Source organism: Bifidobacterium criceti (genome assembly GCF_002286935.1).
GTDB lineage: Bacteria > Actinomycetota > Actinomycetes > Actinomycetales > Bifidobacteriaceae > Bifidobacterium > Bifidobacterium criceti.
This window is the reverse complement of the sequence record NZ_MVOH01000009.1, coordinates 1-48,151: the sequence shown is the minus strand read 5'-3', so window position 1 is coordinate 48,151 and position 48,151 is coordinate 1. Positions and strand designations below refer to the sequence as shown.

The following is a 48,151-nucleotide window of genomic DNA, read 5'->3' as shown; positions in this document are numbered from 1 at the left end:
CTGCGCTGCGCCTGTTCCTCCTCCGCCGGCCGCCTCATGGAAGGTCACATGCGCGTCGTCGATGCCGACGCGGAACTTCGCCGTGACCGGGATGCCGGCCGGTTCGCACACCCGCACGACGCGCCTGATGATCTCCTGATACAGGTCGGTCTTCCATGGTAGCGCCGAACCGCCGCCACGGCGTGTGACCTTCGGCACCGGGCACCCGAAGTTGAGGTCGATGTGGTCGGCCATGTCTTCATCGACGACGATGTGCGCCGCCTGTTCGACGATTGATGGGTTGACGCCGTACAGCTGGAGCGAGCGCGGATGCTCGGCGGGCGCGAAGCGGCACAGCCTCAGCGCCTTCGGATTGCGCGCGACGAGCGCGCGCGCCGTGATCATCTCGGCGACGTACAGGCCGTCAGGGCCGTACTCCGCGCACAGTACCCGGAACGGCCAGTTCGTCACGCCCGCCATCGGCGAGAGCATGACGGGCGTCGGCACCGTGATCGGGCCGAGCTCGACCGGCGCGAGGGCGTGCGAAAGCCTCGGGGGCTCCGGCTCCCCGGTTTCGGCCGGCATGGGGTGTTCGTTCGATGCGGTCATGGTTCCTTGTTCGGACATCATGGGCGACTATAGGGCCGTCCGCTGAAAGATGGCTGACAAAATGCCTGCCACGCCATGCGGCGCGGCAGGCATCGGTGGTGTCCCGTGCCGGGCTTGGTCAGTACAGGCCGCCCGCCTGCGCGATACGCACGCTCTCGGGCCATGCCTCGCCGCCCATCTCGATGGGCTTCATCGGCACGCGCGTGCGCTTGTCGTCGATGCGCTTGGCGACGTAGTCGGCGACGTTCGCGAGCGCGACGCGCTCCTGCTGCATCGTGTCGCGTTCGCGGATCGTGACCGCCTGGTCGTCGAGCGTGTCGAAATCGACGGTGATGCACAGCGGCGTGCCGATCTCGTCCTGACGGCGGTAGCGGCGTCCGATCGCACCGGATTCGTCGTAATCAATCATCCAGTCGTTGAGGCGCAGGTCGGATGCGAGGTCCTGCGCGATTGACTGCAGTTCGGGCTTCTTGCTCAGCGGGAGCACGGCCGCCTTCATCGGCGCGAGCCTCGGGTCGAGGCGCAGCACCGTGCGCTTGTCGACGCCGCCCTTCGTGTTCGGCGCCTCGTCGACGTCATACGCGTCGACGAGGAAGGCCATGAGCGAACGGGACAGGCCCGCGGCCGGTTCGATGACGTACGGGATGTACTTCTCGCCGGTCGCCTGGTTGAAGTAGCTCAGATCCTCACCCGAATGCTCGGAGTGGGCGCCGAGGTCAAAATCGGTGCGGTTCGCGATGCCTTCGAGCTCACCCCAGTCGGAGCCTTGGAAGCCGAAACGGTATTCGATGTCGACGGTGCGCTTCGAATAGTGCGCGAGCTTCTCCTTCGGATGCTCGTAATGGCGCAGGTTCTCGGGCTTCACTCCGAGGTCGAGGTACCACTGCGTGCGCGCGTCGATCCAATACTGCTGCCACGCTTCGTCGGTGCCCGGTTCGACGAAGAACTCCATCTCCATCTGCTCGAACTCACGTGTGCGGAAGATGAAGTTGCCCGGCGTGATCTCGTTGCGGAAGCTCTTGCCGGTGTTCGCGATGCCGAACGGCGGCTTCGAACGCGAGCTCGTCATGACGTTCTTGAAGTCGACGAAGATGCCCTGCGCGGTCTCCGGGCGCAGATAGTGCAGCGAATTGTCGTCCTCGACCGGACCCAGATGCGTGCGCAGCATCATGTTGAAGTCGCGCGGCTCGGTCCAGTTGCCGCGCGTGCCGCAGTCGGGGCACACGATGTCCTTGAGGCCGTTCGGCGGCATCTGGTCGTTGTGTTTCTCGGCATAGGACTCCTCAAGCTTGTCGGCGCGGTGGCGCTTATGGCATGTGAGGCATTCGATGAGCGGGTCGTTGAACACCGAGACATGTCCCGAGGCCACCCACACCGCGGACGGCAGGATGATCGACGTATCGACGCCGACGACGTCGGGGCGTGTGACAACCATCGCGCGCCACCATTCGCGCTTGATGTTGTCCTTGAGCGCGACGCCGAGCGGGCCGTAGTCCCATGCGGAGCGCGTGCCGCCGTAGATCTCTCCTGCGGGGAATACGAAGCCGCGACGCTTGGCGAGGGAGACGACTTCATCAAGTTTCGAATTAGCCACAATGCACCTTCTGGTCTGAACGGTTTGGGGTCTGGTTTCAACGGCCAAATCCTACCGTCATATCGTGACACGCCGCGCACGGCCATCCGGGGCGCACACACCTGTCCCAACTCGCCGATACGTTACTGAACTGCAGGGGAACTTCCATCCGGGAAGTTGAGAAAGGCAATCCGCCTGACCCTTTGAACCTGTTTGGGTAACACCATCGTAGGGAGTCAATGACATGTCCAAGGCAACGCAATCCGGCCTCCATCTTCCACCAACGCACGCGCTCGCGGCCGATGACGCATTGCGCGCGGCGGTCCATCAGGCGGTCGCCGACGTACGCGCGCGCACACCACTCGCGCAGTCGTTCACGAACTTCGTCACCATCAACCTCGTCGCGAACGCGCAGCTCGCATCAGGCGGCACGGCCGCGATGAGCTACCTGCCCGACGACGTCATCGACATCGCGGCGATGTGCGGTGCGACCTACATCAACGTCGGCACGTTGCTGCCGTTCTACAAGGACGCGCTCGGCGAGATCACGTCCGCGCTCCACGACGCCGGGCACCGCTGGGTTCTCGACCCGGTCGCCGCCGGACTCGGCGCGACGCGCACGGCGATCCTCACGGCGATGCGTGACGTGCCGCCGACCGTTGTGCGCGCGAACGCATCGGAGGTCATCGCGCTCGACGCACTATGGGGACTGTCCGACGGGGAGGCTTCCCCGAAAGGCCCCGCCGGCGTCGAATCGACCGATGACGTCGACACCGCGCTCATGGCCGCGGTCCGCGTCGCAAGGCATCTGCGCGCCGCGGACCGCGACGGACTCGGCGCCGTCGCCGTCTCGGGTGAGACCGACCTCGTCACGGACGGCGAGCGCGTGTTCCGCCTTCCCGGCGGCGACGCGACAATGACGAAGATCACCGGCGCCGGTTGCGCGCTCGGCGGCGTGACAGCGACTTATCTGTGTGTCGCCGAGCCACTCGTCGCCGCGCTCGCCGCGTCGCTGCTGTTCAACCGCGCCGGCGAACGCGCCGCGCGCGAATCCCACGGGCCCGGTTCATTCCAGACCGAGTTCCTTGACGCCCTTTGGGCGATCGACGCCGACACCGTGTCGACGTCCACGGTATTGGAGGTGTCCCGATGAGCGCCGTGTTCCCGTATCCCTCGATGCGCAGGTCCTTCGATCTGCGGTTCTATGTCGTCGTCGGCCCCGACGACTGCAACGGCCGCACGCTCCTCGACGTCGTCACGAAGGCGCTCGACGGCGGCGCGAGCCTCATCCAACTGCGCGCGAAGCACGTCGACGTCGCCGACATCATATCGATGGCCGACGGCATCGCCGGGCAGATCCGCGGCCGCCATCTCGAGGACCGCGTCGCGCTCGTCATCGACGACCGCGTCGACGCCGCGATCGAAGCGCGCCACCGCGGCATCAAGATCGACGGCGTGCATATCGGACAGGATGACCTCTCACCCGTCGAAGCGCGGCGTCTGCTCGGCAACGACGCAATCGTCGGCCTGTCGGCGAACACCGTGGAGGAGGTCGAGGCCGCGAACGCGCTGCCCGCGGGCACGATCGACTACATCGGCGCCGGACCGCTCCACGAGACGGCGACGAAACCGGACGCGGCCGTCGATGACGGCGTGCGGCGCACGCTCGACGCCGCGCAGATCAACGCGTTGTGCGATGTGAGCCTCTATCCGCTCGTCGTCGGCGGCGGCGTGCACGTCGACGACATCCCGATGCTCGCGTCGACATATGCGGACGGCTGGTTCGTCGTATCCGCGATCGCAGCGGCCGACGATCCGGAACAGGCGACGACGCGACTCGTCGACGCATGGAAGGCCGTGCGCGGCGACGCACGCCACGGCTACGAAAAAACGGAAGGCACACCGACGACGCTCCCCGCCGTGCTGACGGTCGCGACGACCGATTCATCGGGCGGCGCCGGCATCGCCGCCGACCTCAAGACGATGCTCGCGAACGACGTCTACGGCGAATGCGTCATCGCCGGCATCACCGCGCAGAATACAACGGGTGTGCGGGCGATCGCCCCCGTCGACGCGTCACTCATCGCGTCGCAGATCGACGCGGTGTTCGACGACATCCGTCCCGCGGCCGTCAAGATCGGCGTCATCGTCGGCCGCGAGGCGATTGAGACGGTCGCCGGACGCCTGCGCGCGCATGGCGCGGCGAACGTCGTCGTCGACCCGGTCATGGTCGCGACGAGCGGATCGGAACTCTCCGACGACGCATCGGTCGTGACGATGGTGCGTGAGCTGTTCCCACTCGCGACGCTCATCACCCCGAACATCCCGGAGGCACAGGTGCTCACGGGAGAGACGATCACCGACCGCGCCGCGATGGAGCGCGCCGCGCGCACACTCGCGGCGCGCCACGGGTGCGCGGCGCTCGTCAAAGGCGGCCATGGCACAAACGACGCGAACGACGTGCTCGCCTACCCCGGCGGCGACGTGCGCTGGTTCGCATCGGCGCGCATCGCGAATCCGAACACGCATGGCACCGGCTGCACGTTGTCGTCGGCGATCGCGTCGCGCCTCGCGCTCGGCGACACACTCGACGACGCGATCGCGCACGCGAAGGCGTACCTCAACGGCGCGTTGCGCGCACAGCTCGACCTCGGCGCCGGTTCGGGACCGATGGACCACGGCTGGGCGCGACACTGACGGCATACGGCCGACAACACACACCCGACATACTGGATACTGGAACGATACCGAGGAGCAGCATCACCATGCATACAACAACAGCGACGACGAGCCCCGACCGCAACGCGGCCCGTCAGGACGTGCCGACTGACGAACACGGCGCACCGATCATCAACACCGTCGCGGCTGTCGCGATCGCGCCGAGCGGCGTCGGAGCCGAACTGAGCGACTATGTCGCCGAAGCGATCGCCGTGATCCGTGATTCGGGACTGCCGAACGAGACGAACGCGATGTTCACGAACATCGAAGGCAACCTCGACGACGTGTTGCGCGTCGTGCGCGACGCGACGATGAAACTCGCCGGCCAGGGGTACCGCACCGGCGTGAGCCTCAAGCTCGACATCCGTCCCGGCTTCAGCGGCCAGATGACGCAAAAGCCCGCGCTCGTCGATGAGATCATCGCCGGGCGCGAGCGGGACTGATGCAAGGATGGACGTCGGTCAGCCGAGGCCGATGCCGTTGAGCGCGTGCACGGCGAGCGACGGGACGCGCGTCGTGCCGGATTCGCCGACAAGCCTGATCGCGCGCGGGCCTTCGCCCGGGAACGAATAGGAGCTCATCGCATGCCGGCCGCCGTTGACGTAGACCTCGACGCAGCCGCGGTCGATGAACACGCGCAGGTCAAGCGTGTCCGCGGCGAGCTCGTCTTCCGTGAGCTTCGCGACGCGGTAGCCTTTGTCGCCATTCGCGGTGTTCCCGCGGTCGATGACGACGCCACCGATCTGCGCGTCGTAGACGATCGCCGTATCGTGGCCGTCTTCGGTCGCATGGACATGCAGTCCGGTGCGTTCGGCCGTCGTATGCGCGAGGTCGATGCTCATCTCGACCTCGGCCGCGCCGCCATCGTCCTCGAGGATCGTCGCGGTCTGGTTCGCAGTGAGGTCGATCGGCCCGAAGTCGACGGTGCGGGCGCGCAGCCCCTTCATCTCCTCGACCGGTGCGGTCACGAGGCGACCGTCCCCGCCGAGCGTGATCTGCCGTGGCAACGCGAGGTTGCCGCACCAGCCGTCCTCCTCCATCGGGATCGGCGCGACGAACGGGCTCATCCAGCCGAGCATGATCTGCCTGCCATCGGCGTTGAACGACTGCGGCGCATAGAAGTTGTGGCCCTCGTCCCACAGGTGGAACTCGGTTTCCGGCTCGAAGGCCTCCCCCGGCTTCCACGAGCCGATGATGTAGCCGGCGTTGTTGACGTTGCGGTTCATGAAGCCGTGCGGCTTCGCACCCATCGCAGAGAAACCGATGACCCACCGCTCGTTGCCGTCGGCATCACGCACCGGGAAGAAGTCGGGGCATTCGAGCATGAACACGTCCGGGTCGGGGTGTTCGAACAGGACGCGTTCGAAGCCCCAATGGACCATGTCGTCGGATGTGTAGAGCCACATCTGCCCACGGCCCTCTTTCGACGAGACGCCGAAGGTCATGTACCACACACCGTCGGTCTTCCAGACCTTCGGGTCGCGGAAGTGGTGGTCGACGTCGTCGGTCGGGCAGTCGATGATCATGCCGTGCTTCGTGAACGTCGTCATCGTGTCATCATCCGGCTTCGCGAGCATCTGCACCTGCCAGTCGCCGCCGGTGTTGTCCTTGCCGTTCGCCCAACGGTGCCCGGTGTAGTAGATCCACGGCTTGCCGTCGTCGCCGATCACGGCGGATCCGGAGAAGACACCGTGGCGTTCCTGTTCGAGGCTCGGCGCGAACGCAATTGGCTCGCGCCGCCAATGGAGCATGTCCGGCGAGGAGACATGGCCCCAATGCATCGGCCCCCATTGCGTGCCGTAGGGATGCAGCTGGTAGAACACGTGCCAGCGGCCGTCATACCGGCACAGACCGTTCGGGTCGTTGATCCAGCCGCCGTTCGAGGCGATATGGAACGTCGGGTACCAACGGTCGTTGCGTGTCGCGGCGAGCGCCGCGGCGCCCGCTTCGGCGAGCGCGAGCTGCTCGGTGTGGTCGGCGATCGGCGTGAGCACCGGCTCGACGCTCGGGTCGGGTGCTGGTGTCGTCTGCGGGGTGAAGGTTGCGGTCGTCATGATGTCCCTCTCGTGGGTGTCGTGTCACATCGTGCGTGTGCGGTACGCGGTCCGCGTGGATGATGTGATCGACGTGAATGTCTGATTGATTGGTTGGCTGGTTGATTGATTAATCGACTGGATATGGAGCGGCCGTCACATGTCCTCGGAGTCGGCGGACAGGACCGCTTCGTCGGCGGCGAGGGACGGCGTCCTCTCGCTGTCGCGGATGAACGGATCGCCGTCGACTTGCTCGTTGTCGCGTTTGATGACGAAGAACCCGTAGATCGTCGCGGCGAGCACGATGCCGGAGATCGTCAGGAACGTCGCGCGGTCGCCCATGCGGTCATGCAGCATGCCGAGCGGCGTCGAGAAGACGACCTGGCCGATCTGCGAGGCGATCTGGAAGCCGACCATGTAGAGCGTCGCGGAGAGCTTCGGGTTGAAGTGGAGCGTGAAGTAGCGGAACGCCGGCAGGCAGAAGAGCGGCACTTCGATCGCGTGGAACATCTTGACGATCGAGATCGCGACCGGGTCATGGAAGACGCCGCACAGGCCGATGCGCAGGAACATGACGGTCGAGCCGAGCAGGAGCGCGTTGCGTACGCCGATCTTGCGCATGATGATCGGCACGACGCCCATCATCGCGGACTCGCAGAAGACCTGCACCGAGTTGAGCGTGCCGTAGACGGCGTTGCCGGTCGCTTCGCTCGGGAAGAGCGACGCGTAGTAGGTCGGGAACATCTGCTGGTCGAAGACCGTGTAGAACGTGTTCGTCAGCAGCATGAAGACGATGAGGACCCACAGCGCCGGCATCTTGAGGACGCGCGCCATCTCGCCGAGCGTCGGGTTCGACGGGGCCGCATCCGGGTCCGCGGCCTCCTTGAGCGCCTCGCGCTGTTCCGCCGGATACCACGTCAGGTACACGATGAGCATGCCGATGCCGAACGCGGAGCCGATCCAGAAGTTGACCATCGGGTTGATGTTGAACACGAAGCCCGCGACGAGCGCGACGATCGCATAGCCGAACGAGCCCCATGCGCGAGACTGGCCGTATTCGAAGCCGAAGCGGCGGCTGTAGCGTTCGGTCACGGCCTCGATGAGCGAGCAGCCCGCCATGAAGCCGGCCGACAGGACGACCGAGCCGATGAGCGCCGCGACCATCATGTTCGTCCGCATGAGCGGCGCGTAGACGAACTGGACGAATGGACCGACGAGCGCCGCGATGACGGATATGACGAGGACGAGCCTGCGCTTGAGGCCGAGGTTGTCCTGGATGAGCCCGTAGCAGAACATGAGCACGAGCGTCGCAAGCGAGTTGATCGAGTAAATCGTGCCGACTTCGGCGCCATTGAGTCCCATCGAATTGAGCCAGCGCTGGAAGAACGACCACCAGATGCCCCATGAGCAGAAGAACAGGAAGATGCCGGTCGAGCTTTGCAGATAGGAGGGGTTCCTCCACACCTTCGCGGTTGATGTAGTTGCCATGATGAACCTCGTTGTCTGGGCTTGGGAAAACCGTATGCATGACGTCCACGCAGTCCGCATTCCCGGGGATGCGCGGTGGGTGCCATCAGTCCCGTCAGCTGTGTCGTTCGTGATGTTCCCGATACTGGATACCGTAATACGTCAATCGATTTACGTCAAACGATTGACGTTCTACACATGACATATCGGGATATCACACAACAGGCAACGTCAATCGTTTGACTTATTTTTCAGGCGTTCACAGAACCTCACCCATACGTGCACGTGCGGGGAACATGATACCCTTCGGCGTGTCGCGAAAACCTTCTCCACCCTTGGACGCGACGTTCAGCGCCCCCCCCGGACCGATTCCTTCTCGATGAGCGTGCAGTGCACTTTCGCGGGGCTCGTCGCGTCGAGCGGCGGCAGCGGCGCCGTCATCCGCGGCCATTGCGCCTCGTCGACGCCGCGGTCCCCGATCGCGGCGACAAGGCGGTTCGCCGCCCAATACCCCATCTCATAGTGCGGCAGCTCGATCGTCGTGAGCTGCGGAGAGAAGGTCTCGGCGAAGACACGGTGGTTGTCGACACCGACGACCGACATGTCGCGCCCGACTGTGAGACCCCTGCGCGCGGCCGTCTCGTACACATACCATGCGCGCGCGTCGTTGAAGCAGAAGAACCCGTCGGGGCGCTGCGCGTCGTAGAGCTCCTCGACCGCGCGCAAAGCGGTCCCATTGTTGAGCACATCGCATTGGAGCCGTTCGTCGAACCGCATGCCGTGGTCGGCGAGCGCCTGTCGGTAGCCTTCCGCACGTCCCGTCTGCGCGATCATCGGCTGCAGGCAGCCGATGTAGGCGATATGTCCGCATCCGGCTTCGATGAGCCTCGTCGTCGCGTCGTAGCCGATGCGGAATTCGTCCGGTTCGACCGACGGGAACCGGTTCTCCGCATCGGTCGCGTCGACAAGGACGAGCGGGAAGCTGCACAATGACTCGGGCACATCGACGACGCGGTTCGACATCGCCGAATAGAGGAAGCCGTCGACGCCGTAGCGTTTGAGCGCGCGGATCTCTCCCTCGACCGCCTTGTCGTCGTCGCCGTTCACCGTGATCAACAGGTAACCGAGTTCGCTCAGCGCATCCTGTGCGCCCTGGATGATGCGTCCCGCGTACGGCGTCGTCGCGACCTCGACGCTGATGAAGCCGACGATATGCGTCCTGTTCGTGCGCAGCGAACGCGCGAGCGCGTTCGGCTGGTAGCCCATCTCCTCGGCCGCGTCGCGCACACGTTGCGCGATGTGCGGCTTGACGCGTCCACCGTCCCTGTCGTTGAGCACAAGCGAGACAGTGGATACCGACACACCGACGCGCTGCGCGATCTGCTTCATCGTCGTCATACCGTCCACAATAATTCGACGTCGATAAAACACGCCACCCACGCAATGCACACACGCAGTGCGGTACGCTCACGCACATCTCAGCGTACCGTCGTACGGAACGGACGCGGACGCCGATGCCCACACGGTCGCCTATACTGTGTTCGTCGCCATCCACACCCGGATGGCGGAACGTAGCTTTTCTGACCGTGCGGCGGTAGACTCCCCACCTTGCTGCCTCGGGCCGCCGGTCTTCGAGCGTGACGCGACATCACGCAGAAAGTAAGGTGCCGAAGATGTTCCGCACACGAACGCAAGGCAACACACCGCGCCCCGCAACGCACGCACGCTCCGCCGTGGCGCGCCATTGGCCGACCGCCGCCGCGGCCGCGCTCATCCTCATCGTCTGGCAGGTCTGGGTCGACGTGACGCATCCGCCCGTCACGACGATCGCATCCCCGAGCCAGATCGCCATCGCGACCGTGCGCACATGGACGACATTGTGGCCGGCGTCGCTCATGACCTTCACCGAAGGCGTATGCGGATTCCTCATCGCATGCGTCATCGGCGTCGCGCTCGGCGTCGGCATCCACTGTTCGCGCACGATGCACGCGGCGCTCTTCCCGCTCCTCACGGCCGCGCAGACGCTCCCGCTCATCTCGATCGCGCCCCTGTTCCTCATCTGGTTCGGGTTCGAACCGGTCGGCAAAGTCGTCATCGTCGCCGTCTTCGCGCTTTTCCCGATCGTCGTGCAGACGATGCGCGGCCTCGCCGCCGTGCCGCGTTTCTACGACGACGTCGCGATGACATGCGGCGCGTCACGCGCATGGACACTCATCCACGTCGACCTGCGCGTCGCGGCGCGGCAGATCTTCGGCGGTGTGCGCGTCGCCGCCGCGTACGTCTTCGCGACGGCCGCGACCGCCGAATACCTCGGCGCGCGCCAAGGGCTCGGCATATGGCTGCAGGCCGCCTACAACTCGTTCCAGACCCCGCTCATCTTCGCGGCGACGTTCGTCATCATCATCATGACGGGACTGCTGCTCCTCGCCGTGCACGCGGTCGAACTGATCACGATCGGACGTGTCGAGGACGACGAGGATCCGGACAGGTGAACGCCGGTATCACACCCCCATCATCAATCATATATTGATGACATATTGATGTTCTTCATTCATATTCATATGTTCAACTGATATCCACGATATCTCACCCGATATCCCCAACCATCCAGGAGCCATCATGACGACCAACCGATTCCACACACGCGCACTCGCCGCACTCTGCGCGCTTGTCGTGCTCCTCACGGCTGCCGCTTGCGGCAACGCGCCGACAACCGACGCCGACGGATTGCGCAAGGTCACGTTCATGCTGTCGTGGGCGCCCGACACGAACCATATCGGCGTCTACGTCGCGAAACACAACGGATACTACCGCGACGCCGGACTCGACGTCGACATCGTCGCCGTCGCGCAGTCGGGCGCCGAACAGGCCGTCAACAACGGCGTCGCCGACTTCGCGTTGTCAAACCTGACGAATGTGAGCACCTACGCGACGAAAGGCGCGCATCTCACACAGGTCATGCAAGTGCAGCAGAAGACGAGCGCGATCTGGTGCACACTCGCGTCGAACGACGCGATCAACCGACCGAAGGACCTCGACGGCAAGACGTTCGCGACGTTCGGCTCAAGCGAATCGGACGCCGTCGTACGCCGCATGATCGAGACGGACGGTGGCAAAGGCGACTTCGACAAAGTCACGGTCGGCACATCGACGTTCGCGACACTCGCATCCGGACGTGCCGATTTCGGCGGTTTCTACGCGACATGGGAGGGTGTGCAGGCGAAGATGAACGGTCCTGCGCTGCGCTGCTTCACCGAACCCGACTACGGTGTGCCCGGCAACGCCGACTCGATCGGCATCATCACAAGCGACCGTCTCATCGACGACGACCCCGACCTCGTGAAACGCTTCGTCCAGGCGACGCAACGCGGCTACATCGACGCGTACGACGACGGCGACGAAGCCGCGTCGATCCTCGTGCACGACGCGCCCGAAGCGAACCTTGACGAGGCATTCGTCAGGGAATCGATGAAGACGATCATCGATGGACAGTATTGGGGCGACCGTGAGCGCATCGACGACGGGACGGCGACGTTCGGCGCGATCGACTACGACGGCACGCAACAGTATTTCGATTTCCTCGCCGATTCCGACGCGTACACGGACGCGACGGGCGAGGTCGTGCACACGGCGCCGCGTTCGCGCGACCTCGCGACCGACGAGTTCCTCAAGCGTGGATGAAGGCGGATGCGTGCGCCGAGTATGCCACGTTGCTTATCCGCACCGCTTATTCGCAGCGCGCATAGCGCGCGCAGTGCAACCAATCATGGAACAATGGCCATATGACTTCCTCACGACACCTTGTGCTCAGCATGGACACCGGCATCGACGACGCGCTCGCGCTCGCCTATCTCATCGCCTCGGGCGCGCGCATCGACGGCGTGAGCGCGACCTATGGCAACGTCCTGCAACAGCAGGCCGAATCCAACACGAAGGCCGTGCTCGATGTGCTCGGCGCGACGGACATCCCGGTCAAGGCGGGCGCACGGCATCCGTCATGGGCGCGCTGGTTCGTCGCCGACGCCGGGTGCGCGCGCTTCCACGGGCGCAACGGGCTCGGCGACCTGCAGATGAACGGCGAACGCGCGCGTGGCGGCACATGGCGCGCGAACGCACCCGTCACGCCCGCGGCGAAGCCGGGCATTGTGACGGCGTCGACGGACGACGGTCTCGTCGAACTGTCGGCGCAGGACATCGCCGACCTCACCCGTCATGGCCACGCGGTCTCGGTCGGCGGGTATCCGGTCGGCGACGCGCACGCCGAATTGCCGACGATCCCCGAGTTCTTCACGCAAGACACCTTCGCGACATCCGAGAAACTCGGGTTCCCCGACGAGGACTGCTCGACGATGACCGATGGAGCGGCGCTCATCGTCGACGCGGCGCGCACCTATGGCCGTGACCTGACGATCGTCGCGACCGGTCCGCTCACCGACGTCGATACGGCGCTCAAGGCGGATCCACGGGCCGTGGGCCGCGCGCGCATCGTATGCATGGGCGGTGCGCTCACGCAGGAAGGCAACTGCTACGACCTCGTATGCGAGACGAATATGCTCCAGGATCCCGAGGCCGCCGACCGTGTGCTGCGTTCGACAGCCGACACGACGATGGTCGGCCTCGATGTGACGCACCGGTGTCTGCTCGGCGCCGCCGACGTGTCCCATTGGCTCACGGCGTGCGCGGACACGTCCGATGCGTCCGCCGCGAACGGCGGGCACCACACGGATGCGCGCAATCCGCGGCACATCGCGTTCATGCTCGCAAGCATCGCGAACTTCTCGATCCGCGCGAACCGCATGAGCGACCCGGTGTTCGCCGCGGGCATGCCACTGCACGATCCGCTCGCCGCGGCCGTCGCGCTCGAACCGGATCTCGTGACGACGTTCGATATACCGATGATCGTCGAAACGCGCACCGGTGACGGCACAGGCGTGCGCGGACGCACGATCGGAGACCCGCGCGCGATGCTCGACGACGCCACGCCGACGCATGTCGCGCTCGGCGTCGACGGCGCGGGCTTCGTCCGCCGCTTCACCGATACGATCGCCGGTTTCCTCGCTTCCCTGCGCTGATATGCATCGCGCGCACCACAATCGATTGCGGTGCGCGCGATGCATATCAGGACACGGTCCTGTTCACTGCTGCTTGACACCGCCGAAGCGGCGGTCACGGTGGATATAGCGGTCGATCGACCCCCACAGCACATCACGGCCGCAGTCGGGGAAGAGTTCGGGGACGAAATCAAGTTCGGCGTACGCGGCCTCCCACGGCAGGAAGTTGCTCGTACGCTGCTCGCCCGACGTGCGGATGACAAGGTCGCAGTCTGGGATGTCGGGATTGTACAGATGTTCGGCGATCATCTTCTCAGTGACGCGGTCGCCTTTGATGCGTCCGTCGCGCACCTCGCGCGCGATCGCGGCGCACGCGTCCGCGATCTCCGCGCGGCCGCCGTAATTGATGCAGAACACGACGTCGATGACATTGTTGTGTTTCGTGCGTTCCATCGCGATTTCGAGTTCGTCGATGACTGATTTCCACAGCTTCGGGCGGCGTCCCGACCAGCGCACACGCACGCCCCATTCGTCCATCTGCGCGACACGGCGGTGGATGATGTCACGCGAGAAGCCCATCAGGAAGCGCACTTCCTGCGGTGAACGCTTCCAGTTCTCGGTCGAGAACGTATACAGGCTCAAGTACCGCACGCCGGCCTCGATTGCGCCGGCGATCGTGTCGAAGACGACCGGCTCGGCCGCCTGATGCCCCTCGGTGCGGATGAGGCCGCGCTGCTGCGCCCACCTGCCGTTGCCATCCATGATGACGCCGACATGGCGCGGCACTTTGTTCTTCGGGAAATGCGGCACGATCGCGGGGTCGGAAAACGGCGCCGCCGGGACGCTCAACGATGTGTAATCGACGGAATCAAAAGCCATAGGGTTCAATCTAGCAACCGCATCGAACGAACCGGCCGCTCAAGATAGTAGCGCGCCCATTCCTCGACGGCGCGCGCGGCATGTGGATCCGGCTCGGCGCCGTCGAGCACCGCCCAATCGCCTTCCGCGAGCGCGCGCAGCTGCGTAAGTGCGAGGGCGCCGATCGGTTTCGCCTCGGGCGTATGGTCGGTGAGACACATGACGCCTCCCGCCGGCGCGGAGATATGCGTGAGGTCGTCGGTGCGGCCGCAGACGACGCATGAGCCGAGGCGCTCGCGCCATCCGGCGAGCGCGAGCGCGCGCAGCACATAGGATTCGGCGATCATCCGCGCGTCGTGCCTATGCTGCACGAGCGCGTTGAGCGCGCCGACGAGGAGCCGGTACTGCGCGCCCGCAGGCTCATGTTCGCTTGTGACGAGGTCGTTGAGCGTTTCGACGATGACGTTCGCCGCACGGTACGCCTCGTAGTCGCCGCTTATCGCCCCCGCGTACGCGGCGATTGATTCGGCCTGGGATATCGTGTCGAATGTACGTCCCTCGCCCAACAGCAGGTCGACGCGCATGAACGGTTCGACACGGCCTCCGAAGCGTGATTTCGTGCGCCGTACGCCTTTCGCGACGGCACGCACCTTGCCATGGTCACGGGTGAACAATGTGATGATGCGGTCGGCTTCGCCAAGCTTCGTCGTCGTGAGCACGACGCCCTCATCGCGGTAGAGCGCCATCGCGCCTCCTCTCGGGATGCGGCCCGTCCTGTGCCCCGCAGCGGGCAGACCGCGCGTGGCACAAGCCGGACCGGAGGCCGGATCAGAACAGGAAGAGCCCCCAGAACGAGAAGCTCAGCAGGATGAGCATCATTGTGAACGAAACGGTCCAGAACAGCACGCGCCCCAGGCGCTTCGTCGCGACGACCGGCTGCTCGCCGCGCGTGATCTGCCTGAGCGCGCCACGCCGCATCGGCCATTGAAGCACGCCGCGCACGGAGAGCGATTCGATCATGCCGGTGAACACGCGCGCCCACGCCCACAGCAGCACGATGCACAGCACCTGGATGAACGGCCAGCTCCAGTACATCATGCCGTTGTCGTCGGGCGGTGCGCTTCCCCATGCGAGATGCACGACGGCGATGACGACCTCTCCGAAGCCGCCGAGGAACACAAGGAGCGCGACGATCGTCGCGAGCGTGAGCACAAGGAGCGCGCCGCCAAAGCGTTCACGGAAGCCGAGCGCCGGCCCGAGGCCTTTGCGCCGGTTGCGGATGTGGATGATGAGCGCGACGATCGAGACGATGAGCGATACGAGCATCATGATGGCCATGAGCGCGAGCACGACGACGCCGTACACGGTCATGACGGGATGCCCATGCAGCGAGAGCGGCACCGGGATCGACTGGTAGAGCGGCGTCCCGGCGATGCGTTCGCTCGTCTGGGTGAGTCCGCGCGCGGTGCCGGTGGCCCATGTGACCATATCGTTGGCATAGTCGTCCGCGAACGGCGTGCCGCTCATCGATTCGTCGCCGAGGCGCAGCACATGGTTCGCGATCGGGTAGCTGCGCAGCGAGACGTTCCAGTTGCCCGCTTTGTGCGCGAGCGCGAGAATCTCCTTGAACCCCTGCACTTGCGCCGTCATGACATCCTTCGAACCGTACGCGACCATCGTCGGTATCGAGAACGCCTTCGGCGTCGACGTGTGCAGGTCCATGTTGTCAAGGCCGAACATCGCGAGGTCGACTGAGAACACACGCCGTACGATCGACTGGTAGCCGTCGTTCGATCCGGCGAGCGCGAAGTTCTGCACGGCGAGGAACGCGAGCGAATGCCGCGGAGAGAACACCATCGGCGACAGCAGGATCTGGAATGCGATGTCCTTGTCGATGTCGAGGAGGTACGACGATATCCATGTGGCTTCGCTCGTCGCATAGATGCCGACGTTGCTTTCGTCGACATTGTCCATGCCGCGCAGGATGTCGACGACCTCGTCGTAGATGACGGCCGACCCCGGATAGTCGCGGTCGAGGTCGGTCGTCGACCAGACGGGCTTGTCGAGGACCGCTGTGACGAAACCGGCCGAGGACATGCTTGTCGCGATGTCGCCGAACGAGTTGTCGCATGTGCCGTAGCCGGCGCCATGCATGAAGACCATGCCCGGCAGCCCTTTCGCCGGTGCGTCTTCCGGTTCGCGCACGAGGACGTTGATCTTCTGGATCTCCCCCGTCGACGGACGTTTCGCGTCAATCGTGAGATAGTGGTGCTTGACCTTGTAGGTGCCCGTCTTCGGCAGCTTGTCCTTCGTGTCGAATGTCACGGCCGTATCGGGTGTGAGCGTCGCGAAACTCATCGCCGTCGGCGTCTTCTCGGCCGATATGCGCGTGTAGTTCGATATCGTCACGAGGATGCCGAGGAGGATGATGAATATCGGCAACGTGATCATGATGCGCTTCGTGCGGCTGAATCCCGCCTTGCGCTGTTCCTGCGTGTCCGCCCGCCCGTCCGTGCCCGTCACGTCACCGTCCTTCCCGCTCACTCGCGCCGTTCGCCGTGCGTCCCGCCGACGACGGGGATGACGACGGGTCCCGTCGCCGTCGCCGTGTCGACGCCATCGGATTGCATCTGCGCGGCGATCGCGTCCGCGTGCTTGAGCAGGGTCTCGACGATGCGGTCCTCGGGGACCGTCTCGATGACCTTGCCTTTGATGAAGATCTGTCCTTTACCGTTGCCGGATGCGACACCGAGGTCCGCTTCGCGCGCCTCTCCGGGTCCGTTGACGATGCAGCCCATGACGGCGACGCGAATCGGTGCCGTGACGCCTTTGAGGCCTTCGGTCACGGCGTTCGCGAGTCGGATGACGTCGACTTGCGCGCGTCCGCAGCTCGGGCAGCTGATGATGTCGAATTTGCGCGCGCGCAATCCGAGGTATTCGAGGATCTTGCAACCGACCTTGACCTCTTCGACGGGAGGGGCGGAAAGCGAGACGCGGATCGTGTCGCCGATGCCTTCGGCGAGCAGCGCGCCGAACGCGAGGCACGATTTGATCGTGCCCTGCCATGCCGGGCCCGCCTCAGTCACGCCCAGATGCAGCGGCCAGTCGCCTTGTCTGGCGAGCAGGCGGTAGGTCTCGACCATCGTGACCGGGTCGTGGTGTTTGACCGAGATCTTGAAATCATGGAAGCCGACGTCCTCGAACATGCGCGCCTCCTTCATCGCGGAGGCGACGAGCGCCTCGGGCGTCGGCCCGCCATACTGTTCGTAGAGCCGCTTGTCGAGCGACCCCGCGTTCACGCCGATGCGCAGCGAGATGCCGGCATCGGTCGCCGCCTGGCATATCGCGGGGCCGACCTCGTCGAATTTGCGGATGTTGCCGGGGTTGACACGCACGGCCGCGCAACCGGCGTCGATCGCCTCGAAGACGTAGTTGCTTTGGAAATGGATGTCGGCGATGACCGGGATCGGCGATTTCGCGACGATCTTCGGCAACGCGTCGGCGTCGTCCTGCGTCGGCACGGCAACGCGGACGATGTCGCATCCGGCGGCCGTCAGTTCCGCGATCTGCTGGAGCGTCGCACCGACGTCCGCCGTCTTCGTGTTCGTCATCGACTGCACCGAGACCGGTGCCCCGCCCCCGACAGGGACAGGCCCGACCATGATGCGTCGGGACTTGCGCCGTGTATGCAGCGGGCTTTCGCTGATCGACTGTTCGCCTGTCTTACGGAACGGTTTGTCCATCTGTGTTCATCCATCCATTCGTTCATCGGACATCCCCACTGGGATGCATCACAGGATACACCAGCGCGCATGGGCGCGAACCCGGCAATACGCTACCGGGCCCGTGCGATGATCGCGTCGGCGCGGGCGCGCGCCTCGTGCTCGCATGCCTCGACGTCGGCGACCGATGCGAAGCGCGGTTCGGCGCGCAGTTCGCCGTCCATGTCATCGAGCACACGTGCGACGGTGTCGACGATGCCGAGGTACGGCAGACGGTGGTCGAGGAACGCGTGGACGGCCTGCTCGTTCGCCGCGTTGAGCACGGCCGTGTGTTTCTCGGACGCGTTGAGGCAGTGGCGTGCGAGGTCGACGGCCGGGAACGCCTTGTTGTCGAGCGGCTCGAAGGTCCAAGTGGCCGCCGTGTGCCAATCGCATGCGGCGGCGACGTCGCCGAGCCGGTCGGGCGCGGACAGGCCGAGCGCGATCGGCAGGCGCATGTCGGGCGGCGAGGCCTGGCAGATCGTCGCACCGTCACGGAATTCGACCATCGAATGGACGATCGACTGCGGGTGGACGGTCACGTCGATCCGTTCGGGTGGGATCGCGAACAGGCGGCTCGCCTCGATGACCTCGAGACCCTTGTTCATGAGCGTCGACGAGTTGATCGTGACGACCGGACCCATATGCCATGTGGGGTGGTTGAGTGCCTGTTCGGGCGTGATGTCCCGCATCCGTTCACGTGTCCTTCCGCGGAACGGGCCGCCGGACGCGGTCACGACGAGTTTCGAGACCTCGGCGTGTGTGCCGGCGCGTAGCGACTGCCAGATCGCCGAATGCTCGGAATCGACCGGGTTGATCTGTTCGTCGCGCACTTGCGCGTCGAACAGCAGGTGGCCGCCCGCGACGACGGACTCCTTGTTCGCGAGCGCGAGCTGCGAACCGGCTTGGAGCGCCGCGATCGACGGTTCAAGGCCGATCGACCCGGTGATGCCGTTGAGCACGACGTTCGCGCCGGATGCGGCAACCGCGTTGATTTCGTCGTGGCCGACGCGGATGCGTACACTTTGTGCACCCCGTGCGTCGAGCGCCTCACGCAGCGGCGACGCGGCGTCCGGGTCGGCGACGACGACTTCCGGGACGTGGAAGCGCACGGCCTGTTCGGCGAGCAGCCGCACATGCGCGCCTCCCGCGGCGAGGCCGCTCACCGTGAAACGGTCGGTGTGGCGCGAAATGACATCGAGTGCCTGGGTGCCGATCGATCCGGTCGACCCGAGGATGACTACGGTCTGATGCTCCATGTCAGCGCTCGTGCTCCGGATTCGGCTTGCCATCGACGATGAGCGGCGCATCGGCGGAGAATGTCGGGAATTCGAGGTCCGGTATCTCGATGCTCATCGTGTCCGGCGGCACGAAGCTCGTGCCGCCGTCGTGCGCGGCGCCACCCTTCGCATCGTCCGAGCCGGCCCCTTGCGGCTGCTGGGCGGCCTGCGTGGACGCCGCGTCGATCGGACGACGCACAGGAAGGTCGGGAATCGTGACGTTCGCGAGCTGCGGCACCGAAAGGCCCGCCGATGATGTCGACGGCACCGGTTCGGGTTGTTCGGGGAGCGTTCCGGTGTGCTTCGCGAGCGAGGCAAGCGCGGCGAGCGACGGCGAATCGAGGTCCGGCTGGCGCGGTTCGTCGAACGTGATCGTCGTCTCGTCGCTCACGGCCGTCACGGTCGGCACGGCGTTGAGGTCGTCGGCGACGGCTGGTGGCGTCGGCGTTGCACGTTCGTGTTCCGGTATCGTACGAGGCGCGGGCGTGATCGGTTTGATGTCGGAAAGCGTCTGCGCGCGCGCGACGGGCGATCCCGTGTCATGCGCCTGCGCGTCGTGGACGGCCGGCAACGTGAACGCCTGTGTCACCGTCGTGTCCCGCCGTGTCGCATCGGCGGCGTCCGTGCGCGATGCGTCCGTCGCCACCTGGGCGCCCGCGGCGGCCGCGGCCGCCGCGACGTCGTCGCTCACCGGGACCGATGAGGAGACCGACGCCGACGCCGGCATGACAGGCGACGCCGTCGGCGCGGCAGGGGTGAAGATCGCCTGTTCGGCCTTGTGAAGCTCGTCGAAGGACTGGTCGGGCGCGAACGATGGTGGGGTCACGACCGGTTCCGTCACCGGGGGCGCCGATGGACGGGGCACCGCTGCATGCTCGGGGATGAGCGGCGCGACGGCGGGTGCGCCGTCCTGCGCGGCCGCGCGCGCATTCGGCTTGTGTTGCGCGTAGGTGGAGACGCGCGCATAGGACTCGAGGCGTCCGAGCAGGTCGACGCACGCGTTGAGATAGTAATCGACCTGACGTTCGTCATAGCCGCGCTTGCCTTTGCGCTGCGTGAACATGACGTCGGAGACATACTGCGACGTCAGTTTCGTGTCGTCGTCGGCGCTCTCGGTGTCCACCCCCGAACTGCTACGGTCGAGTTCGTCCTCCGCCTTGTCCATGATGCGGTCGATGAGACGGTCCACTTGTTTGCGGTCATAGGACGGTTGCTTCGGCGCGCCCGGAGCGAAGCGTTCGCCGTCCGCGCGCGACGCGTGCGCGTCAAGCTGGCGGTAGAGCGCCTCGACCTGCGCCTTCCATGCGACGCGGCCGAGTTCCGCGATTTCATAGGACGTGTCCTTGTCGCTCACAGCCTGCTCAAGGCGTTCGAGCGTCGCGTCGACCTGCGGGATCGAATAGCCGCCTTTGACGATGTCGAACGACGCATCCTGAATGTCGCTGCGCTTGAGTTCGACGCCATCCTGCTCGTAGAGCGCATGCGCCTGCTCGAGGAACGCGTCCACTTGGCGTACGTCGTATCCCTTCCTGCGTTTGCCGACACGCTCGATATTCGCCGTGCCGCCCGTGGCTTCACGTTGCTGAGCCATCGTCTGTCCTCCTCGCGATTTCGTACAGTGCTAGATTACGTGATGTTTGAGACGCGCGCACGACGGTGTGGATTGGATGTGCGGCGCGACACGGCGCCGCGCGCTTCTTCGCACGTCGTTGTACAGTGGTTCCCTGCGGGCGATTAGCTCAGTTGGTTAGAGCGCCACCTTTACACGGTGGATGTCGGGGGTTCGAGTCCCTCATCGCCCACCGTCACGGCCGCTTCCACGCCGCCCCTCTCAGCTGTGCGAGGTATCGTCCACGCGACCCGCCGGCGCTTCATATAATCGGGAGCCATGAACGCTCCGTTGGACATGCTCGCGAATCCGTTGAAGACCTTGCAATCACTCATCCCTGCATCCTCACGGCGCGAGGACGAGCTCAACGAGCGCATCGATGCGCTCGGCATCGAGCTCGAACGCGTCGAGCAGGAGTCGCATTGGCGCGCGATCGACGACGAACGCCGCATCAACGAGCTCACGAAACGGCTTGACGACGAGCTTGCGCGGCATCCCCGCCGCTCCCCCGCGCTCATGCGCGCGGACACGGTCACCGCGCTCGTCATGCTCGTCCTGTCCGCGGGCATGCTCATCCCGGTCATGCTCACGTTGTTCGGCGTCATCGACCCCACGCACGCCGTCATCCGCTGGGTCACGCTCGGGCTCATTGCGCTCGCGTTCGGTGTCGCGATCGCGTTTGCGATCCTGCGTGAACGGTTCCCGAAGACCTTCGCGATGACGATCGTGTTCATCTGCGCCGTCATGATGCAATTGTGCGCATGTCTGTTGTGACACGCCGTTTGTCTGACATGCCTATATGACTGCCGCCGCAGGCCCAAGGCCTGCGGCGGCAGTCATATGTTCAGCGGTTCGAGCTTTTCCCGAACGCGCGCAGACGGATGCCGTTCCAATCGTCGCTTACAGTGAGCGGCGTCGACGCGTTCATGCCGGCCGTCTTCGCCGCGTTCTGCACGGTATTCGACCCCGGCGCCCCTTCGCGGCCCGGTTTCGGCGTGAGCACCCACAGCGGCCCATCCTGGCCGAGCACGGCGTATGCGTCCATGATCGTGTCGGACAGGCCGTCCTCGTCGTCGCCGTCGCGCCACCAGATGACCGCGCCGTCCACTGCGGAACCGTATTCCTCGTCCGCCAGTTCCTCACCGGTCAACGTCTCGATTTTCTCGCGGATCGTATCATCCACATCGTCGTCCCAGAGCCATTCCTGGACCAGGTCCCCCGCGCGGAAGCCGAACTCCTCAGCGTTATCAGATGCCGTTTGATTCACGTCCGCCAATATAGCAACACCGTCGAACACGGTCGTATCGCGGTCACCCTGCGGCTCATGCTCAACCGGCCGTGCAGTGCGGCAGGTCCGCGCCCTTGCCTTCGCCTATCGCGACGAGCGCACGGTACGCGTCCCCGAGCGTCGAGACCTTGACATCGCGCAGGCCTTCGGGGACGTGCCCGGCGACATCCGCGCAATTCGCCGACGGCGCGAGGAACCAGGTCGCGCCGTCGCGTTTCGCCCCGAGCATCTTCAGGCCGATGCCGCCGATCTCGCCGACCTTGCCTTCGTCATCGATCGTGCCGGTCCCGGCGATCGTCACTTTGGCCGCCTCATGCCGCGGGGTGAGCATGTCGACGAGGCCGAGCGCGTACATCATGCCCGCCGAGGGGCCGCCGATGTCGTCGACATGCATCGTGACATGCGCGCCGTCGACGTCGACGCCGAGCTTCGCCGCATAGTCGAGCCCCGCGGTGATCGCCGCGCCCTGTGACGACGTCATCTCGTGTTTCGATTCCTGTTCGTATGCTTCGCTCGTCTGTCCGGGCGGGAACACGGCCTCCTGCGGCATGACGAGCATATGCGGGTCGGCCCAGCCCCAGAGCGCCTCGGCGTTCGAGACCGGGTAGCCCGGCACGCCGGCGGCGTTGACGGTCACAAGCAGCAACCTGCCGGTGTCGTCATAGGTCTTGACGCCTTGCACATCGATGACCTTCCTACCGCCGCTTGCACCGAGCACGTTCTGCGTGGGACCGGGCGTCTCGACGACATATGGGCTCGGCAGCACGAGGATGACGATGCCGAGCATAACGGCGAGGAGCCCCGTGAAGAAGCCAAGGGGGCGTGACGAGTAGCGTGCGGCGAGGCGGCGGAACATTCCGCCGCGCTTCGTGGTGCCGTTGCTGTTCAATGCGGACATACCCCCCATACTATGGGCGCGGTGGAATTATTTCGGCGTGTTGCGTATTGAGACAGATAGCACACCAGGAACCGCAACGAACGATCAAGACAGAGGGATTCCACGATGGATGAGCACACATTGCACCAATGGTTCATCGACTGCTTCGGCCCCGTCCAGGGCGAGATGGCATGGAAGCAGGTCGAGGCACTGCCCGAGCAGATCCGCGAGCAGCTGATGAGCCAGAGCCCGGAGGATCTGCCCGACCCGTCGCAGATCCGTGGCATGATGCAGGCGTTCGCCGGCGGCGGCCTCAATTCCTTCGGTGAGATGCAGCAGACGATCGAAGAGGGGCCGATCAACGTCAAACTCGCGAAATCGATCGCGCTCCAGCAGGCGAACGACGCCGAAAGCGAACGCTCCGTCACGGCCGAGGAAGGCAACGCGATGCGCCGCGCGATGAGCGAGGTCAACCTGTGGCTTGACACGGCGACCGATTTCAATCCGGTCACTGAGAAAGCCGAGGCGCTCACACGCGCCGCCTGGGTCGAAGGCACGATCGACCAGTGGGCGCAGTTCGCCGCACCGGTCGCGTCCTCGATGAACGAAGCGCTCAGCGCGGTCATATCCGAACGCCTCGGCGACGCGTTCGACGGCGAGATCACCGGCATGTTCGCCGGTCCGGTGCCGATTCCGATCCCCGAAGGCATGAAGGACCCGCGCCAGCTCATGAAGCTCTTCGCCAACACGTCATACGCGATGCAGCTCGGACAAGCCGCCGGCGCGATGTCGAAGGAAGTGCGCGGCAGCTACGACCAGGGCATCGAATTGCTCAAGAACCCCGCCGGAGGCCTGATCATGCAGAACGTCGACGAATATGCACAATCGCTTGAGATCGACGCCAGTGAGGTCACCGAGTTCATCGCGCTGCGCGAACAAGCCTATGCGCGCCTCTATGTGACGGTGCCGTGGCTCATGCCGCGCTTCACCGCGCTCATCGGCAAATACGCGCGCGGCATCACGATCGACCTCGACGCGATGGAGGAACAGCTGCGTGGCGCGTCGTCGTTCGACCCCGAGTCGCTTTCGGGCGCCGTCAACCTGTCGAACGTCGGCCTGACGACGACCGACGAACAGAAGGAGACGATGCATTCGATCGAGACGATCCTCGCGCTCGTCGAAGGATGGGTCGAATGCGTCACATGGCGAGCGGGCATGGCGCATCTGCCGCATCTCGAACAACTACGCGAGATGATGCGCCGCGAACGGGCCGTCGGGGGCCCCGCCGAACTCACGTTCGAGAACCTGCTCGGCCTGCAGTTGCGTCCGAAGCGCACACGCGAGGCCGCGCAACTGTGGGAACATATCACAGCCGAACAGGGCATCGAGGCGCGCGACGCGATGTGGGGGCATCCGGATCTGCTGCCGGCGCTTCCCGACGAACACGACGACGACGCACAGGCCGCGAAGCCGCAACGCGAACACATCGACTGGGACGCCGAACTGAGCAAACTGCTCGACGACGATGCGGACACAGGCGGCGAGACAGGCGCCGATGGCACGGACGGCGCCCAGCCCGACGGCGGCACGGCACCGGACGCCAAGGACACTCCGGATGTCCCGGATGTCCCGGATGTCCCGGACACCCCGGATCGCCCCGACGACGAACAGTAGCGTCAACGAAGGAAGCGGCTTACGTCCCTGACGAAGCCGCTTCGTTCGTTCATGCAGCGCGCATAGGACAAGTGGAGCGCCTCCTCGGCGCGCGTCACCCCCACATACAGCACACGCCGCTCCTCCTCGAGCGTCGTCGGGTCGTCGGAGGCATGGAACGGCATGAGCCCGTCGGACAGGCCGACAAGGAACACGGTCGGGAATTCGAGGCCCTTCGCCGCATGGATCGTGCTGACCGTCACACGGCCGCTCAACGCCCCCTGCTCGTCGGTGATCGCCGACGCGTCGCCCGATGCCATGTCGACGACCGCCGACTGCTGCCATCCGGCGTCGCGGCGCACCTGATAGGGGATGCCGCGCTCGCGCAAGGCGCGTACGAACGCGGCCTGCTGCCCGTTGATGCGCGTGAGCACCGCGCAATCGGCCGCCCGCCCGCCGTTCGCGACGATCCGCTGGATGGCCGCCGCGACGGCGTACGCCTCCTCGGCGTCCGTCTCGTAGATCCGGCTCGTCACACGCGGGCCTCCCGTCTTCACGGCCTGCAGGCGCAGATAGCCGTCGCGTTCGGGCGAACGCGCGAGCACACGGTTCGCGAACGAGACGACGGGTGGTGTCGAACGGTAGTCGCGGTTGAGTTCGACGTTCGCGGCGACGGGCGCGAACTCGTCCGCGAACGTGTCAAGATAGTAGCTTGTCGCGCCCGCGAACGAATAGATCGTCTGCGCCGGGTCCCCGACGACGCATATGTTGCGGTTGTCCCCGAGCCATCCGCGCAGCAACCGGTGCTGCAACGGCGAGACGTCCTGGTATTCGTCGACGGTGAGCCAGCCGATGCGTTCGCGGATATGGGCGGCGGCGTCGGGGAACGCGTCGAGCACATGCGCGCACATGAGCAGGATGTCGTTGAAGTCGATCTGCAGACGCGCCGTCTTCTCGAGTTCATACTGCCGGTAGACGTCGGCGAAACGGTTCACGTCGAGCTGCGCGGGAGGTTCGCGGTGCGTCGCCGCGCACACGCGCGCATAGTCGTCGGGGGCTATGAGCGAGACCTTGCACCAGTCGATCTCATGTTCGACGTCGAGTGCGACGCGGCGTTCGGGTTCGTGGTTGAGTGCGCGCACAAGCGCCTGCGAGACGACGTCGGTCTTGTGTTCGATGAGTTGCGGGAACGGGCCTTCGCACAGTTCGTTCCACACGTCGCGCAATTGCGCGAGCGCTGCCGAATGGAACGTCGCGACATGCACGCCGTCGGCGACGCCGAGCGCCGTGAGCCGCCCACGCATCTCGTTCGCGGCCTTGACCGAGAACGTCACGGCGAGCGCGGCGCCCGGATGCCATGCGCCGTTCGCGCATGCGTAGGCGATGCGACGCGTGATCGTGCGTGTCTTGCCCGCGCCGGCACATGCGATGATGCGCACGGGGCCGTCGACGCTCGTCGCGGCGAGCCGCTGCGCGTCGTCGAGCCCGTCGAGGATCGTGTCCGCTGATGACTCCATGCCGACCATTGTGCCACGCCCGGATGCGCATGCGGGGTGATGGTCCCGTATCCGTTGGAATGCGTGCGTTTGTGCGGCGGCTTGTACGCTCCGCATGGAAAAATGGCCTCTGTGAGTGAACGAAGCAATCTGATGTTGGCGGCCCTCGCCTCGGCGGCGATGCCGGACGGGGCCGTCGTCGGCGTACGTGCAAGCGAGCAGGAGAACGACACCGATGCGGACGCCGGCATCGACCAGGCCGTCGTGCAGGATCTGCGCGGCCAGTTCTACAACGTCTATGCCACGAACGAGCCACGCGGCAAGAAGCGGCTCGCGGGACGCACGCGCGCCGCGCAGGTCGTCGGCCGATCCCGTGAGCTCGCCGGCCTCGGGTTCGCGACCGACCGCGTCGTCGCCTATGAGCCGGGCGGTGATGATGCCGAACGCGCTGCCGTGCTCGTGACCGTGCATCCCGAAGGCGTCTCGCGTTCGCTTGAGCTGCTCACGCTCGACGATTGCGCATCGGTCGGCACGGCGATTGGCGCCGTCCACCGTCTGCGTCCGACGTTCCTCACCGAATCCGGTTATCCCGCATATACGACGGGCCAGATTCGCGCTCAGCTGACTTCATGGATCAAACGGCTGCGCCATGCGGGGCATGTGCCGTCCGAGATCACCGACAGCTGGACGCGCATCCTTGAGACGGAGGGCCTATGGTCGTTCATGACGTGCCCGGTGCACGGAGGCTACGCCGATGGTGATTTCATCTTCTCCGGATCGACGATCACGGCGATCACGAATTGGCAGGAGATGCAGATCAACGATCCGGCGCGTGACCTCGCGTGGATCTTCTCGAAACTCGACGAGACGCACCGCAACGCCGTCATCACCGCGTATGGCCGGATCCTCGGCAACCGTCTTGACGATCTCATCATGCTACGCGCGAACCTGTGGGTGCAGATGGCGCAGGTCGGCGATTTCCTTCAGGCGCTCAATCAGGGCGACAACGCGCGCATCATGCAGTTCAAGGCGCAGGTCGACCATCTCGCCCACCAGCTCGGTGTGACGATGCACCGTACACGCGGATACGACCATGCGGCCGCCGCGAACCCGAGCACCGTGACCGTGAACACGCTGCTGCGCGAGGACGAGGCTCGCCAACGCCGCACGGCGACGCCGTCGAGCACGCAGATGGCGTCCGCGCCGTCGGTGTTCGACGCGACCGATGAACGCGACATCACGAACGAACGTCCCGTCGACGACGACCGTACGAATTCGCGTTCGATCGACGCGATCGGCGTCGTCGACACGGACGATACGAACTCACGCCAGATCGTCGCCTCTTCGAGTGAGACGATCGTCATCGGCGTGAGCGACGCGACGCATGATGCGTATACGACCGATACGACCGGCCAAGCGCAGACAGCCGGCCAAGCGCAGACGACCGGCGAAGCGGCCACCGGCACACCGCGACCCGCCGTGAACGGCACGGATGCGCCGAATGGCCCCGACGCGCAGACCCTGCTCATCCCGCTGCTGGAACGCGAGGAGCGCGCGATGCGTGACGCGCAAGCGGGACTGGCGCAGACGCATCCGGCGACGGGGTCCGCATCGATTCCCACGACCGACGCGCGCACCCAGGGCTGACCGCGTCCCGTGCCGCATACGCCGATGGCGCAGCGTGCACGGGACGGACGTATAGAAGACGTATAGAATATGGCCTTGGCATGTGCCGCGAGGGCATACGTACGGCAACAAGGAGAGTCATATGGAAATCGAACTCGGCATCCAGAACGTCACGCGGCCGGTCACGTTCAATTCGGACGAGCCGGCGGAACAGATCCAGAACACGATCGATCAGGCGCTTGCGCAGCATGCGCCGATCGTCCTCATGGACAACAAGAGCCGCCGCTTCATCGTACCGGCCGACGCGCTCGGTTACGCGATCATCGGCTCCGAGACGCGCCACGCCGTCGGTTTCGGCGCGCTCAGCTGACCCACGGCCGGGGTCTACGCATACGGGGGTGCGCCATCCATCGGATGGCGCACCCCCGTATTGGTTCACCGCCACAATAGGATCGCACCGCGCCGCACGATCTCGGCGACCGTCGCGTCATCGGTGACATACTCCCCAAGCGCGTTCGGCTTGCCACGCCCATGCCAATCGGATCCGCCGGTGACGAGCAACCTGTAGCGTTCGGCGAGCATGAGCAGACGCGCGCGCTGTTCGGGCGGGTTGCCACGGTGCCACACTTCGAGCCCGTCGAGGCCTTCGTCGACGAGACGCGCAATCTGCCCGTCGCTCAACAGCACGCGGTTGCGGCTCGTGTCGGCGGCGTGTGCGACGACGCTCACGCCACCCGCCTCGCCGACGGCGCGCACGACCTCGGCCGTGCTCGGTGATGGCGTCGGAATGTAATACTTGCTGTGCGAGCTGACCGCGTCGGCAAACGCGGCGGAACGGTCCGGATAGACACCGGCCGCGACGAGCGCGTCGGCGATATGCGGGCGTCCGATCGTCGTGCGCGCCCCCTCCTTGACCTGTGCACGCACATCATCCCAATCGATCGGGAAATCGCGTGACAGCAGCGCGACCATCTTCTTGACACGTTCAAGGCGCGCCGCGCGCGTCGAACGGAACAGTTCGCATATGCGTCCGTTGCGCGGATCGTACTGGTAGGCGAGCATATGGACGGAGACAGTGCCGTCCTGCGCCGTGATCTCGGTGCCGCGCACAAGCGGCAGCCCCATCGCGCCCGACGCCTCCTCGGCCTGCTCCCAGCCGGCCGTCGTGTCATGGTCGGTTATCGCCACACCATGCAGGCCAATCGCCTTCGCGCGCCGCACAAGCTCGTGCGGCGTCTCGGTGCCGTCGGAGAACACGGTGTGGCAGTGCATGTCCCATCCGCTCGTCGGAGGTGTCATAGGAATCGCTACGTTCGCCATAGCTTCCATCGTAAACGCTCACCACGCATATCCGTGCCATACGCACGTAAAAAACCGAACGCCGGTTCGCCCCGGGCGGCCGCGTTCTGTAGACTGTTGTCCCGGCGGCACCGATGACGCGACGTCATCGGGATACGCATGCCCGCCAACCAGCCCACAGTCCAAGGAGGCTTTCCATGGCACCGGTCCAGCACGAGCACACCCAGTCCGGGCCTCCGGACACATCCGCGAAGGCGGCCGCGTCCGCACGGACCGACGCGCCGGACATGCCACGCGGCTGGCGCCACTCGTCGACATGGCTGTACCTCGTCATGCTTGCCGCGTCCGGCCTCGCGCTCATCGTCTCGTTCGTATTGTCCGCGGAGACATTGCAGATGGCGAGGGAGCCGGGCAAACTGCTGTCATGTGACGTCAACGCCGTATTGTCATGCTCCGCCGTCGCCGACTCATGGCAGTCGGAGATCGTCAAGTTCGCGGGCCTGAGCTATCCGAACGCGTTCTTCGGCATCGCCGCCGAATCGGTGTTCTGCACGATCGCCGTCATCGGGCTCGCAAGGATGCGCATGGCACGGTGGTTCGCCACATGCACTTGGTTCGGCGCGCTCGCCGCGCTCGCCTACTCGTATTGGCTCACGTCGCAGTCGCTTTTCGTCATCAACGCGCTGTGCCCATGGTGCCTTGTGCTGTGCTTCGCGACGACGGTCCAGTTCATGGCCGTGTCCCACGCGACCGTCACCGTCCAGGGGCTGCCGGCGCATGCGAAGGGGCTGCGCACCTATTACCGCCTCAATTTCGACCTCATGGCCGACGCCGTCTGGATCGTCGCGCTCATCACGCTCATCCTTGTCAAGGATGGCGCGTACCTGTTCATGTGACCGCACCCGTCCGCAAGGCCGTGTGCACCAATCAAGGAGCGTTCCGTTCGATGACGCGCATCGATGATCCCATCCGTCCCACGAATGATGACGTTCATCCCGCAAACGCAACCGCCGTTCACGTCACGGATGCCACGGGGACCGTCCCATCCCCCACCGTCGTGCCGCTGCCGCCGCAACGGTGGAACGTCTTCGCCGTCGTTGGCTTCGTGTGCGCATTCCTGCTGCCGCCTGTGGGGTTTGCATGTTCGATTGTCGCGTTCGTACAGACGAAGGACGGCCGCGCGTGCGGCAGGGCGCTCGCGGCCGCCGGCATCGTCGTCGCCGTGCTCATGGCGCTTGTGTGGTTCGCCGTCATCGGCTATCTCGTATGGTTCGCGGCGATGTTCGTTCCCTATGGCGCGTTCCTGCGCGCACAGTGACGTCCACGTCCTCGTTCAGCGGTTCAGAGCAGTTCCGCTTTCGCGACGATCGCGGCGGGACCGGTCAGCATGACGTCGTCACCGGTCACATCCACGTCCACTTTGCCTCCGCGCACTGTGATGCGCCAATGGTTGACGCCGGTCTTCGCATGCAGCACGACCGCGGTCGCGCACAACCCGGTGCCGCATGAGAGCGTTTCGCCGCATCCGCGTTCGTGCACGCGCATCGTCGCCTCCCCACGGTCCTCGGCACCGTCGATTTCGTCGATGCGCACGAATTCGACGTTCTGTCCCTCTTCGATCGCCGGTACGACGACGGGCGGCCTGGACAGGTCGAGATCCTCAAGCACCGGCAAGGTGCTGAACGCATCCTCGACGACGACGACGATGTGTGGATTGCCCATATCGACGAACGTGCCCTTGCCTTCGCCGGGCGCACCGGCGACGGTCACGGTGTGCGCATCCTCATCACCGGTCTTCCACGCGCCCATGTCGACGCGGAACACATGCGCGCCAAGCTCGTCGTCATCGGGCATCGGCGTGAGTTCCTTGACGCCGGCGCGTGTGCCGAGCTTGAGCGGCCCGCCACCGCCGATGCCGTGCATCGTGCGGATGAAGAGCGCCGTCGCGCGCGACCCGTTGCCGCACATCTGCGCGATCGAGCCGTCGGCGTTGCGGTAGTCCATGAACCATTCGACGTGCGCGTCGGCGCACGCCTTGAGGTCCTCGTCGCTGATGTCCTTGACATGCTGCGGCCGCGTGACACGGATCAGCCCGTCGGCGCCGATGCCGAAATGCCTGTCGCAGATCTTCGCGACCTCCTTCGGCTGCGGATCGAACGCGCCGTCCGCGTCCTCGAACATGACGAAATCGTTGCCTGTCGCCTGCGTCTTGTAAACCGTCATTGCAATGCTCATACGCCTCACTGTACCCGAACATGCGCCGTCATGTTCGCCGTTACGCTGACCTCATGCGCGCCGCTTCGTATAATGGCGCATGAACGGCACGGGATGCGGGCGGATCCGCGCATCGCACCATGCATCGAGGAGGCAGTCATGAGTTCGTCGGCACCGATAGGCGTGTTCGATTCCGGTTTGGGCGGCATATCGGTCGTCCGTGAGATCCGCCGTGAGATGCCGCACGAGCGCATCGTGTTCTTCGGTGATTCCGCGCATGCGCCCTACGGCACGAAGACACCCGAAGAGGTGCGCGACCTGTCGTTCCATATCGTCGACGACCTCGTCGCGCAAGGCGCGAAGGCGATCGTCATCGCATGCAACACCGCGACGAGCGCCGCCGCCGCCGAACTGCGCGAACACTACGACCTGCCGATCATCGGCATGGAACCCGCGCTCAAAGTCGCATGCGACCGCGGCCACGGCGAACGCCAACACGTCATCGTCGCCGCGACGCCGCTCACGTTGCGCGAACACAAATTCGCGGCGCTCATGCACCGTTTCGAATCGGAACACACGATCCATCCGCAACCGTGCCCGGAACTCGTGCGCATCGTCGAACATGGCGAGCTTGACGACGACGACCTCGTCATGCGCACACTCCACCGATACTTCGACGGATACGACCTCGACACAATCGATTCCGTCGTGCTCGGCTGCACCCATTTCATCTTCTACCGCGACTATTTCCGCGAACTGCTCCCCGATTCCGTCGAAATCATCGACGGCAACGCCGGCACCGTCCACCATCTCGACGTCGTCCTCGAATCGCTCGGCGCACTCGCATCCGAAGACGCACAAGGCGGTGTCACACTCACGAATTCCGACACGTCCCCGCGTGTCGCGACGCTCGCGCGCGAACTGCTCGACACAGGCGGCGAGGACGCGCGCATCCCCGCCAAGTGAGCGCGTGGACGACGGTGAGTACAATGGCACGAATGACGAACCGAACAGCAATCATCGACGTCGGCGGCGGCTTCCGTGCGATATTCGGCGCAGGCGTCCTCGACCGCTGCCTCGACGAAGGCATCTCCTTCGACCACGCGTACGGCATATCCGCAGGCAGCGCGAACCTCGCGTCGTTCATCGCGAAACAGAACACGCGTGCGCACACGTTCTACACCGAATACGCGTTCCGCAAGGAATATGCGAGCATGGAAGCCTACGCGCGTACAGGAAGCTACTGCGACCTTGACTACGTCTACGGCACGTTGAGCAACCATGACGGCGAGAACCCGCTCGACTATGAGACCTTCGCCGCGAACCCGACCGGATTCACCGTTGTCGCCGCGAACGGAGTGACCGGGGAGCCACGCTACTTCACGAAACACGACATGCACTACGACGACTATGCAATCCTCAAGGCGTCGTCGGCGGTGCCCGTCGCGTGCAAACCGGTCACAATCGACGGCGTGCCGTACTTCGACGGCGGCATCGCCGACCCGGTCCCGGTATTGCGCGCGCTCGACGAAGGCTACGACCGCATCGTCGTCGTCCTCACACGGCTCAAGGACGTCCTGCGCGAACAACACCACGATGTCGCCCCCGCAAGGCTCCTCGCGCGCTCCCACCCCGCGGCCGCCGAAGCGCTCCTCAACCGCTACCGCACCTACAACGACGAGGTCGCGCTCGCGAAGGAAGCGGAACGGCAGGGCAAGGCGCTCATCATCGCGCCGGAGGACCTGTACGGGTTGTCGACGATGTCGAAGACCTATGAGGGGCTCGAACGCATGTACCGCGCCGGATACGCGGCCGCCGCGCCGATCGCCGACTTCCTCGCGTCGTGACGCCGCTGCGCGCACGCCCTGCACTACGACGAACGGTCCCCACACACCATCGGCGGTGTGTGGGGACCGTTCGCGTTGCGCTGCAGACAATCTGCCGCGGAAGACCCAGAGGTCAGACACGCGGCGCGCGCGGCGCCGGTGACGCCGGCGGCATCGGCGTTGCGATGCTCTCCTGCGACGTGAGCATCGCGCTCGTCATCTGCTCATACAGGTCGCGGTAGCCGCCGGGTGTCGAGGCCGGCAGCACGACCGTCTTGCCGTTCGGCGAGTCGGACAGCGAACGCAACACGTCGAGGTACTGGTTGAACAGCACGACGTTGTTCACTTCGGCGATGTCCATGCCGACGGCCTGCAGGCTCTTGATCTGGTCGACGATACCCGTCGCGATCTCGCGGCGGTAGTTCGCCTGGCCCTCGCCCTGGAGCCTGACTTTCTCGGCTTCCGCGGCCGCCTGCGTCTCGATCTGGATGCGCTGCGCCTCGGCGCGCTGACGCGTCGCCTCCTTCTCGCGCTGCGCGGCGTTGATCGAATCCATCGCCGCCTTGACGGCCGGGCTCGGGTCGATCGACGTGATGAGCGTCTTGACGACGGTGAAGCCGAAGCGCGCCATTTCGGCGCCGACGGTCTGCTGCACATCGGCGGCGACCGAGTCCTTCTTCGCGAACGCGTCGTCGAGCGTGAGCATCGGGATCGCGGAACGCAGCGCGTCTTCCATATACGCGCGCAGCTGCCCCGCCGGGTCGCGCAGCTCATAGTACGCCTTCGCGACGTCGGCCGCGTTGACGCGGTACTGTGTGCTCGCGACGATTTCGACGAACACGTTGTCGAGCGTCTTCGTCTCGATCTTGACGTTGAGCTGGCTCACGCGCATGTTCGTCTTCATCGCGATCTTGTCGACGAACGGAATCTTGAGATGGATGCCCGCGAACGTGACCTTCTTGAACTTGCCGAAGCGTTCGATGATATACGCCTGCTGCTGCGGCACGACGTAGCACGAGCTGAGCAGCACGATGAGCAGCAGTACAGCGACGACGATCAGGACGATGGCGCCTGGGGACATGATGGTTACCTCTTTCCTGCGCCCACGCGGGCACAATGGCATCCACTGTAGCGGACGCGCGACGCGCGTCGACCGCACGTTCCGGGAGCTGGAATGTGCGGTCGCGGAAGGCTGACGGCGCTGTATATGACGGAGGCGGCCGCCCATCGTAGGCGGCCGCCTCCGTCATATACGGGACACGGTCATGCATTGCGTCGCATAACGGTGCCGATGCCGGTTCACTCGTCGAGTTCGCCGCTTTCGACGACGATGTCGTCGGGGTTGACCTCGTCACCGTAGACCGGCTTGAGCGTCTTCTCGTAATCCTTGTGGAAGAAGTTCTCCTTGCCGAGCTTGACGATCTCGTCATTGATGTAGTCGAGCAGCTCCGTGTTGCCTTTCTGCACGGCCGCGGCGATGACGTCGACGTCGCCGATGTCGGTTATGCCGACCTTGTAGCCTTTATTGGCCTTCGCCCATGCGAGCACCTCGGTGTTGTCGGTGCTCATCGCGTCGCCGCGCCCGTCGAGGAGCGCGTTGTAGGCGTCCGCGTACTGGTCGTACTTCTGCAGCTTGATCTCCGGATGGTTCTTCTCGAAGTACGTCTCGGCGGTCGTGCCCTTCGCGACGATGAGCGTCTTGCCCTTGAGCTGGCTGATGTCGGTGATCTCGTTGCTCTCCGGGGAGACGACGCCGAGCGAGACCTTCATATACGGCTTCGAGAAGTCCACCTTCTCGGCGCGTTCGGGTGTCTCGGTGAAGTTCGCGAGCGTGATGTCGACTTTGTTCGACGCGAGCACGTCGACGCGCGCCGCCGGGTCGACCGACGTGTACTCGGGCTTGACGCCGAGGCCGTCGGCGAGCGCCTGCGCGAACTCGATGTCGTAGCCCGCGTACTTGCCGTCCTTGTCGACGTAGCCGAACGGCGCCTTGTCCGAGAACACGGCGATGCGCAGTTCGCCGGACTTCTTGATCTCGTCGATCGTGCGCGCCTTCGCGGTCGTCGTGCCCGACGACGCGGAGGAGCCGGCTTCGCTCGGCGTCGATGCGGACGGACCGCACGCCGCGACAGCCGTCATCATCAGGACCGCCGCGCCTGCCGCCGCGATCGCCTTGCCGAGCTGTTTGACAATGGATGAGCTCATGGTGCTTCCTTTCCGTGCTCTTCCGTGGTTTCGTTGTTGGTGATGTTGTTGTTCGGATGAAGTCTTGATCGCCGACCTGATACGGTCATACAGACATCCGTTTCGGTGTCCGCTACGCGGGCAATGCGTTCACTCGTCGTCGAATGCCTTGAGTTCGCGCTCCGCCTGCGCGTTGCGGTGGCGCACGAAGTCGAACGAGTGCAGGAACTCCTGCGCACGTGCCGTCTTCGGATGCGTGAAGAACGTCTCCGGATCATCCGAGCGTTCCGCGATGCCCCCGTCCGACAGCAGGATCACACGGTCCGCGATCGCGCGCGCGAAGCTCATCTCGTGGGTCACGATGAGCATCGTCTGTCCGGCGTCGGCGAGTTCGACGACGACTTCGAGCACTTCGTGCACCATTTCCGGGTCGAGCGCCGCCGTGATCTCGTCAAGCAGCAGGATCTCGGGGTGCAGGATGAGCGCGCGGCAGATCGCGACGCGCTGGCGTTGGCCTCCGGAAAGCTCATGCGGTTTCGCATGTGCGCGGTCGGCGAGATGCACACGGTCGAGCAGTTCGAGCGCTTCGCGTTCGACCTCCTCCTTCTTGCGCTTCTGCACGAGCATCGGCGCCATCGTGATGTTGCCGAGCACATCCTTGTTCGGGAACAGGTCGTAGCTTTGGAAGACCATGCCGAATTTCGTACGCAGGTCCTCGCCGCGCTTGACGCGTCCGCTGTTCTCATTGCCGGGCTGTCCGGTCTCGATGACGTCGCCGTTGAGCGCGATCGTGCCGCCCTGGATTGGTTCGAGTCCCGCGATCGTGCGCAGCAGTGTCGATTTTCCCGATCCTGACGGTCCGACGACGACGAGGACCTTCCCTTTCGGCACATCGAATGATATGCCGTCGAAGACGTTGTGTGCGGCGTCCGCGTAGTGCTTTGTGAGGTCGCGTACACTGAGCGCGATTGGCGCGCCATGCGCGTCAGGTTTGTTCGTTTCAGTCATTCGCCCACCTTTTCTCGAGCGCGTGCGCCACGAGCGAAAGCGGCCAGCACACGATGAAATACATCAGGAAAATCACGCCGTAGACCCACAACGTGCCCGTCGGATATTGGAAGCGGTTCGCGTCGATGATCTGCTGCCCCACTTTGATGACCTCGACGACGCCGAGCAATACGGCGAGCGACGTCGTCTTGACGATGCGCGTCGCGAGGTTGACGGAGCCCGGCAGCAGGCGGCGCACGGCCTGCGGCAGGATGACGTGGATGAACGCCTGCCAGTTGCTCAAGCCGAGCATGTATGCGGTCTCATGCTGCACTTCGGGGATCGATTGCAGCGCGCCGCGCGTCAGGTCGCCGAGTTCGGCTCCGCCCCACAGGATGAAGACGAGCACGCACGCGCCCGTCGCGTCGAGGTTCCAGTTCCATGCGCGCGCGATGCCGTAGTATGCGATGAACAGCAACGCGAGCTGCGGCATGATGCGGATGAAATCGAGGTAGACGCGCATGATGACGCGGACGACTGGGTTGCGCAATGTCATGAGCCATCCGCATACGAGGCCGACGGGCACGCTTAGCAGGACCGAGACGGCGGCGATCCAGACCGTCACCCACAGCCCTTGGAGCAGGCGTGGGAACACGCCCGGTTCGAGCAGGATGTTAGCGCCTTGCATAGTCGAACCTCCTCTCAAGCCACGTGCCGAGGATCGAGATCGGCAGCAGGATGATCAGGTAGGTCACGATGAGCATGAAGAGCGACTCGTAGGTGTCATAGGTGATGCCCATGAGGTCCTTCGCCATGTACATGACGTCCGCGAGCGCGATCGCCGAGACGACCGACGATTCCTTGATGAGGAAGATGATGTTCGCGACGATGCCGGGCGTCGATATGCTGATCGCTTGTGGGATGACGACGTGCACGAGCGTCTGCCGCCTGTTGAAGCCGAGCATGTACGCGTTCTCCCGTTGGATCTGCGGCACGGCCTGCAATCCCGCGCGCATCGATTCCGCCATGTACGAACCGCCGAGGAACCCAAGTCCGATGATCGCGCACATTTCCGCCGACCAGACGAAGCCGAGCTTCGGCAGTCCGAAGTACAGGAAGTACAGTTGGACGAGGAGCGGCGTGTTGCGGCTGATTTCGATGTAGACGGCGACGGCCTGCCGTAGGACCGGTATGCGCGCGGTCTCGACCGCCGCGCATATGAGGCCGGTGATGACGGCGAGCGCGATGCCGAACACGGAGATGAACAATGTCATCCACGCGCCGTTCACGAAGAACGGTGCATAACGCTCGATGAACGACCAATCGAGCATCCGCCGATTCCTCCTTCGCTGCTGGTCGGGTCAGGTCGCGTGGACCTCCCGAGAGTGTGACCGATGATTGTTGCTGTTTGACATGATATTCCACTATGTGGCTATCAGTAGTGGACATCCGTCCCGCGTATCCCTCGTTTCGGGCATCGCGGGGACGGCGCCACCCATCTGGATGTCCGTCAACAACACCGGCCGATGCGGCGCACGGCCTCCTTGAGGCGGTCGCCCGGCTGCAGCAGGCTCAGTCGTACATGGTCGGCGCCCTCATGCCCGAAGCATGATCCGGGCAGCACGGCGACGCCGGCGCGTTCGAGGAGCGTGTCGGCGAAACGGTCGCCGTCGAATCCTTGCGGCGCATGCATCCATACATACAGTCCGCCCGGAGAATCGAACAGATCGTACCCCAATGCGCGCAAGCCACCGGCGACGACGGCGCGGCGCGCGGCATAATGCGCCGCGAGCCGCGCGACGCAGCTCTGGTCGCTTTCCAGAGCCGACGCGCCAGCGTCCTGTACGAATGAAGTGATCATAGAACCCATTTGATAATGGAATTCCTTCGCGACGTCAACAATGCGTTCACTACCGGCGATAAATCCGGCACGCCAACCGGCCATCGCATACATCTTCGAAAGCGAGCACACTTCGACCGCGCGTTCGTCGACGCCGACCGCCTCAAGCAGGCTCACCTGTTGGCCGTCCACGCCGAGCCCCGCGTACGCGAAGTCGTGCACGACGACGAAATCATGGCGGTGCGCGAGGTCGGCCGCATGGCGGAAGAACGATGCGGGCGCCTGTGCGCCGGTCGGATTGTTCGGATAGTTGAGCACGAGGACGCGCACATCGTCCCACACGTCCGTGGGCACGGCGTCGAGGTCCGGCAGCCAGCCGAGGTCGGCGCGCGCGGGCAGCAGCAGTTCGCGCGCGCCACGCAACGCGGCCATGCAGTGGTAGGACGGATAGTACGGGTCGGCGAACGCGACCGTGTCCCCCGCGTCGAGCAGGACGCTGAAGAGCGTCGCGAGGCCATCGACGGCGCCTTCGACGGCGAACAGCTCACGGGACGCGTCGAGCGCCACCCCGTGCACACGCGCGTACCATCCGGCTGCAGCGTCGAGGAACCGCCGTTTGCCGTCGAACGGCGTGTAGCGCGCGTTGAGCGGCTCGTCGACGCCCGCGCGCGCCGCCTCGCGGATGAAGGGTTCGGGGAACCCATCCGGATTGCCTTTCGACAGGTCGATGACATCGGCGCCGCCGCGCCTCGCCTCGGCCACTTTCCTGTCCATCCTCTCGAAGACATTCGCCGGCATGTTCGCCGTGACCGCCGAAAACCGCACTGCCATGATGCTCCTTTCCTGTCGTCCGTTTGCCCGTCGTCGTCTGTTCGCTGTGTGTCCGTGGCCGTCATTGTCCACGGGGCATGTGTTCCGCAGATGTCCACGGCAACCATGTGCGCGCGCCGCTTAATGCGTGACCTTGAGCGCGATGCGGTCGCCGATCCATTGGATGAGCTGCACGACGACGATGAGCAGCAGCACGACGGCGACGAGCACGCCGGTCTCATAGCGGTTGTAGCCGTATTGGATCGCGAGGTCGCCGATGCCGCCCGCACCGATCGTGCCGACCATCGCCGAATAGCCGAGCAGTGAGATGACGGTGAGCACGATGCCGCGGATGAACGCTGGAAGCGCCTGTGGGAACACGGCGTCGAATATGATCTGCCGCACGGGCGCGCCCGTCGAGATCGCCGCTTCGATCAGGCCGTCGTCCACTTCCTGGAACGCGCTTTCCGCGACGCGCGCGAAGAACGGGATCGCGGCGATCGAAAGCGCGATCGCACCTCCCGTCGGCGTGTACGGGTCGCCGATGATCAATTGGATGAGCGGGATGAGCACGACGAGCAGGATGAGGAACGGCATCGAACGGATCGCGTTGACGACGAAGCCGACACCTTCATTGACGGTCCTGTTCGGCGTGAACAGCCGGTGCTGGGTGAGGAACAGCAGGATCGCGAGCGCCGTGCCGAACACGACACCGACGAGTGTCGCGATGCCGACCATCGTGAACGTGTCCCACAACGCCTGTCCGAGGTTCTCCTTGAGGATCTCGATTGTGTCGTTCATGCGAGCACCTCCTTATGTGCGTTGCCATCGTGTGCGCCGGCCGTGTGCGCCGACGTCTCCGCGCCATCCACGCCGTCCGCATCTTCCGCGAAGATCGCGTCGACGCTCGCGCCGATGTCGTCGTTGAGCGCGACGCTCAGCTCACGCGCATCGGCGACGCGCGACGTGAGCTCGTCGATCGCCGCCTGTACGACGAACGCACCCCGCTGCCCTTCCTGCCGTGCGCTCACAAGCACGATGAGCGTGCCGATCGCCTGCGTGCCGAAGTAGCCGACGTTGCCGTGCAGGACGTTGATCGAGACTTCGAAGCGCCGCGAGACGTCGCTGATGAGTGGTTCGAACGCGCCTTCGTCCTTGTACCGCAGTTCGATGAGGCGCCCCGACGGCAGTTGCGGCACAAGCTGCCTCGGGATCGCGACGCCGAGGTAGCGTTCGACGAGCGCGCGCGTCGTCTCGTGGCGCGGTGAGCCGAACACGTCGAATGTCATGCCCTGTTCGACGATGACACCGTGTTCCATGACGGCGACATGGTCGAAGATCGCTTTCGCGACGTCGAATTGGTGGGTGATGAAGACGATCGTGACGCCGAGCTCGGTGTTGATGCGCTTGAGGAGCGCGAGGATTTCCTCGGTCGTCTCCAGATCGAGCGCGCTCGTCGCCTCGTCGCACAGCAGGATGCGTGGATGGTTCGCGAGGGCGCGCGCAATCGACACGCGCTGTTTCTGCCCTCCCGAAAGCTGCGACGGGTAGCTGTCGATTTTCTCTTCGAGTCCGACGAGCCTGAGCAGTTCCTCGATGCGCGCGCGTCGCCGTGCCTTCGGCACGTGCGCCGCTTTGAGCGCGAACGCGATGTTCTGTGCGACGGTCACGTTGTCGATGAGGTTGAAGCTTTGGAAGACGAATCCGATGCCGCTGCGCAGTTCGCGCAACGCCGCGCCGCGCAACGCGGTCACGTCGTGTCCGTCGATGATGACGTGTCCGGACGTCGGGCGTTCGAGGAGGTTGATCGTGCGCACAAGCGTCGATTTGCCCGCCCCTGAGAAACCGACGATGCCGAAGATCTCGCCTTCCTCGACGTGCACGGTCGCATGGCTGACCGCTTCGACGGTGCGTCCGTCGCTGTTGAAGACGACCGAGACGTCGTCCAATGTGATGATGTCCGCCATCGTCTCCCCTTACTCGTTCCAGCTCGCCGGCTTGCCGAAGTCCTTGAACCTGCTCGCGGCGATCGCGCTCTTGAATTCGTCGCTGCCGAGCAATTCCGTGACGGTCTTCGCGAAATGCGTGTCCTTGTTCGCGCCTGCGATCGCGAACACCTCGATGACGCCGTCATCCTGCCGTTCGAGCGCGAGCGCGTCCTTCGGGTCGAGTCCGGCCGCCCATGAGTAGTTGCCGGGCACGAGCGCGACGTCGACGGTGTCGAGCGAGCGCGCGAGCTGTGCCGCGTCGATCGGTTTGATGGTGAGGTGCTTGGGGTTGTCGGCGATGTCGTTGACCGACGCCTTCGTCGCGTCGACGCCGTCCTTGAGCGTCACGAGCTTGTTCTGTTCGAGGACGCCGAGGCTGCGCGCGAGGTTCGACCCGTCGTTCGCGACCGCGACGCTCGCGCCGTCGGCGACGTCGTCGATCGACGTGAATTTGTTCGAATAGACGCCGAGGCCGAGCGTCGGCGTCTGTCCGAGCGAGATGAGGTCGAGGTTGTTGTCGGCGCTGAACTTCTTCAGGTAGTTGCCGTGCTGCATCAGGTTCGCGTCGATCTTGCCGCTTGCGAGCGCCTTGTCCGGCTGCACGTAGTCGTTGAACGTCTTCGTCGTCAGTTCGTATCCGTCATCCTTGAGGAGCGGTGCGATGACCTCGTCGATCATCTCCCCGTACGGTCCGGGGCATACGCCGACCGTGACCGTCGTCGTCTTGCCGTCCTTCGGTGTCGCGATCTGTTCGGCCGATGCGCTCTGCGCGCTGCCGCACGCGCTGTTCGCGATGATGACCGCGCCCGCGAGCACGGCGGCCGCCGTACGGATGATCGTGTGGATGCGCTGTTTCGTCGTCATGATCGTTGTCGTCTCCTTGGTTGTTGTCACCGATGGTGATGGTGCGTATGGGTTGATGTCGGAAGTGGAGTCGTTGTGTTTCACGATATGTTTCACACTTGGTTGTGGACGTGTTCGTCCAAGGCCCTGCGCGGCGTGCGCCGCGGAAGGGCCGTCAGAATGCCGTTTGCTCAGGTCTTCGGCGTCGCTCAGCGCCCGTCGACCGCCTGCTGCGCGGCGATCTCGGGATGGTGGATGGCGAACGCATGCTCGGCGAGGTGCACTTCGTGCGTCACGAATTCATGGAGCGGGCACGGCGCGCCGTGTTCGCGTCCGAGGCGTGCGATGTAGCCGTTGATGTAGTCGACTTCGGTCGGACGGCACCTCGTGAGGTCCTGGTACATCGACGGATAATGCAAAGGGTGCGCGACCGCGGCCGTATGCATTATCGTCTCCACCTCGCTTTCCCTCGTGCCGAGAAGCGTGATGCCGGCATGTTCCGCGGCCGTGTACGCTTCGTCGACGAGCTGTCGTGTCAGGACCGGTGCGCTTGGATGTTCGGCGAATTCGCCGAAACGGATCTCGTACATCGTGCACAACGTGTTGAGCACCGAGTTGAACACGATCTTCGCGAAGCACATGCCAAGGAAATGCGACACGATCGTCGGATTGAGCGTCGCCGTCTGGAAATCGCGGTACAACGCGAGTTCGACAGGGTCGTCGGCCGCATCGTGGCCGTCGTACGCGCACATGTGCATCGCCTTCGCGTGGGCGCCGCCGGTGAAATTGAAGTCGCCGGGGCCGTAGACGTACGCGCCGATGAGCGCCGTGCCGCCATAGATGTGGTCCTTCGCGAAGTATTCGGCGAGACGTTCGAAATGGCCGTAGCCGTTCATCGCCGAGAACACATGCTGGTGCGGGCTGATATGTCCGCTGATGCGTTCGAGGAGCTCCGGCAGCTGGTGCTGCTTGACGAAGACGATCCACACATCGGGGTCGCCGTCGTACTCCTCCGGGTAGTACACGTCGATCGGCACGAGGTGACGCCCTTCGCCATCCTGTGACACATACGCGCCACCCTGTGCACGTATCCGTTCGACGTTCGGCGTCCACGCGTCGATGAAGTCGACATCGGCGTGCGCATGCTCCTGCAGCAGCACACCATACTGGATGCCCATGCCGCCGGCTCCAAGGATCGCGTATTTCATGTGCCGTCCCTCCTTATATGTTTCGCATATTCGAACGTATTGTTTGCTGTATGCGGACCCTCTGTTGTGCCTGCGTGACACACTGTACGGCACTTCGCGAGCCGAAACGGCGGCGTCGCTATAGCAAAAATCGATACAATGCTCAACATGCGCGCGATTGTGCGCATCAATCAAAAAACGAACGCCCCACGAAAACAATATCGTGGGGCGTTCGCGAAATAAGGAAGGATTTCGTCAGGAGACTTTTCGCTCAAGGTCCATCGTGCGGTGCATGCCCTTCGTCCACACGAGATAATAGACGATGCCGAGCGCCGTCCAGACGAGACCGACGATCCACACGGTCCAGCCGAGCGACACGAAGATGACGAACGTGACGACCGCGCCAATGAGCGGGCACAGGACCGTACGCCAGAACGAGCGTCCACGGTAGCCGCGCGCCTTGATGCCAAGGCCCCATATGACGACGACGTTGAGCATGCAGTACGTGGAGAGCGCACCGAAATTGCTCACCTTCGCCGCCGTGTTCTGGCCCAGGAGGATGAACACGAAGATGAGCACGAGGTTGACGACCGCCGTGAAGAGCGTGGCGCCGACGGGGACGTTCGTCTTCTTGTCGAACTTCGCGAGGAACTTCGGCAATGCGCCGTCGACGGCCATCGTGTACATGAGGCTCGAGATCGCCGTCATGCCGGAAAGCGACGTGAACAGGCCGAGTGCGAGCGCATTCGCGACGGCGCATACGACGCCGAGCCACTTGCCGGCGAGGCCCGCGACCTCATAGAAGCCGCTGTTCTGGTTCGCCTGCAGGATGTTGCCGGACGGGTCCATGCACATCGTCAGGAAGCTCATCGACATATAGAGGAAGCCGAGGATGAGGACGATGACGATCATCGCCTTGCCCGGCGCCTTCTTCGGGCGCACGCACTGGTCGTCGAGCGTCACGATCGAGCCGAAGCCGACATAGGACAGCGCGCACAGCGAGACGGCGCTCATCATCGCGCCCATGTCGAATCTGCCCGGATTGAAGAACGCGGTGCCCGAGAAGTGCGCCGTCTCCGGATGGCGGCACACGTAGATGACACCGAACACGAAGAACAGCGCGAGCACGATGAGCTCGGCGGCGAGCGCGAGCTTGTCGACGAGGACGGTCGCGCCCGTGCCGCGCATCGCGATCGCCGTGATGATGACGAGGAAGCCGACGCACCACACCCATACCGGGATATGCGGCAGATATTCATGCAACGCGTTCGCCGCCATGAGCAGCATGATCGCCGGCGTGATCAGGTACTGCAGGATCATCAGCCATCCGACGACGAAGCCGACCGAGTCGTTCATCTCGTGCGACGCGTAGATGTAGATGCTGCCGCTCGACGGGAACAACGGCACCATCATGCCGAAGGACAACGCCGTGAACAGCATCGCGACCATCGCGATGAGGTACGCGATCGCCGGCATGCCGTGGGATACGGAGGCGACCGACGCGATGATCGAGAACGGCGCGATCGGCACCATGAAGATCATACCGAAGACGATGAGGTCCTTCGTTGTGAGTGTTCGTTTGACGACCGATTTCGCCGCGGTCGCCTGGGAACCGTTGACTGTGCCTGCGGCGGCGGCCTTCGCGGCCGTATGCGTCGCGCCTTGTGCATTCCCCGACATGATTCCCTGCTCCTTGGTACTCGTCAGTGTGGTGTCGCCACTGTTGTCCGTATCGGCGCCGTGACCGGCCGCGGTCCATACGCGTCCGGTCAGGGTTGTTCTACGTGCAATATAGCTCACACGCCGTTGGCCGGTTCCGCACGTAAGCCGTTTTTCCTCACAGCGTCGAAAACACATATCCCGCGCTGATGCGCTAGGTTCCCACCGGAACGGAAAATCGTCGAGAGCGCAATACCGGCGGTTGGCCGGCAAGTTGACCATGCCTTGAGAGACGATGGTGCCCATGTTTGTGCGTCATGCAACCATGGACGATCTCGATGCGCTCCACAGTATCGAATCGGCGTGCTTCCCCCCGCAGGAAGCGGCCGACATCGAGCGTCTCGCGAACCGCATCGAAACGTACCCGCAGCACTTCTGGCTCCTCGTCAACCCCGATGCCGACGGCGCGGACGCATGCTTCCCCGCACGCCTCGCCGACGGCATGCTCGTGAGCTTCGTCAACGGCATGACGACCGACCACCCCGACCTCATCGACGACATGTACGACGATGCCACGATGCACGACGAACACGGCACATGGCAGATGATCCTCGGCGTCGACACGGCGCCCGTCTACCAGCACCGCGGATGCGCCGCGTACCTCATGCGGCGCGTCATCCTCGACACGGCTATCACACGGCGCTCGGGCATCGTGCTCGCGTGCAAGGAAAAACTCATCGACTTCTATCAGGGGTTCGGATTCGTCAACGAAGGACCGAGCGCATCCACACACGGCAACGTGGCATGGTACCAGATGCGGCTGCGCCTTGGGCGCACCGCGAACGATGGTGCGGATGACGAAGCCTACCACATCACCGAAAGCAACATCCGCAAGGCGATGGAGGAGACGACGACATACATGGACCACGGGCGGACAATCACGTCGCAGTTCCCGTCGCTCATCTAAACCGGTTCCCAATCCATATATTCGCCCCCTGTCTCGCGTATACACCGAAACGGCGTATACCACGTGCCGGACACCGCAGCCTCATACGGCCCAGGTTTGCGAACACTTTGCAAATAACGCACCAAAGGGCGCGTTTCTCGCCTGCCGTACACTACACTCGTCACTGGAACGGTACACTTGGGTGAGGCATCAGATGGAGCGCCCCACAAAGCAGTCAGGGGGATCCACCGGTGCCGGACAATCAGGAAGGAATCACGATGACCGTAGTCATTCGGCCCGCCGAACGCCTACCGAAGGATTATACGGCGCTCGATCTCGAGACGACGGGCCTGAGCGCGCAGCGCGACCGCATCACCGAAATCGGAGCGGTCAAGATCCGCAACGGCAGGATCACGGGCACGTTCACACAGCTCATCGATCCGGGCACACTCATTGTGCCGACGATCACACGGCTGACGGGAATCACGAACGAAATGGTGGAGGGGATGCCACCGATCGAGGACGTGCTCGAACCGTTCATCGATTTCCTCGAGGACGACGTCATCGTCGGGCACAACATCCGCTTCGACATGGGCTTCCTCGCGGAAGCCGAACACCGCACGCTCGGGTTCGCGAACAACTTCATGCGCCCAACACTCGACACGATGACGATCGACAAGCATCTGTTCCCCTCGGAACGGCACCGTCTCGTCGACCTCATCCAGCGGTACGGCATCGCCGACATCGAGGAGCACCGCGCGCTTTCCGACGCGACCCAGACCTACCAATGCCTCGAATGGCAGCGTCGTTACATCTCCTGCGACGCCGCCGTGCTCCCCCAGTCCTGATCGGACGCATACAGGTGTGCGTTGTGGGACGCATGTATCGTCGTCCCGCAACGCACACCTTTTCCTATATATGTTGTATGTACATACGCGCACAGGTCCCGTGCCCACCTACTGCATGCATATGCACATACCTCGTGCATGCGGGTTCCTTGCACTCCCGAGGACATCGTTCCTCCCACCTGTCTACCCTACCGTATCCCATCCCAACGATCCATGTGGGCGTATCATCCGTCGTTCCTCGGTACTCACCGTCGCATGTTGCCACGGTGGTGCAGAAGGGGTGCGGGCACCGCACAACGCCGCAGGATGTGCGGAAGGTGGAGCCACCAGCGCCGCGCGTTGGTACGGTGCGCAGTGACGCGCCATGCCGCAGTATGCGGTGTCGGGGCGCTATGATGCCACCAACGTCGCTCGATATCGTGCTATATGGTCACGATGGTTGCTGCGATGCCTGTCCGCGTCGTGCAATGCCGCAGAGTGTGGGAACGATGAACGCGGGCGCTGTGTTCATGACGCGCGATGCCGCAGAATGGGCGGATACGCGACGAGAAGAGGGGAGGTGACGCATGCGTCGCGCGGTGGTGCAATATGCTGTGGCGCATGACGTCGGTGAGCCGTTTGCGTCGTGCAATGGTGTGGGGACGATGGATGTGGACGCTGCATGCACAGCAATGCTGCAAGATGCGGAGAGGAATTGTGCCGTCGCCGGCATCGCACGCTGCCGTGACCTGTACGGACGAGTGACGCTGATGTGCCATGCGCGTTGTGCGTTGGTGTGGTCTGAGGTGACGCCCGACGTTGCAATAGGCGCCAATGTCGTGCGATGCCATGGGTTGCGGTGGCGCGCGACGTTCCGGTGCCTGTCTGTGTCGTGTGGTGGCGTGTGGTGGCGTCGGTGGTGGGCACGGGCGCGCCGGGGTGCGGGTGTGGCGGGGTGGGGGTGCGTGTGGGTATGCGGAAAGCCCCGGGCCACTGTCTGGTGGTGCCGGGGCTTTCGTCTGCGTGTTGGTGCGGCGGCGTGCTACTCTCCCACATCCTGTCGGGTGCAGTACCATCGCCGTGCCAGGTCTTAGCTTCCGGGTTCGGAATGGGTCCGGGCGTCTCCCCTGGGCCATGGCCGCCGCAAGTCTTCAGTTCTGTTCGTGTGCCCGTGCCCCTTCCCGTATGGGATGGGGTCCGGGGTGGTTGTTTGGGGACCGGATGGTGGACGCGTGCGTGTTCGTGTTGCGGTGTCGTGTGTTCGCGCAGGTTCGTGTTGATGCTTGTCTTGTGTGTGTTCCGATCGGTCGTGTGTCCCGATCGTGTTGGTTCCAACCGTGGTGCCGGTGTTGGTCGTGTTCGACCGTTAGTGCCGGTCGGCTCCACCGCTCGCGCGGCTTCCACGTCCGGTCTATCGACCACATGTTCTCGTGTGGGGTCTCACGCCACCTCCAGGGTGGCCAGGAATCCTTATCTTGGAGCGGGCTTCCCGCTTAGATGCTTTCAGCGGTTATCCCTCCCGAACGTAGCCAACCGGCCGTGCCGCTGGCGCGACAACCGGCATACCAGAGGTTCGTCCACCCAGGTCCTCTCGTACTATGGGCAGGCCTCCTCAGGATTCCAACGAGCGCAGAGGATAGAGACCAAACTGTCTCACGACGTT

43 protein-coding genes, 1 tRNA gene, 2 rRNA genes, 1 pseudogene and 1 riboswitch are annotated in these 48,151 nt (G+C 64.4%); of the genes and pseudogenes, 18 read left to right on the top strand and 29 right to left on the bottom strand.

Going from position 1 to position 48,151, the window contains the following annotated elements; genetic code table 11:
- Both B1526_RS04985 and B1526_RS04980 read right to left on the bottom strand, forming a co-directional pair.
- The coding region (locus tag B1526_RS04985; RefSeq protein WP_407641000.1) for a tRNA dihydrouridine synthase at positions 1-471 on the bottom strand (471 nt) is incomplete at its 3' end.
- Positions 472-706: 235 nt separating this feature from the next.
- Complete coding sequence (locus B1526_RS04980) at positions 707-2,182, bottom strand: glycine--tRNA ligase (RefSeq protein ID WP_095614983.1); 1,476 nt, start codon at positions 2,180-2,182, stop codon at positions 707-709.
- Between the two features lie 124 nt (positions 2,183-2,306).
- Positions 2,307-2,414: riboswitch (TPP riboswitch) on the top strand.
- Between B1526_RS04980 and B1526_RS04975 the strand changes: the two genes are divergently transcribed.
- From B1526_RS04975 to B1526_RS04965, 4 genes and pseudogenes are all read left to right on the top strand, one after another.
- Entirely contained in the window at positions 2,406-3,314 is a 909-nt protein-coding gene (locus B1526_RS04975; protein WP_095614991.1) for a hydroxyethylthiazole kinase, read from the top strand. It overlaps the preceding riboswitch by 9 nt.
- Positions 3,311-3,949 (top strand): annotated as a pseudogene (locus B1526_RS09305) (thiamine phosphate synthase); the annotation flags it as partial. The gene B1526_RS04975 and the pseudogene B1526_RS09305, both read left to right, overlap by 4 nt.
- Before the next feature lie 69 nt (positions 3,950-4,018).
- Positions 4,019-4,858 (top strand): bifunctional hydroxymethylpyrimidine kinase/phosphomethylpyrimidine kinase, encoded by an 840-nt coding sequence (gene thiD / locus B1526_RS09300; protein WP_235607046.1) that lies wholly within the window; start codon positions 4,019-4,021, stop codon positions 4,856-4,858.
- Between the two features lie 68 nt (positions 4,859-4,926).
- A complete protein-coding gene (locus tag B1526_RS04965) occupies positions 4,927-5,322 on the top strand; it encodes a thiamine-binding protein (RefSeq protein WP_095614981.1) in 396 nt (131 codons plus the stop codon).
- Positions 5,323-5,340: 18 nt separating this feature from the next.
- On the opposite strand, the gene B1526_RS04960 is transcribed toward B1526_RS04965, so the two are convergent.
- From B1526_RS04960 to B1526_RS04950, 3 genes are all read right to left on the bottom strand, one after another.
- Entirely contained in the window at positions 5,341-6,933 is a 1,593-nt protein-coding gene (locus B1526_RS04960; protein ID WP_095614980.1) for a glycoside hydrolase family 32 protein, read from the bottom strand.
- Positions 6,934-7,068: 135 nt separating this feature from the next.
- Positions 7,069-8,400, bottom strand: a complete 1,332-nt coding sequence (locus B1526_RS04955) for an MFS transporter (protein WP_095614979.1) — start codon at positions 8,398-8,400, stop codon at positions 7,069-7,071.
- Between the two features lie 327 nt (positions 8,401-8,727).
- Positions 8,728-9,777 (bottom strand): LacI family DNA-binding transcriptional regulator, encoded by a 1,050-nt coding sequence (locus B1526_RS04950; protein WP_095614978.1) that lies wholly within the window; start codon positions 9,775-9,777, stop codon positions 8,728-8,730.
- Positions 9,778-10,052: 275 nt separating this feature from the next.
- Between B1526_RS04950 and B1526_RS04945 the strand changes: the two genes are divergently transcribed.
- The 3 genes from B1526_RS04945 (at position 10,053) to B1526_RS04935 (ending at position 13,451) form a co-directional block, all read left to right on the top strand.
- Entirely contained in the window at positions 10,053-10,871 is an 819-nt protein-coding gene (locus tag B1526_RS04945; RefSeq protein ID WP_095614977.1) for an ABC transporter permease, read from the top strand.
- A gap of 127 nt (positions 10,872-10,998) precedes the next feature.
- Positions 10,999-12,060 carry an ABC transporter substrate-binding protein gene (locus B1526_RS04940; protein ID WP_095614976.1) on the top strand — a complete coding sequence of 354 codons (1,062 nt, stop codon included), beginning with the start codon at positions 10,999-11,001 and terminating at the stop codon, positions 12,058-12,060.
- Between the two features lie 101 nt (positions 12,061-12,161).
- Entirely contained in the window at positions 12,162-13,451 is a 1,290-nt protein-coding gene (locus B1526_RS04935; protein WP_095614975.1) for a nucleoside hydrolase, read from the top strand.
- 63 nt (positions 13,452-13,514) lie between these two features.
- Here the strand turns inward: B1526_RS04935 and B1526_RS04930 are convergent, their stop codons facing one another.
- From B1526_RS04930 to B1526_RS04905, 6 genes are all read right to left on the bottom strand, one after another.
- Positions 13,515-14,309 carry an isoprenyl transferase gene (locus B1526_RS04930; protein WP_095614974.1) on the bottom strand — a complete coding sequence of 265 codons (795 nt, stop codon included), beginning with the start codon at positions 14,307-14,309 and terminating at the stop codon, positions 13,515-13,517.
- Between the two features lie 5 nt (positions 14,310-14,314).
- On the bottom strand, positions 14,315-15,034 hold the full coding sequence (gene recO / locus B1526_RS04925) for a DNA repair protein RecO (protein WP_095614973.1): 720 nt from the start codon (positions 15,032-15,034) through the stop codon (positions 14,315-14,317).
- Positions 15,035-15,116: 82 nt separating this feature from the next.
- Positions 15,117-16,739 carry an alpha/beta hydrolase gene (locus tag B1526_RS04920; RefSeq protein WP_095614990.1) on the bottom strand — a complete coding sequence of 541 codons (1,623 nt, stop codon included), beginning with the start codon at positions 16,737-16,739 and terminating at the stop codon, positions 15,117-15,119.
- Positions 16,740-16,828: 89 nt separating this feature from the next.
- The gene (ispG, locus tag B1526_RS04915) at positions 16,829-18,031 is read right to left on the bottom strand and encodes a flavodoxin-dependent (E)-4-hydroxy-3-methylbut-2-enyl-diphosphate synthase (protein ID WP_095614972.1); all 1,203 of its coding nucleotides are present in this window, start codon (positions 18,029-18,031) and stop codon (positions 16,829-16,831) included.
- A gap of 92 nt (positions 18,032-18,123) precedes the next feature.
- Entirely contained in the window at positions 18,124-19,308 is a 1,185-nt protein-coding gene (dxr, locus tag B1526_RS04910) for a 1-deoxy-D-xylulose-5-phosphate reductoisomerase (RefSeq protein WP_095614971.1), read from the bottom strand.
- Position 19,309: 1 nt separating this feature from the next.
- On the bottom strand, positions 19,310-20,920 hold the full coding sequence (locus B1526_RS04905; protein ID WP_095614970.1) for a DivIVA domain-containing protein: 1,611 nt from the start codon (positions 20,918-20,920) through the stop codon (positions 19,310-19,312).
- A gap of 137 nt (positions 20,921-21,057) precedes the next feature.
- On the opposite strand from B1526_RS04905, the gene B1526_RS04900 reads away from it, so the two are divergent.
- Positions 21,058-21,131 (top strand) — tRNA-Val (locus tag B1526_RS04900).
- An 86-nt stretch (positions 21,132-21,217) separates the two neighbouring features.
- Positions 21,218-21,712 (top strand): SPX domain-containing protein, encoded by a 495-nt coding sequence (locus tag B1526_RS04895; RefSeq protein ID WP_133088463.1) that lies wholly within the window; start codon positions 21,218-21,220, stop codon positions 21,710-21,712.
- A gap of 70 nt (positions 21,713-21,782) precedes the next feature.
- On the opposite strand, the gene B1526_RS04890 is transcribed toward B1526_RS04895, so the two are convergent.
- Both B1526_RS04890 and B1526_RS04885 read right to left on the bottom strand, forming a co-directional pair.
- The gene (locus tag B1526_RS04890) at positions 21,783-22,205 is read right to left on the bottom strand and encodes a DUF3052 domain-containing protein (protein WP_095614989.1); all 423 of its coding nucleotides are present in this window, start codon (positions 22,203-22,205) and stop codon (positions 21,783-21,785) included.
- A gap of 61 nt (positions 22,206-22,266) precedes the next feature.
- Positions 22,267-23,124 (bottom strand): YlbL family protein, encoded by an 858-nt coding sequence (locus tag B1526_RS04885; protein WP_095614968.1) that lies wholly within the window; start codon positions 23,122-23,124, stop codon positions 22,267-22,269.
- A gap of 105 nt (positions 23,125-23,229) precedes the next feature.
- Here B1526_RS04885 and B1526_RS04880 point away from each other — a divergent pair, with 105 nt between their 5' ends.
- A complete protein-coding gene (locus B1526_RS04880) occupies positions 23,230-24,777 on the top strand; it encodes a zinc-dependent metalloprotease (RefSeq protein WP_095614967.1) in 1,548 nt (515 codons plus the stop codon).
- A 2-nt stretch (positions 24,778-24,779) separates the two neighbouring features.
- Here the strand turns inward: B1526_RS04880 and B1526_RS04875 are convergent, their stop codons facing one another.
- Positions 24,780-26,273, bottom strand: coding sequence for an ATP-dependent helicase (locus B1526_RS04875; protein ID WP_095614988.1), 1,494 nt, complete (start codon positions 26,271-26,273; stop codon positions 24,780-24,782).
- 159 nt (positions 26,274-26,432) lie between these two features.
- Here B1526_RS04875 and B1526_RS04870 point away from each other — a divergent pair, with 159 nt between their 5' ends.
- Together B1526_RS04870 and B1526_RS04865 are read left to right on the top strand one after the other, a co-directional pair.
- Positions 26,433-27,899, top strand: coding sequence for a phosphotransferase (locus B1526_RS04870; RefSeq protein ID WP_095614987.1), 1,467 nt, complete (start codon positions 26,433-26,435; stop codon positions 27,897-27,899).
- Positions 27,900-28,020: 121 nt separating this feature from the next.
- Positions 28,021-28,248 carry a DUF3107 domain-containing protein gene (locus tag B1526_RS04865; protein WP_095614966.1) on the top strand — a complete coding sequence of 76 codons (228 nt, stop codon included), beginning with the start codon at positions 28,021-28,023 and terminating at the stop codon, positions 28,246-28,248.
- Between the two features lie 65 nt (positions 28,249-28,313).
- Here the strand turns inward: B1526_RS04865 and B1526_RS04860 are convergent, their stop codons facing one another.
- Positions 28,314-29,207 carry a PHP domain-containing protein gene (locus B1526_RS04860; protein ID WP_201260126.1) on the bottom strand — a complete coding sequence of 298 codons (894 nt, stop codon included), beginning with the start codon at positions 29,205-29,207 and terminating at the stop codon, positions 28,314-28,316.
- A gap of 257 nt (positions 29,208-29,464) precedes the next feature.
- On the opposite strand from B1526_RS04860, the gene B1526_RS04855 reads away from it, so the two are divergent.
- Together B1526_RS04855 and B1526_RS04850 are read left to right on the top strand one after the other, a co-directional pair.
- Positions 29,465-30,073: a vitamin K epoxide reductase family protein gene (locus tag B1526_RS04855; RefSeq protein ID WP_201260128.1), complete on the top strand. Its 609-nt coding sequence runs from the start codon at positions 29,465-29,467 to the stop codon at positions 30,071-30,073.
- Positions 30,074-30,123: 50 nt separating this feature from the next.
- Complete coding sequence (locus B1526_RS04850; RefSeq protein WP_133088461.1) at positions 30,124-30,495, top strand: DUF4190 domain-containing protein; 372 nt, start codon at positions 30,124-30,126, stop codon at positions 30,493-30,495.
- A 23-nt stretch (positions 30,496-30,518) separates the two neighbouring features.
- On the opposite strand, the gene dapF is transcribed toward B1526_RS04850, so the two are convergent.
- A complete protein-coding gene (gene dapF, locus B1526_RS04845) occupies positions 30,519-31,412 on the bottom strand; it encodes a diaminopimelate epimerase (protein ID WP_095614962.1) in 894 nt (297 codons plus the stop codon).
- 138 nt (positions 31,413-31,550) lie between these two features.
- Between dapF and murI the strand changes: the two genes are divergently transcribed.
- Complete coding sequence (murI, locus tag B1526_RS04840; RefSeq protein ID WP_095614986.1) at positions 31,551-32,357, top strand: glutamate racemase; 807 nt, start codon at positions 31,551-31,553, stop codon at positions 32,355-32,357.
- A 32-nt stretch (positions 32,358-32,389) separates the two neighbouring features.
- Positions 32,390-33,238, top strand: a complete 849-nt coding sequence (locus tag B1526_RS04835; RefSeq protein ID WP_095614961.1) for a patatin-like phospholipase family protein — start codon at positions 32,390-32,392, stop codon at positions 33,236-33,238.
- Between the two features lie 112 nt (positions 33,239-33,350).
- On the opposite strand, the gene B1526_RS04830 is transcribed toward B1526_RS04835, so the two are convergent.
- The 11 genes from B1526_RS04830 to B1526_RS04780 all read right to left on the bottom strand — a co-directional run bounded on the left by B1526_RS04830 (position 33,351) and on the right by B1526_RS04780 (position 44,736).
- Complete coding sequence (locus tag B1526_RS04830; RefSeq protein ID WP_095614960.1) at positions 33,351-34,298, bottom strand: SPFH domain-containing protein; 948 nt, start codon at positions 34,296-34,298, stop codon at positions 33,351-33,353.
- 218 nt (positions 34,299-34,516) lie between these two features.
- Positions 34,517-35,422 carry a cysteine ABC transporter substrate-binding protein gene (locus B1526_RS04825; protein WP_095614959.1) on the bottom strand — a complete coding sequence of 302 codons (906 nt, stop codon included), beginning with the start codon at positions 35,420-35,422 and terminating at the stop codon, positions 34,517-34,519.
- A gap of 129 nt (positions 35,423-35,551) precedes the next feature.
- Positions 35,552-36,409, bottom strand: a complete 858-nt coding sequence (locus tag B1526_RS04820) for an amino acid ABC transporter ATP-binding protein (RefSeq protein WP_095614958.1) — start codon at positions 36,407-36,409, stop codon at positions 35,552-35,554.
- Complete coding sequence (locus B1526_RS04815; RefSeq protein WP_095614957.1) at positions 36,402-37,076, bottom strand: amino acid ABC transporter permease; 675 nt, start codon at positions 37,074-37,076, stop codon at positions 36,402-36,404. Before B1526_RS04815 ends, B1526_RS04820 begins: the two co-directional genes overlap by 8 nt.
- Entirely contained in the window at positions 37,063-37,719 is a 657-nt protein-coding gene (locus tag B1526_RS04810; RefSeq protein ID WP_095614956.1) for an amino acid ABC transporter permease, read from the bottom strand. The genes B1526_RS04815 and B1526_RS04810 overlap by 14 nt, the downstream gene beginning before the upstream one ends.
- Before the next feature lie 179 nt (positions 37,720-37,898).
- On the bottom strand, positions 37,899-39,059 hold the full coding sequence (locus tag B1526_RS04805) for a pyridoxal phosphate-dependent aminotransferase (RefSeq protein WP_095614955.1): 1,161 nt from the start codon (positions 39,057-39,059) through the stop codon (positions 37,899-37,901).
- Between the two features lie 120 nt (positions 39,060-39,179).
- Positions 39,180-39,839: a methionine ABC transporter permease gene (locus B1526_RS04800; RefSeq protein WP_095614954.1), complete on the bottom strand. Its 660-nt coding sequence runs from the start codon at positions 39,837-39,839 to the stop codon at positions 39,180-39,182.
- Entirely contained in the window at positions 39,836-41,005 is a 1,170-nt protein-coding gene (locus B1526_RS04795; RefSeq protein WP_095614953.1) for a methionine ABC transporter ATP-binding protein, read from the bottom strand. The genes B1526_RS04800 and B1526_RS04795 overlap by 4 nt, the downstream gene beginning before the upstream one ends.
- A 9-nt stretch (positions 41,006-41,014) precedes the next feature.
- The gene (locus B1526_RS04790; RefSeq protein ID WP_095614985.1) at positions 41,015-41,890 is read right to left on the bottom strand and encodes a MetQ/NlpA family ABC transporter substrate-binding protein; all 876 of its coding nucleotides are present in this window, start codon (positions 41,888-41,890) and stop codon (positions 41,015-41,017) included.
- Between the two features lie 188 nt (positions 41,891-42,078).
- Entirely contained in the window at positions 42,079-43,077 is a 999-nt protein-coding gene (locus B1526_RS04785; RefSeq protein ID WP_095614952.1) for a ketopantoate reductase family protein, read from the bottom strand.
- A gap of 234 nt (positions 43,078-43,311) precedes the next feature.
- Positions 43,312-44,736: an APC family permease gene (locus tag B1526_RS04780; RefSeq protein WP_095614951.1), complete on the bottom strand. Its 1,425-nt coding sequence runs from the start codon at positions 44,734-44,736 to the stop codon at positions 43,312-43,314.
- A 274-nt stretch (positions 44,737-45,010) separates the two neighbouring features.
- Here B1526_RS04780 and B1526_RS04775 point away from each other — a divergent pair, with 274 nt between their 5' ends.
- A complete protein-coding gene (locus B1526_RS04775) occupies positions 45,011-45,682 on the top strand; it encodes a GNAT family N-acetyltransferase (protein WP_407640999.1) in 672 nt (223 codons plus the stop codon).
- A gap of 257 nt (positions 45,683-45,939) precedes the next feature.
- On the top strand, positions 45,940-46,509 hold the full coding sequence (locus B1526_RS04770; protein WP_235607042.1) for a 3'-5' exonuclease: 570 nt from the start codon (positions 45,940-45,942) through the stop codon (positions 46,507-46,509).
- Between the two features lie 1,008 nt (positions 46,510-47,517).
- Here B1526_RS04770 and rrf read toward each other — a convergent pair.
- Positions 47,518-47,634 (bottom strand): 5S ribosomal RNA (gene rrf / locus B1526_RS04765).
- A 200-nt stretch (positions 47,635-47,834) separates the two neighbouring features.
- Positions 47,835-48,151 (bottom strand): 23S ribosomal RNA (locus B1526_RS04760); the annotation flags it as partial.

Bases quoted from the DNA above. Each gene is read 5' to 3' on its own strand.
- B1526_RS04975 (WP_095614991.1), top strand. From the start codon at position 2,406: ATGTCCAAGGCAACGCAATCCGGCCTCCATCTTCCACCAACGCACGCG.
- B1526_RS04965 (WP_095614981.1), top strand. From the start codon at position 4,927: ATGCATACAACAACAGCGACGACGAGCCCCGACCGCAACGCGGCCCGT.
- B1526_RS04960 (WP_095614980.1), bottom strand. From the start codon at position 6,933: ATGACGACCGCAACCTTCACCCCGCAGACGACACCAGCACCCGACCCG.
- B1526_RS04955 (WP_095614979.1), bottom strand. From the start codon at position 8,400: ATGGCAACTACATCAACCGCGAAGGTGTGGAGGAACCCCTCCTATCTG.
- B1526_RS04950 (WP_095614978.1), bottom strand. From the start codon at position 9,777: ATGACGACGATGAAGCAGATCGCGCAGCGCGTCGGTGTGTCGGTATCC.
- B1526_RS04945 (WP_095614977.1), top strand. From the start codon at position 10,053: ATGTTCCGCACACGAACGCAAGGCAACACACCGCGCCCCGCAACGCAC.
- B1526_RS04940 (WP_095614976.1), top strand. From the start codon at position 10,999: ATGACGACCAACCGATTCCACACACGCGCACTCGCCGCACTCTGCGCG.
- B1526_RS04935 (WP_095614975.1), top strand. From the start codon at position 12,162: ATGACTTCCTCACGACACCTTGTGCTCAGCATGGACACCGGCATCGAC.
- B1526_RS04930 (WP_095614974.1), bottom strand. From the start codon at position 14,309: ATGGCTTTTGATTCCGTCGATTACACATCGTTGAGCGTCCCGGCGGCG.
- recO (WP_095614973.1), bottom strand. From the start codon at position 15,034: ATGGCGCTCTACCGCGATGAGGGCGTCGTGCTCACGACGACGAAGCTT.
- B1526_RS04920 (WP_095614990.1), bottom strand. From the start codon at position 16,739: ATGATCACGTTGCCGATATTCATCATCCTCCTCGGCATCCTCGTGACG.
- ispG (WP_095614972.1), bottom strand. From the start codon at position 18,031: ATGGACAAACCGTTCCGTAAGACAGGCGAACAGTCGATCAGCGAAAGC.
- dxr (WP_095614971.1), bottom strand. From the start codon at position 19,308: ATGGAGCATCAGACCGTAGTCATCCTCGGGTCGACCGGATCGATCGGC.
- B1526_RS04905 (WP_095614970.1), bottom strand. From the start codon at position 20,920: ATGGCTCAGCAACGTGAAGCCACGGGCGGCACGGCGAATATCGAGCGT.
- B1526_RS04895 (WP_133088463.1), top strand. From the start codon at position 21,218: ATGAACGCTCCGTTGGACATGCTCGCGAATCCGTTGAAGACCTTGCAA.
- B1526_RS04885 (WP_095614968.1), bottom strand. From the start codon at position 23,124: ATGTCCGCATTGAACAGCAACGGCACCACGAAGCGCGGCGGAATGTTC.
- B1526_RS04880 (WP_095614967.1), top strand. From the start codon at position 23,230: ATGGATGAGCACACATTGCACCAATGGTTCATCGACTGCTTCGGCCCC.
- B1526_RS04875 (WP_095614988.1), bottom strand. From the start codon at position 26,273: ATGGAGTCATCAGCGGACACGATCCTCGACGGGCTCGACGACGCGCAG.
- B1526_RS04870 (WP_095614987.1), top strand. From the start codon at position 26,433: ATGCCGGACGGGGCCGTCGTCGGCGTACGTGCAAGCGAGCAGGAGAAC.
- B1526_RS04865 (WP_095614966.1), top strand. From the start codon at position 28,021: ATGGAAATCGAACTCGGCATCCAGAACGTCACGCGGCCGGTCACGTTC.
- B1526_RS04860 (WP_201260126.1), bottom strand. From the start codon at position 29,207: ATGGAAGCTATGGCGAACGTAGCGATTCCTATGACACCTCCGACGAGC.
- B1526_RS04855 (WP_201260128.1), top strand. From the start codon at position 29,465: ATGCCACGCGGCTGGCGCCACTCGTCGACATGGCTGTACCTCGTCATG.
- B1526_RS04850 (WP_133088461.1), top strand. From the start codon at position 30,124: ATGACGCGCATCGATGATCCCATCCGTCCCACGAATGATGACGTTCAT.
- dapF (WP_095614962.1), bottom strand. From the start codon at position 31,412: ATGAGCATTGCAATGACGGTTTACAAGACGCAGGCGACAGGCAACGAT.
- murI (WP_095614986.1), top strand. From the start codon at position 31,551: ATGAGTTCGTCGGCACCGATAGGCGTGTTCGATTCCGGTTTGGGCGGC.
- B1526_RS04835 (WP_095614961.1), top strand. From the start codon at position 32,390: ATGACGAACCGAACAGCAATCATCGACGTCGGCGGCGGCTTCCGTGCG.
- B1526_RS04830 (WP_095614960.1), bottom strand. From the start codon at position 34,298: ATGTCCCCAGGCGCCATCGTCCTGATCGTCGTCGCTGTACTGCTGCTC.
- B1526_RS04825 (WP_095614959.1), bottom strand. From the start codon at position 35,422: ATGAGCTCATCCATTGTCAAACAGCTCGGCAAGGCGATCGCGGCGGCA.
- B1526_RS04820 (WP_095614958.1), bottom strand. From the start codon at position 36,409: ATGACTGAAACGAACAAACCTGACGCGCATGGCGCGCCAATCGCGCTC.
- B1526_RS04815 (WP_095614957.1), bottom strand. From the start codon at position 37,076: ATGCAAGGCGCTAACATCCTGCTCGAACCGGGCGTGTTCCCACGCCTG.
- B1526_RS04810 (WP_095614956.1), bottom strand. From the start codon at position 37,719: ATGCTCGATTGGTCGTTCATCGAGCGTTATGCACCGTTCTTCGTGAAC.
- B1526_RS04805 (WP_095614955.1), bottom strand. From the start codon at position 39,059: ATGGCAGTGCGGTTTTCGGCGGTCACGGCGAACATGCCGGCGAATGTC.
- B1526_RS04800 (WP_095614954.1), bottom strand. From the start codon at position 39,839: ATGAACGACACAATCGAGATCCTCAAGGAGAACCTCGGACAGGCGTTG.
- B1526_RS04795 (WP_095614953.1), bottom strand. From the start codon at position 41,005: ATGGCGGACATCATCACATTGGACGACGTCTCGGTCGTCTTCAACAGC.
- B1526_RS04790 (WP_095614985.1), bottom strand. From the start codon at position 41,890: ATGACGACGAAACAGCGCATCCACACGATCATCCGTACGGCGGCCGCC.
- B1526_RS04785 (WP_095614952.1), bottom strand. From the start codon at position 43,077: ATGAAATACGCGATCCTTGGAGCCGGCGGCATGGGCATCCAGTATGGT.
- B1526_RS04780 (WP_095614951.1), bottom strand. From the start codon at position 44,736: ATGTCGGGGAATGCACAAGGCGCGACGCATACGGCCGCGAAGGCCGCC.
- B1526_RS04775 (WP_407640999.1), top strand. From the start codon at position 45,011: ATGGTGCCCATGTTTGTGCGTCATGCAACCATGGACGATCTCGATGCG.
- B1526_RS04770 (WP_235607042.1), top strand. From the start codon at position 45,940: ATGACCGTAGTCATTCGGCCCGCCGAACGCCTACCGAAGGATTATACG.